Source organism: Puniceicoccus vermicola (assembly GCF_014230055.1).
Classification (GTDB): domain Bacteria; phylum Verrucomicrobiota; class Verrucomicrobiia; order Opitutales; family Puniceicoccaceae; genus Puniceicoccus; species Puniceicoccus vermicola.
The window spans coordinates 1-57,671 of the sequence record NZ_JACHVA010000132.1 but is presented as its reverse complement, the minus strand read 5'-3'; the positions used below and the strand labels follow the sequence as shown (position 1 = coordinate 57,671).

Sequence of the window (57,671 nt, the reverse complement as noted above, 5' to 3'; positions counted from 1 at the left end):
GCGCTCCGGTATCTGTCAAGAGCGGGGAGGAGGAGAAATCATTCGTCGCCGATGTTCTCGAGAATGACGCTCTGGTGGCGTTTGGTCCTTTCCGGGGCGGTCGGGGAATGGGGTTTAGCGGTTCACTGGATGGCCCTGCACGACGGGATACCACGGACGATCCGATGGAGGATTATGTCTCCATGGCGATTCTGAAATTAAATAACCGCAACGTCGCTCTACTCGCGAAAGCAGACGGTTCGGCCAGGTTGTTATCCGTGAATACGGACGGCAGACCAGGGGAAGAGATGGGGGGGGCAACCTTCCAAACCGCGAAGCCGATCAAGCGACTCGATTCCGTCGCCACCGGGCCGAAGAATTCCCTCTGGGTCGCTGCCGATGGTGAACTGCTCTTGCTCGCCTACGACGGAAAGGGCTGGCGGGAGACTCGGCGCTGGAAAGGCTGGGGAGATGATGAAAGCCGGACATTCGGACAACGCTTCTATCTGGATGTGGACGAAAACCGTATTTGGATTTCAGATACGGATCGGAATCGAGTCGGAGTATTTGATATAAGTGAGGGGCAATTGGTCCCGCTGGCGGGGGTGGGCACTACCGATGTTGCCGGCGATGCTTTTCAAGAGCTGGACGCGCCGGAGGTGATCGCCGTGAACGGGCGGCGGGCCGTTGTTTATGACTCCGGCAATCAGCGCATCGTGAAGCTGGTGTTGTCGGAGTAGGAGACCTCTCCAGCGTTAGCGGACCTTCGCGGTCCTCGGGAGGTTTCCCTGCCTCCATTGTCCGGCAATCGTGATGGCCTGAGGTCTCGGGGGGATGCCGGTCATCCCTCGCTCGACGCGACTGGTCAAAAAATCGATGGCGGCTTCGGCTAATGCTTCCATGTCTTGCACCATGCCGTGCACCATGCCGGGTTCGGCGTGGAGATCGGGCCTGCTGTCCACACTGACGATTTCAGGTGGATGGTTTTCAGGCTCCATCGCCTGAAGCAGTTTCTTGAAAGCGTGGTATTCCGGGGTGTTGGAGGTGATCAAAACGTCAGGACGCTTTGAGTCGACCCATTTTGCGAATTGGGAATCGTGTGGCTGTTTGAATAAAACAGGGTTCAGGAATTTTCCGGGTTGGTGATAGCGCGCCGCTTGAAAGGCACCGAGTGACAAGTGCCGCACGCGGTTATCCATAACGGTATTCGAAACGAATCCGATTCGGGAATAGCCGGACAGAAGGAGTTGATCGATGCACTGCTGCATCAGCGCAGCATAGTCGATGGTCGCGCGGTCCAGTCGTGGCTCGACCAACGTCAATCCGATGGCAATGGCGGCGAAGTCGCTGAAATCGAAGTCAAAATGGAATTCCGATTTTGGAAAGGGACACAAGATGATCCCCCGTATGCCACGGCTTCGGAGGATCTGTCCCATCCGTTGTGGGGTCATGCCTTTTTCCCGGATCCAGAAGTCTTCGATTTTGTATCCCAGTCGGCTGGCACGCTGCTCCATCATCCTGCGCAGAAGAACGTAGTTTTCCGCATGCTGCCATCCGTTGGCAGTCGGGTAATGGGTTAGGAAGGCTAGCGTCGAGCCGTCTCCGACGGGCTTGTTCTTCTTCCTCTCGGAAATGAGGGCGGAGACGAGGGGGTTCGGGCGGTAGCCCATGCGATCGGCCACCGCCTTGATGCGCTCACGAGTATGGGGCGGGATGCTGGGATGCTTGCGCAGTGCCAGTGAGACGGTGGTTTGGTGCACGCCACATTCGCGGGCAACGTCTTTCATGGTAACAGAGTTTGCCACTTACTCATTGATAAGAGTTGTGGCGGGATTGTGTCAATGAAGCAAGTAGAGCGGTATGGGATGCCTTGACCTCCACTTAACTTGAAAAATCCCCAAAAGATGAAAAGACATACTATTCAGATCCTATCTCAATTCACCTGTGCGGCTGGCATTGTCGTCATGTTGGGAACGAAGACCTTCGCGACGGTTTACGATAGCTTTGAGAATTATACCCTAGGCGACATCAATGGTCAGAATGCGGGTAGTGACTGGACGAGCGCTTGGTCTGCCAATGAATCGGTGGATGTCGTCTCGAGCTCGCTTAGCTACAGCAATGGCTCGGTCTCCGTCAACGGTGGGACTCAGGCCATGCAGGTGGGGGGCTCCAGCGACCTCATCTTCAGTCGTACGTTCGCGGCGAGTGACACCGGTGATGCGGTTTATTTCAGTATGCTGTTTCGGCATGAGTCGGGAGGCCCCGGTAACTGGCTGCAGATGTTCATTAGCGACGATACGGCTTACAATAGTTCCTCCGGGTCCTTCGGAGATCTCGACCAGTCGAGCAATCGATTGGGGCTCAGAGCCTATGGTCCCGGTGGAGCCTATAGCCAAAGTTCGGCTTCCGAGACCTATGCAGATGATACGACCTATTTCTTAGTGGGGAGACTTTCCTCCAATGGTTCCGCCGGAGCGGGCGATGAGCTCGATCTGCTGGAACTTTGGCTCAACCCGGATTCGCAGACTCTCGGATCTCCGATTGTTTCGATCGAACGAGCGATGGGCATTAATGGGAGCACTGCGGATACATTTGGAGCCCGCACTTATAATATGGGGGCGAGTGATGCCTTCCTGATCGACGAGCTTCGAATTGGATCGACAGTGGACGCCGTGGTGATTCCCGAACCGTCCAGTGCAACGTTACTTCTAGGAGCCTTCGCTGGAGCCGGAGCGTTTGCTTTTTGTCGTCGGCGATAGAACGACTTTTGGTTTCTCGAGTTTTCAGGAGATGGCTTGAAATTTTGTTGAATGAGTGAATTGAATTTCAAATCGAAGCCAGTGGGGCAATCACTTGTGTCCGAGCCGGCGAGGGACGTTCCGGTCGCTCGTGATGCGGATGTGGTTGTCTGCGGGGCCGGTCCGGCTGGGGTGGCTGCAGCAATCGCGTCGGCGGCAAGTGGTGCGAAGACGGTACTGATTGAAAGTGCCGGATGTCTCGGAGGAGTTTGGACTTCTGGCCTTCTCACTTATGTTCTCGATCCCAAAGGGGATAGTCCGGTGACCAATCGATTGACCTCGGAACTGGACCGTTTGGGCGGTTATGCCCGGCGCAAGGGTTTGGACGAGTCTTTTGCAGAGCCGAAGCCCGGATGGGCGGAGCACTGTTTCATCTATGAACCCGAGACCATGAAGTGGGTTCTGGAACGCGAGTGTCTGCAGCTCAAGGTGAATACCCGTCTCTACACCAGAGTGTGTTCCGTTGTGAAAGACAGGGAAGATCCGCGGAAAATCACGGCGGTGATTACTGAGTCGAAATCGGGCCGTGAGGCGTGGGGCGGCAAAATATTTATCGACGCGACCGGGGACGGCGACTTGGCCGCTCAAGCGGGATGTCGCTTCTCGTTAGGACGTCCGGACAGCGGCGAGGTGCAGCCATTGACTTTGATGTGCATGGTGCAGACTCCGCATGTCGACCGTGTGCAGCCTCTGGCGCGCAAGGCGGGGAAATGTCTCAAAGAAGCGATCGAAGCCGCCGGAGTGAATACGAGTTACGGAGCGCCGGTGTTGTTCGAGATCCGTCCGGACCTCTACGGGTTCATGATGAATCATAAATACGGCAGTGCCTTAAATGCGGATGAACTGAGCAAGGCGACATTTGAGGCCCGCAACGAGGTCATGTTGGCGATTCGGCAGATGCGCGACTCTGGTGGGCCTTGGGAAGGTTTGCGGGTCGTCGCCACGGGAGCCCACATTGGAATTCGTGAAGGGCGGCGAATCCAGGGGCGCTATACGGTGACCGCGGAGGATCTGACAGAAGGGCGAAGCCACTCCGATGCCGTTTGCCGGGTTCATTTTCCAATCGATGTGCATGCGACGAAAATAAAGGGTAAGTCCAGCGGCTTTGACGCGGAAAACAAGATGAGGTCCCAGCCCTACGATGTGCCGCTGCGGGCGATGATTGCCGCGGATGTGGACAATTTGATGATGGCTGGGCGGAACATCAGTGGAGATTTTATCGCCCACTCCAGTTACCGAGTCACCGGGAATTCCGTGGCGATGGGGGAGGCTGCTGGGGCTTTTGCGGCTGATGTGGTTCGGAGAGACGAGACTCTCACCGATGCTGATACGAAGCGAGTGAAGTTTTGCCTGGAGAACCTGGAAGAAGCACTCGGCCTTACCGTGGAAGCCTAAGAGAGAAATCTGATCTGAGTTGCCCACGGGCGAATTCATTGCGAATGGTGCCAATTTGACTAGCGACTTCGCTGATTCCTCGAGTCTGCCGAAGTGGCGCTCCTTTTCGCATGCATGGTTCCCAAACCTGCGGGACCCAGGGCATCTGGATTCGGAGATTTCGAATTGTGAGAGGGACTCCACCGAAGTCTTGCTGCTTTCCTTTTCATCTTTTCCAGCTATGCACCGCTGAGGAGGCAGAAGACTGACGCTATCCCTTTCATCCTAGCGGTGCGCAGGTGCCTAGCCTCGTTTCCAGTCCCGCGAAAATTATCGGATCTTCCTGAAATCGGTATTTGGCTCGGGCCTTTACAGTGCCGAACCAGGACCTCCTTGAAAGAGGCAGAATTTCGCTACACGAGGTTCGGGAGGTCAAATTCGTCTTCTGTATCCCTGACCCACTGACGCAATCGGTCGTGGAGTTTCTGGCGATTCTCCGCGAAACGGGGGTTTAGAGCCAGATTTGCTTGCTCGTAGGGATCTTCGTTCAGATTGAAGAGCAGCCAGGGCAGTCCTCCTTCGAGGCAGACGTATTTCCAGCCATCGTCTGAAACAATGCCTCGCCAAGATCGCTCGACACTGTCGGGGTGCCCTGTGGGTTTGACGATCTGGATGTAGGCGGAATCCGGAAGGACCGGTTCGTCTTCGCGGTTCAGACGAAGAGCGGATAAATCTCGTCCGGCCATGGAGTCTGGTACGGGCAGACCGCAGAGTCCAAGCGAGGTTGGGCCGAGATCGACGTTCGTGCAGAGGGCGTCTGTATTGCCGGAGCGAAGCGGGCCGTAGGAGGTGGGATCCACCCCTGAAAGAATGAGCGGAATCCGGATCGATTCCTCGTGGGGGCTGGTTTTGAGGAATTGACCATGAGAACCGTGCATATCTCCGTGGTCGGAAAAGAAGAGGATGTGCGTGTTCTCGTACAATCCCAGTCGCTGAAGAGTGTCGACGATGCGACCGACGTTCCAGTCGAGGTTCTCGATGGCTCCGTAATAGCCGCAGAGGTCACGGGAGGCTTTCTCGCGGATGCGGGGAATGTCGGGGACATTCGGGCGGAAGCGAATATTCCCTGCGGACTTACCTTTCATCCATGGTTCTGGCGGGAGTGTAGGGGTCGTGGGGTGGCTGAACCGAGAGAGAAGCGAAGAAGGGCTGCTGCGTCTCCCGTGAGGCCATTTCTTCGAGGTGAGCTATAAAATGATCCGAAAGAGCATCGGTCTCGAATCCGGGGAGGCGGTGCTGGGGGATCTCTTCTTTATCGCGATGACCGTGAATCCAGATGTCATACAGGGTGTTGGTGTTTTTGTTCTCATAGCCAATCCACGTATCAAATCCACCGCGCCGCTGCCGGGGTACAATTTTTTCCGGGGTCGGGGCGTCGGAAAGGTCTTTGCCATCGACATGCCACTTTCCAAACCACGCCGTGTGATAGCCATTGTCCTTGAAGGCGTGAGCGATCGTCGGCGTATCGGGATCCAAGGGTTCGGCGTGTCCCTGGACGGCGTGTTGAGGATATTTTCCTGTGAGGAGGCTTCCGCGGGCTGGGCAGCAGAGCGGACTATTGGTCAATGCTTTCTCAAAACTAAGTCCTTGGCTCGCGAGACGGTCCAAGTTGGGGGTGGAAAGGTTCGGATCGCCCCGAAATCCAAGCGCTTGGGCGCGGTGCTGGTCGCCGAAGATCCAGATTAGATTGGGGGGAGGTTTCGCCATGATCCGAAAGGGTTACACGCTTACTTTAAATGCGAGAGGAGGTCGGAAAGTTGAACTCGGGCGCCGCAGGTGACGAGATCGCCGCCGCCGTAGTAAAGTTCCACGGTGCCATCACCGGGAGCGATGGTTCCATTGTGGAAGACGACGTTGGGCATGAAGCCACCCTCGCACTCATAAGGTGTTTCCGGAACAAAGAAGGGCTCTTCCGAGCGGGCCAGAACCTTCGAGGGTTTCTTGAGATCCAGTAGAAGAAGGCCGAGGCAGTATCGCGTACTGTAGTCGGCCGCATGGTAAAAAGCGAGCCAGCCTTCCGGTGTTTTGATCGGAGCGCTTCCGGCACCCACCCGCTCGCAGTCCCAGTGACCGGAGCGTGGACCGATGACGTACTCGTGACGCCCCCAGTCTAGCATGTCGGTTGAAGAAGCGGTCCAGATCGAGGGTTTGCCGGTGTGTACCACCGCCGGACGGTGAAAGGCTTGATAGCGTCCATCGATTTTCTCGGGGAAGATCGCGACGTCTTTGTTGTCGGGACCGAAAATGATACCTTTCCGTTCGAATTTCCGGAAGTCGGTTGTTGTGATCAGCGAGGTGACTACACCGAAATCGGATGCAGCGGTGTAGTTGATATAGTAGGTTCCTTCTATTTCCGTGATGCGGGCGTCCTCAATGCCGAAGGTTTCGTAGGGGCCGACTGGGAAGATGCTGGGACCTTCATCGATGGTGAAGTCCAGTCCGTCCTCCGAGGTCGCTATGCGAAGGTGGCTCAGACTGGTCAGGTAGATCTTGCCTTTATGCTTGAAGAAGCGGGGGTCGGGTACTTCGAGGTCGGGGTCGTCCTTCTTGAATTGCTGAATGTGGACTTCGCCGGTCTCCGGATCGAAAATGGGCGTAGCGACGCAGCCTTCATCGGGGATCGCCATTTCGGCCACTCTAAGAAGAAGAAGGCGTTTGCCTTGAAAGAGAATCGCCCCCGGATTGAAGGAACACATGATCTTCAGATTCGGTTGCGATGGCTGAATGTCTTCTGGACGGAAGAGGGGGTTCGCGGGAAATCGGTCAATCTTCACTGGAGAATTCATGGTTGGAATAGTAATAATTTATGGATTAGCCGTGATTGAACTGAAGTCCGTCTCCGTTTGATACGACGAACTCACGTGAAAGACTGGGTGTTTTGATTATGATTTTCCCGTCTCCGATAGCTTCCAGGCCAAGAGAGCGGCCCTCGAGAGTGAGAACAGCGTTGGGACCATCGCTTTGCAGGAGTATTTCCTTAGACTGGAGGTTGCCGGCGCCGAAGAGAACGAGTCGAGTTTGACTTCCGGTTCGCAGAAGGGCTCCGTAACTTCCCGAGAATCGAATCTTGGATTCCTCCCAGGATAGTCCGCTGCGACAAAACCAATGGAGGTCTTTACGGTTTTCGGATGAAATTCTTGCACCGACGATTCCGTTCTCATTGCGAATGGCTTCTATGGTAAAGGGATCTGGCATTCCACTTCTCACGGGATGGAGCGCGGCCAGATACTGATTTGCGTCACGGAGACTCAGTTGGAGATGCTCCATGGAGAACCACGATTCCGGAGTGCCGGAGTAGTGCAGGATCGGCAAGTTTTCGACCTTCTCCCCATCAAATTCCTGATCGGGCAGAACCACTCGCAGATCCATTCCGAATCGGCCGGGGAATCGGTAGTCGTGAGGGCCCAGAGTTTCCGGCGTGCCACCCACGACTTGAATATGCCAATGGGAGAGATTCGGACGAGACGCGCTTAGATCATCATGGATCAAGAGATACTCGTTGTCGATCCATGAGAAGCTTCTTGCCACGGCAGGGGGATCGATTTGAAACCGGCGATAAGCTTCTTCGACCAGCTCGTGGCGGCAGGAATCGTTCAGGAAAACGGGTTCGCCGGGCTTGAGAATAACGGGGTGCGCTCCTTGAATGAATTGTACGCCCCTCGCGTCGAAATGGCGTTCGACGCGTGCAGGGGAAAGGGGCATGTGGACGTCGTGGAAGGAGAGAGTGCTGTGGCGCCAGGTTTCACCGGCCTCTCCACCATCAAAAACGAGGGGACGGCCTTCCGAGAAAAGGATAAAGCTGCCTTCCGTCCGGTGATAGCGGTAGCCGCCCGGGCCTTGCTTGACGAGCAGGTAGCTTTCAGAATCGGTATTCACGCCATTGCGGAAGACACCTCCGAATCCTTCCAGTCTCCGGCTTTGCAGTCTGAGCGATGGGTTCTCGGGGATGTCGCTCACGTCGAAATTACAAAAGAGGAGGGGCAGGTTTCCGGCCACTGCCCCAGTCATCGAGCCATCCGGTGTGGATTCGGGACTCTGATTCTCCCAAGAGGCTTTTCCCAGGAGGCGAAGTCCGTCTGCATTGGCGACAAAATAGGCGTCGATTAGTTCACGGGCAAACTCAGGATCGGTATCGCGGAACATTTTACCCATGTAGGCGTAATGCTCAGACAACCATTTTCCGATTCCCGCATGGTCGCCGACAGGTGGAACCTTGCGGACTTTGTCGTCTTCAAGAAATGCGGTTTCCGCTCCGTCTCGCATGACCGAGTAGGTGGAGGCGTGGGGCGGAGTGAGAAGGAGGATTCCCCAACGGAGGAATTCTTTGAGTCTCGGAATGCTTTGGAGATCGACGAGTCCTTTGTGGGCCAGGTGATAGACTAGATTAATCCGGCAGCGGGAAGCGTGCAGATAATAGCAAGCGGGATTTTCGTACCATCGACCGCTGCCGGGAGTGCAATAGGCGAGGAGGGCTTTGCGAGTTCGCTCCAGAACGTGGTCGACGAATTTTTTCGAGTCGGGGTGGCCCTGGAAAACGAGGCCTATCGCCCCCACGATGTCTGTTCGGTCCGCCTCAAAGTTGGCGTTGCGTCCGTTGAAGCGCCAATTCATGAAATCCTCTTCCATGTAAAGGTGCCCCATGAGGATGAAGAAATCCCGAATCTGGCGTTCTTCCTCGGGAGTGAATACTCCGCTGGCTGCGACTAGATCGTATTCCTCCGCCCATTTCGTAATGTCTCGACCGCCGACCGGCGAATACATGTCCGACCAATCTCGCCCCAGTAGGGTCATGGTAGACCGATTCTCGGCGACGTAATTGAGCAGGATTCGCTTTTCCCAGGCAATGAGAGGATCGTTGTCGATGGCGAAAAGAAGACCATCCCGCGGGCCGGGCAGTTCAGGCTCACGGCGGATCTTTTCCCACAGGCCTTGAAAAGGGCCCGAATGGGATTTTATCCGAAGACCGGGCAGTTTCTCTCTCTGGGCGACGAGATGGGGTCGAGTTTGCGTGTCCTCGACATCGAAATGCCAGTCTTTGTATTCTTGAAGACGAGGTGAGGAATAGGCGTGCTGTTTTCGACCGAAGTCTTTGCCAGGGCCATCATTCAAGCCGAAATCGGAAACGTACAGTGCCCATTGACGCTCTCCGTCGAAGAAACCAAAGCGGTAGAAGGCATCGCCACTTGCGTCCGTGTGGGCGTAGATCATAGAGATCGAAGATCCGACCATCTCCGGGTGAGGCCACTCCAATTCGCAGTTCTCTGTGCCGTCGGGATCAATCGGACCTTGAGCAATCTTTTCAAATGCGCGATCAATCCATTGGCCGCGCCGACGGGTGAAGATTCCGATGTAGTCGGCCTCTTCGAGACCTTCCGGGGTCATGGCGTAGCCAAAGCCTTGCGGAGGGATCCACCAAGGCACGGATTCGGGAAGCTGGCCAATGATTTCATCCCGCGCTTCCAAAGTGCGCCAGTGATGAGATCCGGATTCGGGGGTCCAGTGCAGGTATCCGCGCCCTCCAGACAATTCGGGGAGGGAAAACTCGAAAGCGGCTCCTTCCAAATGGTCGGATCGCTCGTGAATCAGTAGTAACGGTTCGCCGCTAAGAGCGGTCATCTCGAGAGAATACTGGCATCCGTTGCTGAAAGTGTAGTTGCTGCGAACGCGAATGAGAAGCGGCCCCTTTTCGAGTAATTGAGTGTCTCTATGGGCTACTCTGACTCCTTCCGGCAGGCGGAAGCGACCTCGGCCTCGCCATTTTTGATCAATCCCTTTGACGGCGAGAATCGGGGCAATGTCGGCAGAAGGTTCATCTCCTGCGAGCCGATAGGAGGCAGCTCCAGTCTCAATGATCCACGACCCTTCCTCTTCCTTTTCGAGGCGAAGAGGGTGCTGGGGGAATGGGCTTTTGTGGGCCGTGTTCGGAGATTCGTAAACAGCGATGACTTTCTCGGATTTCGGGCCCAGTTCGGTGAGAAGATTGGCACCATCCTGGGAAATTTGAAAGGGTTCGTCCCGTTGCGGATCGATTCGGATGCGGAACCCTTTGCTCCTCTCGGGAACGGATAAGGTGAGAAGCTGGCGGGGGAACTCGTAATAGAACGGATTGCGGAGTTTCCACTCTCCGCATTTGTTCCAAACGGTTCCCTGATCTTCGAAAGAATCGGGATGGGGGGATTGAAATGGACGCGGCGGGGCACTCTGCCATACTTCGGCCGTTATCTCGCCGAGGTCAGTTTCGTGGTCGGCTGTGACAGCGATTTCGCGACGCAGGAAACGCGTCGGCACCTCCCATTGAGTAGGATCGAGGGTGACCGCTAGAAAGTCATGTGTGCCACAGGGAATGTCGTCCATCTCGAAGTTTCCTTGGGCGTCTGTTTGGGCGACGATTTTCCGAAGGGGGCCAATCCGGGGGTGACTGTGCATCCCCGAGGAGGTAAAGGTGGAAAAGTCCGGGCTTTCAACGGCGACATGAAGACCGAGAGTCGCGGTGGAGCGGGCGGCAGGCGAACCGTCGGGGAGCAGGATGCGACCGCGTAAATTGCCTCGTTCTTTTGACTCGGGAAGAGCGGGGATGGATTCGGGGCGCGAGAAGGGAGCTGGAGTCGGTCCCGCTTCGAACTGACTCAGTTGTTCCTGTTCTTCGGGGGCCTGTGCGAGGGCACGCGCTTCCCTCAGGCTCTGTAGAGCAAGTCCATTATATTTGTCGATGTATTCGTCGATCGTGTAGCCTTGCCGGCCTTCTTTCGAAGTTCGGTAGTGGCCTTCTTCAGCAAGGGTTCGATAGTCCGAGGCTTTCCGGAGCGCTGACTGGAAACCATGGCTCTGGAGAATCTCTTGGTTCGATTCGAGAAGATCCTTGGCCGTGCCGAAATCTGCGAGAAGAACCAAGGCATCGTGGAGCAAAAAGAGTACGGAGACTCTCTCATTCGTCTCCTCTTGCAGCAACTTGTTTCCAATTCGGCGTGCCGTTTCGTAGCGGCCTTCACTCAGGGCTCTTTGAAGGTCTTGGGCTCTCATTTTGGAAGCCTAAGCATTCCGGCACTGCAGACACTCTCGATGCGAAGTTCAGAGTCAGAATCAGCCCCTTTCCAGATAGGCTCAATCTTGAGCGTGTGCGGGCCATCATCAAGGTCGTCGGCAATGAGTGTCCACATAAAGAGGTTTCCGCTCCCTTTCTTGGGGGGCGCGAAGCGGGCGGTACTGAGGGGCCAGGAAGTGCTTCCGTCCTTGGCTTTCGGGTACGGAACAGGTTCGCCGTCAATCCAGATATTTACGTTTGGAGTCAGACCATTTCGTTCTCCGAAGAATCCGACCAGCGACCCTTCAAACTCGACTTCTAGGGGTTGGGATTCGGCTTCTTTGGAGGCACATATCACATCAGTCATCCAGCGGCTGGAAAGACCATCGAACCAAAGCGAAGTACGATAGGTTTTTTCGATTGTCCATCCTTCCGGGAGGGTTTCGGAGTCTTTCAGAATTGTCCGGTGGTGTTGTGCGTAGCGGTCTCCGTAGACTGCCTCTTCTGGGATCGTCGCCACCATTTCCGGATTATCAATGGCCTCGAGGAATCGGTCACGGACCGCTTCAAAAAAGAGCTCGTAGCCGAAGTCGTCAGGATGAGCCCCATCGAACGGCCAGACTTTTTCAATAGGCACTCCACCATTGACGATAGCATTGACGTGGGGAATTACGTTCGCGACAGGAACATTGTACGTTTCGCCGAGTCTTATGTGGGCTTGGTGGCGTGGGGGGAGGGGAGTTCCCTCCGGCTTTACGTTCCATTTGAACATCATGAGAACCTGCATGAGGGCGGAATCACTCTCGATGATTTCCCGCATGAGTGTTTCATACGTGGATAGTCTCTCTTCGTCCTTTCCCTCTGGACCATCATTCACGGTGAAATCGAGGAAAACCAAGTCTGGATCGTAGGGTAGCACGTCCCGGTCGATTCGAAATAGGCCCAGGTCGGATCCACTGCCACCGATCGCCGCGTCGTGGAAGTGAATGGGCGTTTCTGGATACTGTTCTCTGAGCCATTCCATCATCCGTCCCCGGTAGCTCGTTAGTTGTGGATCACTGGCATTGGCTCCCCAAGTCAGCGAGCCGCCCAAAAACACAACATCGACGGGTTCGCCGGATGAGGCTTTCTGGTGGAATTCTCGGAGGGATGGATCAGAATCTTCGGATTGTGTCGTGGTTTGAGCGACGGAGGCCTGGAGTCCAATAGCGCAGCAGGCAAGGAGAATAATAGTTCGGTTTCGCATTTAAAGGATTGGTTCTAAGGGGAACCAGCAGAAAAACCTATCCGAACACTATTGGTACAGTTGATTATGTAGCATCTCGGAAATACCGGGGGGGAGAATGTGACTCTGGATCCAGAGAGAGGAAAATGTTTTTTCAAATCTCTGTTGGAAAATAGGAGGGCAGAGGCTATAAATTCTCGGAGTTCGATCCGAAAGCGGCCTGAGGTTCGTACATCGCTTTGAAGGTGTGGATTGGTCCTTCTCCGGGAATCTTATTGTCGCGGATGTCGTTGACAATTTTCTCTGCAATTTCTCGAGCCGAGAATCGGACTAGGTCAGCCTGGGCTTTTCGGTGATGAAAGTAAGGGACTCGGAGGGGGCCCCGGCAAAAGGCGACGCGGCAGTGCTGAAGAATCTGTTCGATGATGACGGGTTCCTCGTTGCAGATCGTGTCGGCCCCCAGTTGGTCCAGAAAGGCAACGACTGTTGAATTTTCCGGTTGTTTTAGGGCTGCTTTGTGAAGGTCTGCAGCCGAGCCCTCAATGAAGCGTACGTCGAGGTCCCGTGTTCCGACAGTGGCTGCAAAACTCTTCATCGCCCGCTGGGAGGGCATGTAGGTGGGTTCCGGGACAAGAACGGTCTTGATTCCGTTAGCCCGCCAATCCGAAGACATTTGCCGATAGGCGGATTTCCAATCCTGATAGTAGGTCGGGAGTGACAGACTGGAGAAATTGTCGCTTGGGTGAATCAGGATTTGCTTCACGCCGCTGTCTTTCAGTGAAAGAATCACATGAGAGGAAAGAGGATGGGGGGTGTGCCAAATTATGTAGTTTAGATTGTGCTGGAGGAGTCGCTCGGCAAATTCGGGTCGATTAACTTCATCTCCTCGAAAAAAGATGATATCCGCAACAAACCCACAATGGCGCAGACGTTCCTCAAGTTCCCAATGCAAAAGACGCGAGTAAGGTGAAACCACGACAGCATGAAGCCAGAGAGGGATGCCAATTAACGCCCGAACCGGCTTACTGGGTGCAATTGAGGTGCCGACCAGCATCGTTTTCGACCCACGGATCCGATTCAATAGACCTTCGAGCTCCAGATTCTCGTAGACAATTGCGACGGTGCGCAAAGGCACTCCAAAATAGTGTGCGATCTCCCGCATTGAATAGAAAGGAATGCTATCCTTCCCGCGGAGTCTCTGGGTTGCCTCGCGCAAAGTCCGCAGCAGCATGGCCTGCCGACTCGCATTGGGTGCAAATCCTCCGAAGTTGGTAAAGGTATCCTCGATCGGAGGAAGATGGCGCTCAACTTGCTTTCGGGACATTCTCAGAGGATAGGAAATGGTCGTGCGCAACCAAGTGAAAACTTTCGGGTTTCGGCCGGGCCGGAATCGAAGGAGGCGCAAACATCGCTGGCCCGTGACGGCATGCATTTTCGCGCCCCATACATTTCATATACGATTACGAGATCGGTCTAGAAACGATGAGAGGTGGGCATCGGATCTGAATTCAGATCTCGCTTGAGGAAAGCAATTTAGAGCCGATAGAATCGGTCTAGCAATTGAACGCCATCCGGGTGTTGAGATGGATCGGGGGCGTAAAGGCGATTGCTTGCCTGGGAATTTTTCCTCAATTAGATTCGTGAGGATGGTGCTTTTGCGAACCACTGCCAGTCTTGTCTTACTGATCTGGACTTCGATGATTCTCCAAGCGGAGAACACGGTTCCTTCGCTCGTTTTTATCGGCGATCCGGTCAAGATCTGGGTGGATGGTTTCGAGGGGCAGTATTCTGCGGAGATTACGACCTTTTCGGCCGACGGTGCGGTCGAAAAGGAGACTGATTCGTTGGATTTTCAGGAAGGGGTGGCATTCTGGACGCCTCGAACCGAAGGCATCTATCGGATTCGTGTCGGCGATCGGGAATTGAGGGGAATGGCGATGAACCTGCCTCCTCCGCTGAATGAGGAAGCCCTACTCGAACAGTTGCCCCGTCAGGGGCAGCGTCTGCTCGCGGGAGATAGGTTCACGATTCTCGCGATGGGTGACTCAGTAACCGCTACCGGGGATTACCCAACCATGCTGGCGATGATGTTGCGGCGGGCTACTGGGAATCAGCAGGTAAGCGTGATTGAACGAGCTTATCCCGGGCGTAGCAACGACGCGTCGGTGCGTAATTTTGCGAGGGATACGAAGGGGGTAGATCCGAATCTGGCTGTGATTATGTATGGGCTGAACGATCAAGGGGCGCGGGTTCCCTTGCCAGCATACCTTGAACAAACCGAATGGTTAGTGGATCATCTGCGGGAAGAGTTTGATGCCGACGTGATCTTGCTGGATCCCACTCCGGACACTGGGATCGTTTTGCCGGATCGCAGTGGCCAAATGATCGAACCTTCGAAGATTTTTCGGACCCAAACTTATTCCGCCGCTCGGCGCGATCTGGCCCAGGAAATCGGTGTGCCAGTGGCGGATACATTCGAAGCTCTTTGGGGCGAAGGTGGAGAAAGTCTTCTGGCGGTGGGGGAAGGGCTGTGGCCGATGTTTCCACTGCATTATTCGAAACCATTCACGAGCTTGATTGAAAACGGAGGCAAAGGAGACACGATTCATCCGAATGCCCTCGGCCATTTAGCTCTGGCGCGGGCGGTTTTTGATCGAATCAATGGATTCTCAGAGCCGGGCCGATTGGAACTTAGCGGTCAAACGAGATGGGTTGATGGCGGGGTGGAGACCGAAATTCTCGCGCGAAATCTGACGCCGGAGAATCTCTCCGGTGTCTTGAGGTTCTATCCGATCCCTCAGGAGTCGGTTGCCGGAGAGGAGCCTTATGAAATCGCTTCAGGAAATTCGGCGAGGTTTGTCTTTCGCTGGCCTGGAATCGAAGGTCCGGAAGATCTCTTGATGCCGGGGATCGAGCAGGTTTTTCGTCAGCCGGGGCCCTACGTGGTCATTCTGGATCAATGGCGGGATGGAAATCAGGCAAGAGGAGTTCATGTTCCTTGGTCTCCGACTTTGGATTTTCCTCTGCAGCGCTACGTGACCGACGCGGGAGTCATGGAGGTGAGCTTGTTGGTTGGTGATGAAGAGAGGAAGGTTTTCGTGACGATTCCAGAGGAAGAACCAGTTGGAAGAATCCCGCTTCAAGAGAAGATTCAGGTTGGGGCGGAGACCACCTGGGCAGTCGGAGAGTTGGCGTATACCCGCTTCGGAGGGGCAACCTCGATGGAAGCGACAGTGGATGGGAATTTGGACGAATGGTCGGACGCTTTCTGGGTTCCTGTGGGAGAACGAATCCAAGCGCGTTGGACCTCGGGACCGCGTGATTTTCGGGAGAGAGTGGAGGATTGTAATCTCGAGTGGAGTTTTGCTGCGGGAGAAGAAGGCCTCTATCTGGCATTTCGCGGAACCGGAAATACACGTGCCGACCAATTCGCTGTATACTTCGATCCGCGGAGCCCCGAGGAGTTGGGAACCGCAGGACCCTACACTTGGGTGGGGGGATCGTTCGCCAAGGATGGGAAACTAACCGTGCGCGCTGGCGATTCTTCGGAGGCGACAAGTGGAATCCAATTCGATTATCAGGAAGAGCGCGGAAGGCTCTCGGGGGAGATTTTTGTTCCGTACGAGTTCTTGAACACCAGTGCTTGGCCCGAATCCGGCGATCTCGGGCTGTCGATTGTTTGGACTCATAGAATCGAGGGGCGGAAGCCGACGTTTCTCATGTGGGCGGAGGATGGGCACCCTTGGAATACTCGTTGGTATGGAGTGGTTCGGTTGGATCCGGAAGGCTCGCTGCCTTATCGAGTCCGAGTGAAGTAGGGGTAAATTTATCCTGTATAGTTTCTGTGTAACCTTGGGAAGGTTGTGAGGCAATTGGCCGTGCATTTTTATCGCAAGTGCGAATGGAAACGAAAGAAATGGAAAAGGATCTGACCCGACTGAAAGGAAGGTTGGAGCGGATCTATGGCAAAGAGGGAGCTCTAGGCATCCTTCCGTCGTTGATTCGTCTTTTGGAATTTTACAAAGGTCGGGTCGTTGAGCGCCAGGGAGGATGGTCTGAAAAGGATTCCTTTCTCATCACTTATGCGGATTCGATTGTGGATGACGAAAGTCCGATTCGGAGTTTGCATCAGTTTCTGAATTTCCGGGTTGGAGATGTGATCTCATTTGTTCACCTCCTTCCCTTTTATCCGTATACCAGCGACGACGGATTCTCGGTGGTTGATTTCCGCGAAATCCGGGAAGACCTCGGAAGTTGGGAGGATGTCGAAGCGATGGCGGAAGACTTCCGGTTGGTCTTCGATGCGGTCATCAACCATGTGTCGGCCTCCAGCCCTTATATGGAGGGGTTCTGCTCGGGGGATGAACGGTATGAAGATTTCTTTGTTTCATTGGATCCCGAGACCGATACTTCCTCGGTGTTGCGCACTCGAAATTTGCCACTCTTCCACCCGTACGATACTTGCCGTGGCAAAGAGTGGCTGTGGACGACTTTTTCCGAAGATCAGATCGATTTGAATTACGCAAATCCTCGGGTGCTGCTCGAGGTGTTGGATATCCTCCTCTTTTTCACGGTGAAGGGCGCCTCGATGATCCGTCTGGATGCGATTCCCTATCTGTGGAAAGAGCTGGGGACATCCTGTGCTCATCTTCCCGAGACCCACGAAATCATTAAATTGATTCGTGACGTCTACGATTCAGTTGCACCTCACGTTCTGCTTCTCACGGAGACGAATGTTCCGCACCGTGAAAACATAAGTTACTTTGGAGATAAAGGGGACGAAGCGCAGATGATCTATAACTTTTCACTGCCACCCTTAATTGTCTGGAGCTTGCTGAAGGGCGATGCTTCGATTCTAACCAAGTGGGCAGCAGGGCTAGAATTTATCAGCCCGACCGCGACCTATCTCAACATTACTGCGACTCACGATGGGATCGGGATGCGTCCTACAGAGGGCATCCTGAGTGAAGACGAGCGAGCTGAGTTGGTTCAGATGTCCTATGATCGCGGCGGCGATATGACAGGGAAGCGCAATAGCGACGGATCGGTATCTCCCTACGAGTTAAATCTTTCTTACTTTGATGCCGTCAACGATCCGAGTTCCTCCGATCCAGAAGATTTGCAAGTGAAGAAGTTTCTTCTCTCGCAGGCGATTCCGATGGCACTCATGGGAATCCCCGGGATCTACATTCATAGTCTTTTGGGGTCGCGCAATGATCTGGAGGGAATGAAAATGTCCGGACGCGCCCGGAGCATCAACCGGAGCCAATTGCAGCTTCAAGAACTATCTTTGGAGCTGGATGAGCCGGAGAGTTTGCGGGGGCAGGTGCTGAGGGGATACTCGCGACTACTTTCGCAGCGCCAGAAACAGCGAGCCTTTCATCCGGATTCTCCTCAGAAGATTCTCGATTTGGGACCCTCGTTTTTTGCGGTGCATCGGGGAGCTGGAGGAGCGGATCATGAGGTTCTCGCACTCCACAATGTCAGCGGAAAGGAACAGGAGCTGGAGTTGTCGGGATGGACTGTAGATCTCTTGGACGATGAGTTTACCGCCGGTTCGGTGGTAGAGATGACCCCCTATCAAGTTCGCTGGCTAAGACGATCGGGCTGAAAGCCTCACCCGCGGCGATTGAGGGAGAAATTGAATCCTCGACGAAGCGAAGTAAAGTGGCAGCCTCAGAGCTGCGGTTCTATCGGGGATTACCCCTTACAGGAGATCAACCTCTTCTCCGGTTTGAAGACTGAGCTTTTTCTCGGCACCGTTGAAGATTACCGTGCACTGTGATTCGTGCGACGCGTATATTTTCGCTTTGGTTACTTTTCCGGCCTTCCAGGATAGGGACAGTTGGAATCCGCCTCGGGCCCGGATTCCAACGATTTGCCCTTCGGCCCATTCGTCGGGCAGTGCGGGCAGGAGGCGGATGAGCGGGCATCCATCCTTAATTTCGTGACTTTGGAGGAGCATCTCTCCGATCGCGGCGCAACCTCCGAAGTTGCCATCGATCTGGAATGGCGGGTGGGCACAGAAGAGGTTCGGATATGAGCCTCCGTGCTGGTAGTTCGTCCCAGCGGAACTGTCGACAAGTTGTAGGAGGTTCCGGAAGAGGAGAAGGGCATGGTTTCCGTCCAACAGGCGGGCCCAGAAATTGATCTTCCAAGCGATCGACCACCCTGTTCCGGAATCACCGCGGCGCTCGAGTGACTTTTGGGCGGCCTCGGCCAGCTCGGGTGTGCTTCCGGGGGCAATTTGGTCGCCTGGGTGAAGTGCAAAGAGGTGCGAGGCATGGCGGTGGGTCGGTTCCAGTTCCTCATAGTCTTCGGGCCACTCCTGAAGTCGTCCCTGTGGACTGATTGTAGGCTTCGGCAGGCGGTTTCTGGTCTCTTCGACTTCTTGGGAAAACTCGGAGTCCTTTCCTAGAATTTGGCTGGCTTCGCAGGTGGCTCGGAACAATTTGTCGAGGATCTGGCTATCCATACTGCATCCGACGCTGATGGTCCCCACCTCGCCATTGGGAAGACGGTAGGTGTTTTCCGGTGAAACCGCAGGGCAAACAACCAATCGTCCCTTGCTGTCTTCGATCAGGTAGTCGAGGAAGAAAAGGCTGGCTTCCTTTAGGATGGGATAGACGCGTTCGAGGATTTCTCGATCACGGGAGAAGTCGTAGTGCTCCCAGAGATTCAGTGTCAGCCAAGCCCCTCCCATCGGCCAATAAGAACACGCGAGGTTGCGGTCGGTTGGGGTCGTGTCTGCCCAGAGATCTGTGTTGTGGTGAGTGACAAATCCCCGGCAGTTGTACATCGTCTTGGCGGTGTGTCGGCCCGGCTCGATGAGACGCTCGACCAATTCGAAGAGGGGCTCGACGCATTCGGAAAGGTTTCCGGGCTCCGCAGGCCAGTAGTTCATCTCCGTATTGATGTTAATCGTGTACTTTGATCCCCATACAGGCTGGAAGTCCTGATTCCAAATACCTTGCAAGTTAAGGGGCATGCTGCCTGGACGGCTTCCGGAGATCATCAAGTAGCGCCCGAATTGATAGTAGAGGGCTGCTAGTCCCGGGTCGGGCTCTCCATTGTGGAACCGCAAAATGCGTTCATCGGTGGGGAGAGTGGAGCTTCCCTCATCGCTTTCCCCCAGGGACAATTTAACTCGGTCAAACAGTGGCTGATAGTCGGATAGATGGTCTTTCAACAGGGATTTCCAGCCCTTCTTCAAGGCACTTGCCGAGGTTTGGAGGGTGTAGGCTTCCGGATCGCTTTCGCGGAACGAGGTTGCTGCGGATACCGTCAATGTCGCTGCGTCCGCATTCTTCACGATGATCGTATCACCGACGAGATCGAGAGATCCACCTTCGACTGAGGCACGGAGACAGACGGCAAAATGAACACCGTCGCGGCCTCCGGCAGCGCCCCAAGTCAGGAGCCCGTTCTCATCTACTTGTTTCACTCCGTCGGCGTAGCGGGAAGAGTAGCTGCTAAGGGGGCCTCGGACGATTCGGAGGCGGAAGGAAAGGCTACCCGCCGTTTCGGCCTCGAGTCGACTGGCGATGACCCGGTCCGGAGCTGTGGCGATATGACTGCGGTGAAACCGATGACCCGCTAAGGTGTAATCAATCTGACTGACTGCTTTCTCCAGATCCAAATTTCGGTGATAGGAGGAAAGGACCTCTTCGTCAAAGTCGGGATCGGTGCCCTTTTCGGCGACTGAAATCGATGCGGATTTGTCGACAATGATATCTGGGTGTTGGAAATCGAAAAGAAGGTCGGCGAGCGGTTCGTAGCATCGCATGCTGTCGGGGATCCCCGCAAAGGCGTCGTTGATGAGGGAATGAGCCTCGCCCAGACGACCCCCGAGTAAGAGCTTTTGAATAACTGGAAGATGTTCCAACGCATTGGGGTTGTTGCGGTCCCGGGGGCCTCCATTCCAGAGGGAATCCTCGTTGAGTTGAATGCGTTCCGCAACCAGATTACCGAAGACCATCGCTCCGAGTTTGCCATTGCCGATGGGCAGGGCCCGGTTCCAGTCGGTGCCAGCAGGGTTGTTAAATTGGATTTGAGTATTGGTGTTCATGGAAAAACAGGGTCTGTCGGGATGGAAGGGAAGAATTTCTTCGGGCGATGTGATGTTAACTGGGTGCCTATATGGCTGCATTGATATACTAGACCATTGGAGCGGGACTCTGTCGAGGATCTAGAGAGTGAGTTGACCACAATCAGTGAGCGGATCAAAACTCGGTTTCCAGTATGTTGAAGAGTGCTACTGAGAGCCTCGAAACGGGTCGTTCGATCAATCCTGAGGTGACGATTCTTTTGGCTCAGATCATCCCAAGCGGGAGGCTTCCTAAATCTTCGTACGTTCCGAGGTTCAACGAATAACTGGAGGCGTTGTTGATGGAACGCAAGCAAAGCTACGGAAGTTGATTCTGGACGACAAGGCATCTGAGTTCGATTGTGAAACGGATAGGGTCGGGGATCGTGCGCAACCCCATTCGAAAGGGTGCTGGAAATGGCAGTGTGGGGCTGATTTGAGTCCTTGATCGAGATGCTGCTGGTTCCCGGGGAGCCTAAGTAGGAAACCGGCGGAGGTTTTCGCTTTGAAACGCATTGTCGTTGTTCCCCAACGAAGAGGGCTGTAGGCTGCGAAAATGACGAAAAAAATTGGTTTAATGGGATGCGGTCAAGTGGCTACCTACGGACATATCCCGGCGATTTTGGATGCAGAAGGTCTCGAGCTTCACGCGGTCTATGATCCGTCGGAGGAAAATTTGAAAAAGGTCGCCGAGAAGTTTGGAATTTCGCGGTCATACTCTTCTTTGGATGATTTTTTCGGTTCGGGGATTGAGGCCGTGACGATTACTTCACCGGCGCCGTTTCATCGGGACAACGTTCTCGATTGTGCGAAATATGGATTTCCGGTTCTTTGCGAGAAGCCGCTGGCGATGACGAGGAGCGAGGGGGAGGGCATGGTCGAGGCTATGAGTTCCCGAGGGTTGTCGTTTTATTGTGGATTCTGTTACCGGTTCAGCCCGGTTGCGCTGAAGATTCGGGAGTTGGTGACGGAGAATGCCATCGGCTCGGTGAAATCGCTGCGGTTGATCTACAACTGGCACTTGCACGGGAAATATGAAATCGATCCCAGCGGAACTCGGATTTTGCAGAAACGCCGCGAAGGCCGAATGGAAGAGGGCGGTCCGATGGTCGATTGCGGGACCCACCAGATTGAGCTGGCTCATTTTTGGACGGGCTCGCCAGTGGTTCGCTCCGTGGCACATGGAGCGTGGGTCGACGACTACGAAGCTCCGGATCATATGTGGCTTCACCTGGATCATGCGAGTGGGGCCCACTCGGTCGTGGAGATCAGCTATTCGTATTCGCACACGTCTCTCAATCAGCGGTCTGATTTCGTGTATGAGCTGATTGGGAGCGGGGGCATTATCCATTACGAGCGAGATGCGAAAGTCTTCTTTCTGGAGAATGAACAGGGGAGAACGGACCTCGATTGGTCGCACGAGAAGGCATTTGAAGGGATGTACGAAGAATGGGCCAAGGCTTTGCATTCGGGGCATTCCGAGCTTTTAACGACCGCTTCGGAGGGGGTGCGGGTGGCGGATTTGGCACGGGAAGCTACGGATGCTGCGATTCGGGATCGATTGCCCGTCGCTTGAGAGTGATATCTCGCTTCGAGGGCCTCGGTTTTCCGATGCTTGCGTTAAATTGTATCAAAAACGTATAGATTGTTTCGGTCGGTAGTGGGGCGCATATTCTCGGCTATGACGTTCCGCGCTTCTTCCCCTGTTTCCGCTCCGCCCACTGATCTGCTGACCTACTTCATTCGGGGTGGAGAGTATGGGGTGATTGACTCTACGGGGGTCATCGAACTGGCTGCAGGACAAAGGATCTCGTTCGATTTGGCGAGCGGTGGAGATTGGTTCGGGCACGGATTCCATCACGTGCAGTCGTTCCCGTGGCAGTTGGGGAGCCTCTCGAATCCGGACTTCGCGGTGAATAACATTCAGTCGCCGATTTGGATGTGTTCGCGAGGAGTCGTCCTCATGGTGGACACGAGACGCAAGCTGGATGTGCGGCTGAATGAAAAGGGCGAGGGGAAGCTCGAGATATCCTGCGCGGACGACGATGTGATTGTGCGCCATTGGGTGGCCCCGACACTGCCGGAGGCGCATCGCAAGTTGATGGCGTTTCTCGGGTGGCCGAATCGTCCGCCGAAGCCGAGTCGGTTTGGGGACAGTTTCTTCTGTACTTGGACGCAGTTCCCTCGCTGCATTAATCAGGAGAGGGTCATCGCGATGGGGGAGGAGATTCACCGTCGCGGTTATCCCTGCTCGACGCTGATCATTGATGACCGGTGGGAAGCATCGTTTGGTGAGTTGGAGTTTGCGGAAGACTTTCCGGATCCGGGCCGAATGGTAGCCCGATTGCACGAGCTCGGGATCGAGGTGTGGCTTTGGATTACTCCTTTTGTCAATCAGGAGTCGAAGGGTTTCGAGGACCTGGCGGAGAAAGGCATTTTGGTGCCGCACCGATCCGGAAAGGGGGCGGCCCGGTTCCGTTGGTGGGGAGGAACCGCCGGATTGGTGGACGTTACCGCTCCGCAGGGGCGGGAATGGTTACGGGGGAAATTGGAATTCCTGCGGGATCATTTTGGAATCGATGGTTTCAAGATCGATGGAGGCGATTTCAAATACCAGCCAAGCCCGTCCGAATCGAATTGGCACGAGTTTCTCGGGGAGTCGGGCTATTCCGACCAGTTGCTGGCGGTTTTCGAGGATTTGGTGCCGAATCAATGCGAGTCGAGGACCGCTTGGCTTTCGCAAAAGCGGAGTATTCTGTGGCGTCAGGGCGGCAAGGATTCGCACTGGGGAGCCGATAACGGACTGAAGGCAATGGTTCGGTTGGGCCTGCATCTGGCGCTACTGGGCTACGACCTGTCCATTCCCGACATGGTTCCGGGACGGGTGCAGACTTTAAAGAGCGACGAACCTTTGCCGACAGACGAATTGATGGTGCGCTGGACCGAGGTGTCGGCATTCATGCCCTTTCTTCAATTTTCCTACTTTCCGTGGAACTATGCGCCGGAAACCGAGAGAGTGGTTTGGGGGTATGCGCAGATCCACAAGCTACTGGAAAACTATCTCGTCGAGCAGTCGACCGATCGCACCGCGCCTTTGATCCGACCTGCTTGGTATGGCGCGCCGGAGGAGAAGGAACTCTTCCGGATCGACGACCAATTTTTGCTGGGAGATGATCTTCTCGTCGCGCCGGTGTTGGAGGAGGGCCAAGTCTCCCGGACTGTGATTTTGCCTCCCGGAGAGTGGGTGGATGCCTACACGAAAGAAACTCTTCAGGGCGGGGAATTTCCCGACTATCCGGCTCCTTGCCCAGGCATCCCGCTCTTTGTGCGGAAGGCGCGAATGGACCTCGTGGAGCAGATTCGACCGCAGCTTCTGGAGGTCTCCCGCGTGAGAATCCAATTGGTGAAGACGACAGCCTCGTATTCGGCGGGGCTAAACCGAGATTTGAGTGTGACCGGTTAAGAGAGATGGATTCTTCCCGGGCGCTGGCCCTGCTTTACCGAAGGCAGGGGCTACGAACTGACGGATTCTGCTGACAATTCCGGCAGATAGGCCCCGTAGTGCCGGAGCTTTTCGCGGAGGGTGGGAACGGAAACGGAGCGGATTGCGCCTCCATCTTTTTGTGACATGGCGGCGGCGGTACCGGCGGCTTCGCCCATGGTCAGGCATACCGGCATCACCCGAACGCTTCCTTGGACGTGGCGGTCGCAGGAGATCGATCGACCCGCGACGATCACGTTCTTCAGATCTCGGGGAATGAGGCAGTGGAACGGGATGCCGTGCGATTCTCCGGGGCCGTAGTGGAGCGCCGGAGTCGACAGTCCATCGGCTTTTTCTTTCACATGTTCCTCGGCCTCCTTGAGGGAGTGATGGATGTCGATGAAGTAGCAGTTGCGCCCGATCTCATCCTCAAAGCTTCGGCGCTGAATGTAGTCGTCGAGGGTAAGCGAATAGTCGCCGACGATTCGACGCGACTCACGGATGCCCAGGACGCTGCCGGTTGTGACGAGAAAGGATTTCCCGAAGGCTTCCGGATAATATTCGGAGAAGGCTTGATGGAATTGGGAAGCCAACTGGCGACCGATCGCCAATCCTTTCGAGACGGAGAAGGAATCGGTATTATCGACGTTCCAGATGTGTCCGGCGTTGAACCCCACGGTTCCGGGGCCGATCAGATTGCAACAGGCGTGCGCGTCCTGGATGAGAGGATACTGGTCGGATTCAATGATTTCATAGAAACGGGTTTCGGGATGATTTCCCATGAGGCGGCGGCCGTTGTCGCAGGTTTCGCGAAAGGCCTTTTCATCCACATTGCTGAGGATGAAGCAATGCGTCGCGGGCATGAGATCGCCCTGTTCATCACCCTTGTGGAACTCGGCGCCCGCCCAGGCGCAAAGATCGGCATCCCCAGTGGCATCGATGAACGTCTTGGCCCGGATGCGGGAGAGGCCGCCCTTATTGGCGACAAGAATCGCCTCAACGGTTCCGCTTTTGTCGGTTTCGACCGAGCACAACTGCGTCTGGAAGAGAACCTCCGCTCCATTCTCCGCGAGTAGCTCGTCGTAGACCCGTTTCAGCAACTCGGGGTCGATCGGCACCCAATCCAGATCTTCGGGCGAAACGTGGGCTTGGTGTTCCTTGCAGCGGTTCAGTACTGTTTCGGCCAGGCCTCGGTAGATGATTTGTTTTTTATCGGAGAAGGGGCACCAAGCGGGAACCAGGGCACCTGTGCCGCTTCCTCCCAGCATGGCGGTCGACTCAATGAGGAGAGTTTTCGCACCTTCTCTGGCCGCCGCCGCAGCAGCCGTGCATCCGGTGGGTCCTCCGCCGACCACGATGACGTCGTAGTCGGAGTATGCGGAGACTCTGGGTCTGACATTTTTCTGGTTCATTGATGATGCATAGAAGGCGTGCTGCAATGGGCTTTCTTGAAAGCCGGCGATAGTCCGAGTGGTGTCCGTCGTATCGAGGGCCATTCTCAGCGTTCCCGCTCGGTCATCCGCGGCGGTGAAGCCGTAGTCAGCCAAGTTTCCTCCATCGATGTTGTGGGCTCCTTGGCTGCCGAGGCGCCCCAAAGTTCGAAATCCCCGTTTCCCCGGAGTCCGAATGTGCCGTAGGCTTCGACATCGAAGATGTAGACAAAGCCCGTCGTAACGGGATCTCTTACGGTGAAATAGAGGGGTATGTATTTCATGATTCTGTGCGGATTCGATGGTTGGAACGCCTCCGTTACGATCTGTTTGGGTTTGAGGCTCGACGACTTTGAATACCGCAATCGTAACCCGTTCAGGTGTGGAGAGCGCAATGACATACGGTTATCGAGATTATCTAAAAAGTTATTGATAATGGTTGTGAATCATTCCATTTCTTGGACTCGGCTCTGAGAGTATTTTCCTCCCTTTTCGTCCGGCACTGATTCTATGAAATCCAAATTACTTCCCCGCAAAGAGTGGCCTCAGGCGAATCTGCATGATTGGGGGAGTCTGGGTTCCGATCTTTTATTTATTTATGATGACGCGATTCCCAAGGGCCAAGGGAACACGAAAGGGGAGCGATTTTCCGAGTTCAGCGCCTGGTATCTTCGCCGTGGATGGGCACGGATGAACGCCGATGGGCATGAGATTGAGGCGAATGCCGGACAATGGCTCTTGTGCTATGGGAAGGATATTGAGCAGACGTTCTCGGACGATGTTCATCTGCTTTCGTTGCGAGTGCAGCAGGGGTGGCCGGATGGGACGCATCTTTTCTCGGGGGGACCCTTGTATGTGCTCGACGGGGACCCGTTTCCCCAATTGGTAAAGTTGGCGATGCCATTGTTGCGTTTGGTGCAGAAGGTCAACTGGCGGGAGGGCCGGAAAGACCCTCGGGATAGTTTCCTCTGGCGGAGTAAGATCGACTACCTGACTTTCCTGGACTATCAGGTGAAGTTGTTTCGGTGGTTGACCGAGCTTGCGAAGGTCATGGTGGGGGAAGGCTTTGAAATGCACGTCCCGAAGGATCTCGACCCGAGGTTGGTGGCGGCGCTTCAAGTCTTGGACTCGATGATGCCCGGAGAGGATTTTCCCGAGGAGAAGATCGTTCATTCGACGGGATTGACTCTGGGGCGATTGAATCGATTGGCCGCTCAGGAGTTCGGCTACTCATTAAACGCTTATTGGGAGAAGCGGCGAATTCGGCAGGCTCGGCAGGCGTTGGAGATTCCGGCGAAACGGGTGAAGGAGGTCGCGTCGGAATTGGGTTTTTTGCAGCTTTCGCATTTCTCCGCCTGGTTTAAACGCAACGTAGGCGTTTCTCCTCGATCCTACCGGGATCAAATCTTCAGTAGTGGCTCGTGAGGGAGAGGCTGTGTACTTTCTGTCTTTGTGGTGATCGATTGGATCGGGGGCTAGTGTTTTTGGCGATGCTTTCCGATACTCCCTTCCTCCCGCGTTGTCTTGTGCTAGCCCAGTATGCGATTGCGACGGATGATCCGAAAGGCACGAGCGTTTGGAAGCATCGGGCAGGGAGCGATTTTGCTGTGGGCCGGTTTGCGAGGGCGGGGGATGGCTTTCAGTCGCTGATGCTTGCTTGCTTCGACGAATCGTGGCAATGGAATCCCGATTTGGCCACCCGTGCGGGAGAATCGGAATCCGGTTTGTCTCAAACTCGACAGAGGATGGGACCGCATTCGATCTGCTGGTTGTGTGGTCCGTAGCTGAGGCGACAATCCCCTCGGTTTTGGTGAAACCAACGAGGCTTCCTCTATGAACGCTCCGAAGAATTCGATTTACCCTATACTATCTGTATAACTTTACCTGGCGACCCAGTTTGGTTCAAAGTCTATCCTCATGCCCCTTCGTAATTGTTTTCCAGTAACTCGTCTTCTGTTCCTCCTCACTTGTCTTTTCGCCGTTTTCGGGTGTGTGCAGGATATGGCCGGTGAAGCGGAAACGGTCGATCAGGGATCGATCTCGACGCAAGGTTCTCTCGAGTGGATCGAGGTTTCGTCCGGCACCTCACCCTCCGTGGCTTACGCTCTGGATCTTTCGGATTCCGATGCGATTGAGGTGCGGGTCCGGGTCGAGTCAATGAAGGGCGGTTGGCCCTCCCCGGAGGTCGAATTGGGAGCTTTCGCCGGTAAAACGGTGAAACTGAATCCGAGTGAGGCGAAGCAAGTGCCGCTGGAGAATGGTAAGGAGTTCGCGTTTTCGCTTTCGAAGAAGTCGCTGGGGAGTGATCTGAAAGCTCTGCGGATGGCTTTTGCCGTTCGGTGGATCAATCCCAATGGTGAGGTAGCCCAGGCAGAAAATTTTTGGATGAAAGAGGGGATTGCTCCATTTGCCCCGGTGGGGAGCGACCCGGATCGGTGGAAGGCTTTCAGTCTGGCAGAGTATGAGCGGCTGATGGAGAATCTCGCGGAGCAGATTCGCATCTCTTGGGATCAGCCGATGGACGGTGTGGCGACAGTGGTCATCAACGACGCCGATGGGAGGCGGGTTCGCAATCTCGTCAGTGGAAAGACTTTTGATCAGGGGAGACATACCGAGGTATGGGACGGTTTGGACGAAAATGGAAATTTAGTAGAGCCGGGAGATTATCAATGGGAAGTGGTGAGCCACCCCGGGATCACCCCGGAGTTTAAGATGTCTTACTACAACCCGGGGAACCCGGGATGGAAAGACGGTCCGACCAGTCTTTGGCTGGGGGATCACAGCGCTCCCGAGGCAGCGGCCACCAACGGGGAACTGATTGCTCTTGGTTGCCCGATCGCCGAGTCGGGAAATAACATCGTCATCGTTGACCAGGAGGGGAACAAACTCAACGATGCCAACACCTCCCCCCACATGGGACACGGAAGGATCTTTTTGGCGATGGATGATTCGCGGTTTTACGCCTTGTGCGAGGGAGCACCGAGTTATTCAAAAATTCGGAAGGATGAAGACGGCAACGAATACCTGTACGCCTCTTTGAACTTGATTGCCTGGAATTTGGAAGACGGTCGCGAGCACCGTTATCAGAATGGCCGGGAGACCTATCAGGTGGTTCGCGAATATCGCTTGGATCCTTCTGCGGGGGGACGCCATGCGGTGGTGCACAATCTGCGCGGTGCGGTTTTCCTGAAAGGAAAGCTGTACGTTTCCCTTTATGACGATGACCTGATCATCGCTTTGGACCCGGAAACCGGGGAGGAGGTCGACTCCTTGGCGATCGAGAAGCCGGGGGCTCTGGCGACGGATGGGAAACAACTACTGGCCTACAGCGGTCAGGATCTGGTGAGTTTTCAGGACCCGGTGAATGATCCACAGTTTCAGCCGCTCTTCCGTCCGGCTTTGAGCGAAGAGCGCGCCGAGCAGGGGCTGCATCCCGTAGGATCCGCTCTCGCTCTCAGCCCGGATGGAATCGTCTATGTCGCCGACAACGGCGTCGATCAGAATATCAAGGTTTACGACTTGGCGGGAAATGATCTTGGCCAAATCGGTCAGACTGGAGGAGGAGTTGAAGAGGGAACGTGGGTTCCGGACGCTGTCCGTTTACCAACGGGTTTAGCGTTGGACGACACGAATCAGCTCTGGGTGGCCGAGAATCATTTCCGTCCGAAGAGAATCAGTGTTTGGAACGCGGGCGAGCAGCAGTTGGAGAAGGAACTTTTTGGACCTTCGCACTACGGCGCCTCCGGTGCGGGCTTTGACACTGCCGACATTTCCCAGTGGTTGGGCGGTGGCGCTTCCTGGGACATTGACATTGATTCCGGAGAGGTGGAGATCGAATCGGTTCTCTTCTCCGGACATAAGCCGGAAATGCCCACCTATCGTTTTTATCCCTTCAGCGCATGGTATCTGCATCAGGACGGGAGAACGTTCATCATATCCAAGGATGCCGTGATGCGTCTCTACGAGATGATGCCGAACGGAAGTCTCAAGCTTTGGGCGATGTTTGGTGCCTTGCATGGCTATGAGGCGGAGAGTCCTCGCTGGTGGGTTCCCGAGGTTTTTACCCAGCATCCCCAGTTGAAGGAAGTTCTTGCCGATTTCGACGAGCCCGTGGGGCCTTACGATAATTTCCGCAATGCTCCCAAGGCCTCGAAGGGCGGGCGTGAACTTTCCGTCATGTGGATCGACCGCAATGGTGATGACCAGGCGCAGCTCGAAGAGGTTCAGGTCGCTGGAGATGCAGACCATCGCATGCATGGATCGATTTGGGGGTATCATTTTGAGAATACTCTGGATTGGAAGTTGTGGGTGTCTTTGGCCGACGGAGAAGAAGGGATTGGGAACCTGACTTTCAACGGCTGGCTGCCCTCCGGGGCTCCGGATTGGAATTTCGAAGAAGCGGTGATGAATGCCGAGGCGGTTCCGGGGTTGAATATGAGGAATTCACAGTCCTTCCTCGTCGACAGTCAGGGGCGAATGCTTTTCAACAGCCATCCCATGTATGGGGTGAGCGCCGACAATGAGGTCGAGTGGACCTTCCCCAATGACTGGACGGGAGTGCATGGATCCCACAAGGCTCCCTTGCCCGAAACGGGCGTGCTCCAGGGTTCTTTATCTTACCTGGGGATGGCCCCGCTGGATGAGAAGGGAGACGTGACGGTCATCAACGGAAATCATGGGCGCTTTTTCGTGATGACCACGGATGGAATCTATCTCGATGAGATGTTCCAGGACGTTCGACTCTCTCGTGATGCCAGTGCATATCGAATCGGAGGTGAGTGCTTTGGTGGGTACTTCGGTCGGGATCAGGAGTCCAGACGTTACATTTTGCAGTCCGGACACTCTGATTATCGGATTTTTGAAATTCACGGCTTGGATGAAGTCGAGCGTCAGGGCGGTTCATTGCCCGTTTCGGCGGAGCAGGTCAAAGCGGCGCAGAAGATCCTAGAAAAAGAACAGGCGGAAACGAAAGTCATCCGCGAAGCGGTCATCCCCAGCGGCCAACTGAGAGTGGTGGCCGAGTGGGGCGATGCTTCGGAGAGATTTCCTTACGGGAAGGTGGAGGCCGTCCGTTCGGGGGATGATCTGGTGCTTCGTTATTCGGTCAAGGATCCCAGCCCTTGGGTGAACAACGGAAAAGACCGGAATCTTCTTTTCAAGACCGGCGATGTGGTGGTCTTTGAATTTTCGACCGACCCGGAGGCACCTCGGCGGCGTTCGGAGCCTGTTGTCGGCGACAAGCGTCTGATGATCGCCCCGTTTGAGGGAGAATCGGTGGTCATTCTCTTGGATTACCGTGTTCCCGGGACCACCGATCCGGTATCCTTCAGCAGTCCGTGGCGATCCGCTCTGGTGGATCAAGTCGAGGTGCTCGACGATGCTACTGTCGACGTGAAAACGGATCGCCAGGGATATATGCTCGAGGCACGCATACCTGTGGCCGGACTCGGCCTGCCTTCGGATGGAACCTCGGCGAACCTTCTCGGGGACTTCGGTGTCATCTACGGGGACGAAGGAGGGAACATCAACGTCCTTCGGAGCTACTGGAGTAACGATGCAACCGGACTCGTGAACGACGTCCCGGGTGAAACCATGATCAACCCCGCGCTTTGGGGCGAACTGAACTGGGAGTAAGAATCATGAATTCGAAAAATCTAATGCTTTTTGTCGTCGGCTTGCTCGTGAGCCTGAGTGTGGCTTCCGGGGATTCGATTCGCTTGGATGGCGTATTGGGAAATTCGGGGAACGATGGTTCGACTCTCGTTCACTTCGAGGGAACGGAATACAGCACGAACGGCAGTTCTTCTGGGCTGGGATATGATCGCCTCGGGGCGCTTTGGAGCTTTGGCGGAACGCAGAATGTTCTTCGCCTCTCTCCGGACGGACGGATGCTCGGCGATTTTCCCTGTGAGAAGAAGCATCATGAATCGAGGAGCCTTGTCGTTGTGGGAGATCTCGTGGTCTTGCGGTCCGGGGATCGACTCTTCACCTTACCCATTACCGCCCCGTCCGGAACCGAGCCTCAAGAGGTCGATCGGAGAGTGGAAGAGATCTCTTTGAATGCCATGGACGGTAAGATCGGGTTGGTCACTGCGGCGAAGGTCGTGGGAATTTATGATCCGACCTCCGACGAGTTTGTGGAGATCGGCCAAGCCGCGGAAGGGGACCGGATCAACACCGTCGACATTTTTGAGGACGGTGAGGTCGTGGTCGGCGGCACCTGGTCCTATCAAGCGGAAAGAGAACGGGAAATCCGTCCCACGCCGCTAGGCTCTTTGCATCAGGTGGTCAATGGTTACGTTTTTGAGTTCGGTTGGCATATGACTTTGTCCCGCCGAAACCTCGACTACACTCCCGAGCCCGGGGTCGTTTACGGGGGCAGCTCCGGATACTTCATCGGAAGCCTCCCGGAGGATGGGGAGCTCTATCTCCCCCGCGGAATGGCTCACTTGGGAGAAGACCGTTATGCGGCCGTGGGCCCGATCGGGGTGATTCACCTGCTGCGGTACGATGAGGAAAAGCAGGCCTTTCTCTTGGAGCGCCGCCTCGGCAGTATCCACTTTCCGGGAACGGTTGTTCTCGATGACGGGGGCAGAGTATGGTTTTACTCAGGATTTTGGAACTGGTCCGACGGTCCCTCCGCGATTTTAAAAGGGGAAACGTCTTTTAACTCCCGCGATTGGCGGGCCGTCCAGGGAGCCCTCTCGGAGAATGGTCAGGTCATCTTCCCCTTTCTTTACCGGGGAACTCCGAAGTTGATGCACCGGCCTTACGACGAACAGAGTAAGAAGACATCGAGCACGGTTGAAGAATTGCCCGAGAATCCGACCGGGATGGTGGTCTATGCCCAGGAGAATGGACCGAATGTGGCCATCGTAGCCAATGAAGCGGGAGACGCGGTTCGACTCCTCCTTAATCCGAATGGAGGTTTCCGGAAGACGGATGCGTCTTTTGACCTCGATTTGGGGCAGGAAGTGCCGGAGGTCACGAGCTTGGCGCGATCCGTCGATGGTCGGTTGCTCGTCGCTTCCGCAGGGGAGATCGTGGTTTTCGAAGAGAGCGAGGCGAAGATCAGTCCGGTGAGCCGATGGAACTCCTGGGAGGGGGATCAGTTCGGGGGGAAGATCTACATCACTGAGAGCGAGGGGGTTCTTTGGGTGAGTGATACGGAAAACAATCGCGTTGTCTGTTTCCGAATCGAGGGCGGTTCCGCGGATCTGTTGGCTGAATTTCAGAGCGAAGGCCTGGAAACGTCGCTGAGCGAACCGCAAATGATCGATGCCGCCGGAAACCGGGCTGTTCTTGTGGATTGGGGTAATCAGCGCCTGATCAAGCTTTCGTTGCAGTAGAAGAGGAGACGCGGGGAAGGTGCCCCGCATGGCACTGGTTTAAGGATATCTACTCATCGCGAAACCACCCCACCAGCTGGCGCTGGTCCCCCCCTCCTACTCGTAGGAGGGGAGTTGAAAATTTAAGTAGAGACTCCTCCCCTGCTTGGAGGGGAGGGGGACCGCCGTCAGGCGGTGGAGGGGTTCTTTTCGACGTGCTAATCGCCAGATTATCTTCGCAATAGTTCTTAAACCAGTGCCATTCGGGAAGGGACCCCGCATTGTACTAGTTTGCGAATAAATCCGGACGCAGAACCTCCCCATACGGGTAAGTCCTTGTACACATTTTTTCGTCTCTTCGAGTCGACGACAATGCTGATGACAAGGAGCTTAGATTGGGTTCAGGTTTTCGCTGGATTCGCGAAGGTCCATCGGTGCGCTAAAAGCGCCATTCAAGAATAGCCTCGGGCAACGCCCGAGGATCCCAAAGCAAGAAATGGGCACGCTGAAAGCGTGCTTTAGCGCTTTCAGCCTACCTACCATCCCATCCGTTTTACCTCGGGCGTCGCCCGAGGCTCGGGTAAATAAGACCTTCGGCCTTAAGAAGGAGCAATCGAACGAGGTCAAACCACAGGAAGAATCGCCTCTCAATCAAGGGCTTGGACAAGGCTGAGTGGCTCACCGGATTTGGCGGTAAAGATATGCCTCTGAGTAGGAGGGGAATTCTATGGATGACCGCCTTTTGCTCCGGAAAAGAACTGAAAATTTCGGGCATTGTTGGAATTGACCTTCCGTTGCCGCGCAAGGCGAATATAACGGAATGGAATCGATCCATCGGGCCTTACGAGGTCATCGATCCCGGGGAGGGGAGAGACGGCTCGATCGGCAAGTAAGTATGAATATGATCGAATTTTCGGAATCGGATCAGCATCGGGTCACCGAGCTCTGCGTGCAGACGGCCATCGTCCTAATGCAGTTCAGCGCGGAGAGTGTCTTGGTGGAGTCAGTGAGTCGGCGACTCGGCGTGGCCCTGGGTATGGATCAGGTAGAGGTGGCATTGACGGCGAACGGGATTACCATCACCACCGTTTTTCAAGGGCGGAGCGATACGACCGTTCGCCGCAATGTGGATCGGGGGATCAACATGCGGGCCGTGACGGAGGTACAGCGCATCATGCTCAAGGCCGAGGAGGGGCTCCTAGACGTAGATGGCGTCTCGCGCGAGCTCGAGGGGATCAGTCAGGATCGCTACAATCGTTGGGTGGTTGCCGTGATGATCGGGCTGTCGTGCGCTTGCTTCGCTCGTCTCGCGGGCGCGGACATTCCCGCCTCCGGACTCACCTTCGTCGCGAGCTTTGTCGCCATGACGACGCGGCACCAGTTGGCTCATCTGCATTTCAATCCTCTGGTCAATTTCGCCATCGCCGCATTTGTCGCGACCTCGATTGCGGCGCAGGGGCTGATTCTCGGGTTTGTGGGAACCCCCAAGATTGCGATGGCCGCGAGTGTTTTGCTGCTGGTGCCGGGATTTCCCCTCATCAATTCGGTTTCGGATATGGTGAAGGGATATGTGAATACGGGAATCGCGCGGGGCGTGATGGCTGGCCTGCTTTGTGCGGCTTCCTGTGCGGGTATTTTGTTGGCAATGACGGTGTGGGACGCCTGGGCGTGGATCAAATGAACTTACTGGGATCACTTTTACAGGATATGTTGTTGGCGGCGGTGCCGGCGGTGGGATTTGCCTTGGTTTTCAACGTCCCGCGGGAGGCTTTGAAGTTCTGCGCGCTCGGAGGGGCCTTGGGCCACGGCTTGCGGTTCTTGTTAATCCATGTCGGGAATCTCCACATCGAGTGGGCGACCTTCCTCGCGGCTACCACCGTGAGTATGGTGGGGGTGTATTGGGCGCGACATTTGCGGGCGCACCCCAAGGTTTTCACCGTGGCGGCGATGATTCCGATGATTCCCGGCGTTTACGCCTTTACGGCGTTATTGGCCTTGGCGGAGATCGAGCGGTCCGGATTGAGTGATGTTCTCCTTTCGGAGGCGCTGGAGAACGGTCTGCGCGCCATTTTCATAGTCGCGGGATTGGCGGTCGGCCTGGCCATGCCCGGGCTGCTATTCTATCGGCGAAAGCCGGTGGTTTAGCGGATCTAGAGGCGTTTGATCGAGGTTGACGGCTCAGGAACAGGTGCATTCTGGCGGTTCTTCCGCTCGCGACCAAACACCTCGGCATTCCTGAGATCGAATCAATCTGCGGTGTTTCTGGGGGACGATCCTTCACTTGCAGAATTCTCCCGAATCTGGATAATTCCTTGTGTTAAAGGATTGGTCCTTTTTCCGGCTGGATTGACTGTCAAGTCACTGCGGGGTGGCTTCCGACCGGAGCGAGGAATAAGGAGAGAAAATTGTTCGGAATGATGTCGACCCCCTCATCAGGCTCTCAGAACCAGATCCCCGACCGCATCGCGCGGGCTTTGGGGCAGTTCCCGCCGTTCAGTTTGATGCCGGAAGAAGCGGTGTGGAATCTGGCGCAACGGTCGCGGGTGCGGGCGCTGGCCAAGGGAGAATCTCTCTGGAAACAGGGAGAGGCCCATCAGGGAGATCTCTTTTTTCTTTCGCTGGGGAGAATCGAATACTACTGGGAAAATGATGGGACGAGCGAATTGGTCGACGTGCGGGACGTGGGAGATCTGCTCGGGCTGACGGCACTTCTGGAGAATGAGCCTTTCAAGGTGAATGCCGTGGTCGAGGAGGATTCCTTGCTCTATGTCGTCCCGGGCGATCTCTTCAAAGAACAACTGCAGGACAACGACTCCGCGCGCTACTATGTCCGGCGACATCTGTTCTGGTCGACGCGCATCGGGGCCAAGGTCAGCGTGCCCGAGGAATCCCGCCTGAAGGGGAAGCGAACGATCTTGCAGTCCCATCTGGAAGGGGCGCAGTTGATTCAGCCAAGAGCTTTGGCCCGGTTGCTCACTTGTCTGCCCGAGGCTCCCATCAAGGAGGCCGCGGCGTTGATGGTGTCCAAACGGGTCCCTTCGATCTTGGTGGTCGACGAGGAACGCCGTCCTCTCGGGGTCGTAACCAGTGTGAATTTGGTGAAATGGGTCATCGTCCAGGGAAATGACTCGTTGGATCCGGTTCGCAAAGTGATGGCGAGCCCGGTGATCACGGTGGCGCCGCAATCGAGTGCGACCGCAGCGACCCTGTTGATGATGCGGTCGCGGGTTCCCCAGGTCTGCGTGACGGAGGATGGCACTCCGGAGAGCAAGGCGCTCGACGTGTGCACCCACAAGGACCTCTTGGCGCAAAGCGGACAACATCCGGCGGGATTGATTCGGGAAATTCGGGATGCCCGATCCGACTCTCGGTTGAGCGAATTGTGCGACGAGATCGAGCAGATTGCCCGGAGCTATGTCGAAGCCGGCCTTTCCGGGGTGTTTCTCGGGCAGATCTGCGCCGAGCTCTACGACGAGTTGACGCAGAAGTTGATCGCAATGGTGACCGCGGAAATGGGGGAGAAAGGGAAGTCCTTGCCGGACGTATCCTGGGCCTGGATGTCCGTCGGCAGCGATGGCAGGCGGGAACAGGTGTTGCGAACGGATATGGACAACGCGTTGGTGTTTTCGTCGACCGGTGACCCCGACCTCGATGAAAAGCATCGGAAAGTCTTTTTGGAGTTTGCGGATCGTGTGATTGAGAAGCTCACGGTCTGCGGTTTCACCCGCTGCCAGGGAGGCGTGATGGCCTGTAACCCCCGCTGGTGCAAAACCGAAACCGAGTGGGGGCAGGAGATCCGGAGCTACGATTTCACCCGGGGGGATTCGACCTTGCGGGCGATTGTCTTGTTCGACCTTCGTTGCGTTGCCGGGGATGCGGAAATGTGCCTGCGTTTACGGGAGTTGATCTTCGATTCGCTGGCGGGAAATCTTCCGATGCAAAAGCGGCTTGCTCGAATGATCGTGGCCGTGCCGCCTCCGCTCAACTTCTGGGGACAGTTCGTCGTCGAACGCAAGGGGGAGCGCGCGGGAGAGTTCGACATCAAAAGCCGCGGATTGGGGCCTCTTCGAGATGCGGCCCGCATTTACGCTTTGCGCTATCGGCTCATGCGACACTACTCGACGGGGGGACGCTTCGAGCAGCTCGAGGAGTTCGACGCGACCCATGCGCAGGTGGCCCGCTTGGCCTATGAGGCTTATGATTTCCTGCTGCGCCTGAGGATTCGAACCGGGTTGAGACGGCAGGACAGTGGCCGTTTCATCGAACCCAATTCCCTGAGCAAGTTGGAGAAGTCCCAGTTGACCAATGTATTTGACGTCTTGAACCTGTTACAAACCTCGGTCCGGATGGACTTCCAACTGTAGGATTGCCGAATGTTTCGATTTTTCCAGTCGCCTCCCTCCGATCCGGTTGTGGCCGAATACTGGAAGGGCTGCCGGAAATCCTTCTCCCGTCGGGCCAAAGTGGAAGACTCGCATCTTGTGGTTTTGGATGCCGAGACCACGGGTCTGGATCGGGCGAAGGATCAATTGCTCTCCCTGGCGACCGTCGCAGTGGATCGGGGCGAAATGGTCATTGGCAGTTTTCGGGAATGGACGATCTATCAGCCGGAAACGGAGTGGAACCAGGCGATCGAAGTGCACGGTATTCTTCCGTCGAAGACGGCGGAAGGACGACCGGAATCCGAAGTAATTCGAGAGTGCCTCCCTTTATTTGGAAGTCATCTGCTGGTCGGTCATCACATTGGGTTTGATCTGTGTCTTTTGAATCGTGCGATGCGGGAGCATTGTGGAGTCAAGTTGCGCAATTGGTCTCTGGATACCGCGCATCTCGCCATGCAGGAACTGACCGCCTTTCGGCGGACTGGCTACTCGAATCAGCGGCCACCTTCGCTGGAAGAAGTCTGCATGCAACTGGGGATCGAGGTGGTGGATCGTCACACTGCGGCGGGGGATACCTTCCTGACCGCTCAGATCCTCATCGTCCTCTGTGCGGATTTGCGGAGCCGGTTGAGGCGCCCGTTGCGGTTGTCCGATCTGCCGATCCGCAGGCCCCGAAGATAGGGGCGGGAGTGGTTTGGCCGAATTCAGGAGGCGTTGATCTTCGAGCGGCAGGGCATCTGGGCGCTTGCCCTGCGTAGCTCGCAGAGCGAAAAAGGGAGCATCGTCTTCCACGGTGGGGTAGGCGTGAAGACGATACGCACGACTAAAGTCATGCGCGTACGGGGGGCGGGATCGGATGGCGTCAGAATCGTTCTCGGCGTTGGAGCGGGTTTGTTGTACCGACTTTAGTCGGCTGCGAGGGAAAGGCATGGTGGTGGGAGCATCTTGCTCCCGCGCGTTGGAGCGGGATGCGATTCGGAGAGGCAGGATGGGTCATCGGCGAAGCGTCGATGTTACGGGTTGATCCTTAGCGTAGAAGCGGTGGTGGGGGGAGCGCACGACTCAAGTCATGCGCGTACGGGGGATGGGAATCGGATGATCTAAGAATCGTTTTTTGCGTTGGAGCGGGTTTGTTGTCCCGACTTTAGTCGGTCGCGAGGGAAAGGCATAGTGGTGGGAGCATCTTGCTCCCGCACGTTGGAGCGGGCGGCGATCCGGAGAGGCAAGATGAGCCATCGGCGAAGCGTCGATGTTACGGGTTGATCCTTAGCGTAGAAGCGGTGGTGGAGGGAGCGCACGACTCAAGTCATGCGCGTACGGGGGATGGGAATCGGATGATCTAAGAATCGTTTTTTGCGTTGGAGCGGGTTTGTTGTCCCGACTTTAGTCGGTCGCGAGGGAAAGGCATGGTGGTGGGAGCATCTTGCTCCCACGCGTTGGAGCGGGAGGCGATCCGGAGAGGCAAAATGAGCCATCGGCGAAGCGCCGACGCTACGGCTTGATTCTTTGCGTAGAAGCGGTGGGGGGGAGCGCACGACTAAAGTCATGCGCGTACGGGGGATGGTATCGAATGGCCCCAGAATCGTTTTCTGGCGTTGAAGCGGGTTTGTTGTACCGACTTTAGTCGGTCGCGAGGGAAAGGCATGGTGGTGGGAGCATCCCTGCTCCCACGCGTTGGAGCGGGCGGCGATTCGGAGAGGCAGGATGAGTCATCGGCGAAGCGCCGATGCTACGGCTTGATCCTTTGCGTAGAAGCGGTGGGGGGGAGCGCACGACTCAAGTCATGCGCGTACCGGGGGATGGGGATCGCGGTCGAATGGATACAGTCTAATTCGCACAAGGCTTCTTCCCGCGGTGCTGAATACAAGTTTGCCTCTTTGGAGAGAAATGCCTCCGAGGAGGAGGGGAGGACCATGAGAATCGTCGGCCCGTATTCTTATGACTTCGCCCAACGAGTAGCATTTCGATTACTTGAGAGAGATCTCGGCGTCATGCGTCTCTCCGCACTTGCCACGGCAATAGCGATCTTGCTACGTTCCGCGGCTTAGGTTTCCCGTCGTAGATTTCTTCGGCTATGAAAAACTATTCGTTTCAATGGGATCATCGTAAGCTCACGATCACTTTTCGAGGAGTGCTCACTTTTGAGGATGTCGTGAATTTGTGCAACGAGAGGATCGCCGATGAACGGTATGACTCTTTGCGCTACATCCTCAACGATTTTACGAATTTGGAGGGAGTGATTGGGAGCGAGGTACAGGTCAAAAACGCCTTCATTTACGTCAATCAATCTCAACGTTTCGGTCGTAGGGATAAAATGTTGTTGGGGTATGTTCTGGGAAGCCCCGAAGTGCGCGCCAAGCTGGAGGAGTTTTTGCGCCACGCGAACGAGAAGGATCATTCTTGGGAAAGAAGGGTCTTCGATACGATCGAAGAGTCGGATGCGTGGGCCGAGGATCGACTGAAAGAGTGGTAGGCGATCGCAGGGAGAAACTACGTTCGCAGTTCCTCTACGGTAGCGATGTGTAGCGGAACTGCGAAGCCGTTTCGACTCCTGTACGGAAAACGCGGCTGGACCCGAAGGTCGCAGCCGCGTTAGGGGGGGATGGTTGGAAAAGGGTTATGCCTGGCTGCCTGGGAGTGCCCACTCGACGCCGTGCATGTCCCCGGTTTTGAGGAATTTCTGGTGCATAGCGAAGGCGCAATCGAGCGTCTGCGGTGTGTGCCCGTCTTTAACGCTGTCGAAGTAGCCTCGGAGGAGATCCCGGTATTCTGGATGGGCGCAGTTCTCGACGATGAGGCGAGCCCGTTCGACCGGATCTTTCCCGCGAAGGTCGGCGACGCCTTGCTCGGTGATGACGACCTGCACGGAGTGTTCGCTGTGGTCCATGTGGCTCACGAGCGGGACAATGGTGCTGATCTTGCTTCCCTTGGCCACGGAGGGGCAGGTGAAGACCGAGAGGTAGGCATTGCGGGTGAAATCACCCGAGCCTCCGATACCGTTCATGAGGTTGTTCCCCATGACGTGGGTGCTGTTCACGTTGCCGAAAATGTCAGTCTCGATTGCGGTATTGATCGAGATGATGCCGAGCCGGCGAACGATTTCCGGGTGGTTGGAAAGCTCTTGTGGGCGCAGGAGCACCTTGGAGCGGAAGAAATCGAGATTATCGTACACGCGGGCCAGAACTTCCGGGCTCAGCGTGAGGGAGGTGGCACTACCAAAGCGGATGCGCTCTTCTTCCATCAGCGAGATGACGGAGTCCTGAATGACTTCCGAATACATCTCGAAGGCGGGGATGTCTGGGTTTTGGCCCAAGGCCCCGAGAATGGCGTTGGCAATATTGCCGACCCCACTTTGGATGGGGAGGAAATCCTTCGGGATGGCTCCCTTGCGCAGTTCGCTGGCGAGGAAGTTGGATACATTTTCGCCGATCTTGCTGGTGATGGGGCAGACCTCCTTGAATCCACCGACCTCGTCGGGGCGATTGGTGCGGACGACTCCGGCAATCTTCGACGGGGCTACCTTGATTGTTTCCGTTCCGACTCGGTCCGAGCAGGAGTATACGGGTAGCTCCCGGCGGTGAGGCGGATCGAGTGGTTCGTAGATGTCGTGGAAACCACGCAATGCCTTCGGGTGAAATTCGTTGAGCTCGACCAGAATCTTGTCGGCGTATTGGCAGAATGTGGGAGAGGCTCCGACCGAGGTCGAGAGGACGATGTGTCCGTCTTCCGAGACGTCACAGGCTTCGACGATGGCGTAAGAGAACTTGCCGAGGAATCCGTAGCGAACGTTTTGCGGCAACTGCGACAAGTGCATGTCGAAGAAGTGCGTCTTCCCGGCGTTGATGGATTGACGCAGGGATTTATTCGATTGGTACGGCGTGCGGAAGGAGACGGCATCGGCCTCGGCCAGCTCTCCGTCGAGGGACTGCCCGGTCGAGGCGCCGGTGACGACGCCGATCTTGAAAGGGCGTCCAGCCTCGTGTTCTTTCTTCGCCTTTTCGGCAATTGCGGTCGGGATTTCTTTGGCGGCTCCGGCGGGGGTGAATCCGCTGAATCCGATCGTATCTCCGTGTGAAATGAGGCTCGCTGCCTCTTCTGCGGTTAGTTCTTTCAGGGCCATGGTTCGCTGGCGGTTGGATTTACTATGGGAATGATTGGAAAAAATAGAAAGTGGGCGGAGGGGTTTCCCCGCGGCGGAATCAGAAACTCAAGGATTCGCCGCAGGGACCGCCCAAAATGGGGGGAGTTTTATCCTCCCAGAAGGGTCAGGAAGAATCCGGCGGCGAGGGCTGAGCCAATCACCCCGGCGACATTGGGTCCCATGGCGTGCATGAGAAGGAAGTTGCTCGGATCAGCCTTTTGCCCTTCGACCTGCGAGACGCGGGCCGCCATCGGCACGGCGCTGACACCGGCGGATCCGATGAGGGGATTGATCTTATCCTTGCGGAGGAAGAGATTCATGAACTTAGCCATGAGAACCCCGGAAGCGGTGGCGATGATGAAGGCAATGACTCCGAGAAAAAGGATCTTCATCGTGTTCGGATCGAGAAACTTGTCGTAGCTCATCTTCGTCCCGACGGCAAGGCCGAGGAAAATGGTGACGATGTTGATGATCTCGTTCTGAGCCGCTTTGACGAGTCGCTCAGTGACGCCGCATTCACGGAAGAAGTTACCGAGCATCAGCATCCCGATCAGGGGAGCAGAGCTGGGCACCACGAGAATGCAGAAGATGGCGACGACGAGGGCGAAGAGGATCTTCTCAAGCTTGCCGACCGGACGGAGACGCACCATACGGATCTTGCGCTCTTCCTTGCTAGTGAGCAGGCGCATGATTGGCGGTTGGATCACTGGCACCAGCGCCATGTAGCTGTAGGCGGCTACGGCCACGGCTCCGAGGAGAGGTGGGGCCAACTTGCTGGTCAGGTAGATCGACGTCGGTCCATCAGCTCCCCCGATGATCCCGATCGAAGCGGCCTCCGTGTAGGAGAATCCCAGAGCGATCGCACCAAAGAAGGTGGCAAAAATGCCGAACTGGGCCGCCGCGCCGAGGAGTAGGGTCTTCGGGTTGGCAATGAGTGGACCAAAGTCCGTCAAGGCCCCGACGCCGAGGAAGATCAGCGGCGGGAACAGCTCGATGTGGATCCCCTCATAGAAGTAGTGCAAGAGACCGCCCGCCGACTCCATCGTCCCGTCGGGGCCGAAGACCGGCGCATTCAGCAGTCCGGTGTCGGGGAGGTTGACGAGCAAGGCGCCAAATCCGATAGGAACGAGGAGAAGGGGTTCAAAACCCTTGGCAATGGCGAGATAAAAAATGACGCCGATGATGCCCCACATGAGGAGCATCTGCCAATTCAGGTGGTTGAACCCGGTCTCAGAAAACAGTTGTTGAATCGTGTCCATGAACAGGGGAGGAGAGCGGTTTCAGAAATGGGAGATGGGTGACGGAATATTAGGAGAGTTTCAGGAGAGCCTGGCCCTCTTCCACGGCGTCACCAGCACCGACGAGGATCTCGCCGACCGTGCCGGAAGCCGGAGCCGTGACGAGCGTGTTCATCTTCATGGCTTCCAGCGTGATGAGCTGATCGCCTTCGTTGACTTGGTCGCCGGGCTTGACCTCGACAGATACCACGACCGCGGAAAGCGGGCTGGGCACTTCACCATCACCAGCGATGGGCTTCGGTGCCGCTGCAGCGGGAGCCGGGGCAGCCGCCGCGGCGGCTGCAGGACGTGCGGGACGGGCAGCGGCTGGTGCGGAGCTGGCTCCACCGATTTCTTCGAGGATCTCGACCTCAACCTCGTAGCTTTTGCCGTCAACAGTGACTCGGAGTTTCTTCATGATATTCTTCTTTTGGTAATTCTAGTTGGATTTGTAATTTTGTTTGTAAGCTTCCGGAGAAGCGGCCGTGAGGCCGAAAACCGATGGGCGATGTTGGCAGATCGCAGTTCCGGGATCATTCCCCCGGTTGTCGGGGGGGGATGATGCGCAACTCTATCGGTCAGTGGAGAGAATGGGTTCTATCCAGTAACGCTCTTTCTTTAACGAAGGCGGTGCGAAGAGAAGATCTGGCGTCGACCTTCCTGGGCCCAACCGGGTGCCATGCGCCGGATTGAGCGGACGCGGAAGCGTTGGTCCTGAAGGGCCACGTGAATCGCTGCGGTGATGACCGCGGTCAGGTGTTCGCCCTCGTTGGATGATGGAGCCGCGCTGGCAGTAGCCGCTGGGGCCGCCGTTTTGGGCGGCTTCACGGTTTTCTTGGCCAACGGCGGTTTCGCGGCGTCGCGGGCGGCAAAATATTTGCCTCCCAGCCATGTGATCCCGGCGAGGATCATGAGGACGACGACGACGAAGAGAAATCCAGTGACCACGAGGTTGATCGCTGTGTGCGATTCGGCGGCCGCGATGGGAATCGGTAGTTGCATGGGCATGGTTCGTTATGCGGTTTGCGGAGAAAACAATCAGAGAGGGATGTTCCCGTGCTTCTTCGGTGGACGGCTATCCCGTTTGTTGAGTGTGTTCCGCAGTGCGAGCGAAATGACGGCCCGGCTTTCGGACGGCTCGATTACGTCGGTGATCATTGCCTTCTCGGCGGCTTGGTAAGGAGAGGCGAACTTGTCGCGGTATTCGGCGCGGAGTTCTTCTTCGCGGGCCTTCGGATCTTCGGCCTTTTCCAACTCCTTGCGGTAGAGCACCTTCACTGCGCCTTCCGCACCCATGACCGCGATTTCAGCGGTGGGCCAAGCGAAGACCTGGTCGGCGCCGAGGTCCGAGCTGCACATCGCGAGGTAGGCACCGCCATAGGCTTTCCGCATGATCAAGGTGATCTTCGGCACCGTCGAAGCCGCGTAGGCAAAGAGCAACTTCGCGCCGTGGCGGATAATGCCGCCGCGCTCTTGGGCAAGACCGGGCATGAAGCCGGGAACGTCGACCAAGTTGACGAGCGGGATGTTGTAAATGTTGCAGGTGCGGATGAAGCGGGCGCCTTTATCGGAAGAATCGATGTCGAGCGTTCCGGCTTTCACCATCGGCTGATTGGCGATGATGCCGACGACGATCCCGTCGATCCGGGCAAAGCAGGTGACGAGGCTTCGGGCGAAATCGGGCATGATTTCGAAGTAGTTAGCATCGTCGACGAGGCGCTGGATGACTTCGTGAACGTCGAACGGAGTCTTGGAGTCTCCGGGGACGAGGTCATTCATGCCGGGATCCTTGCCTTGGCTGACCTGTTCGGTCGGCTCGTGGGGAGGATCCTGCAAGTTGTTGGAGGGGAGGTAGCTGAGGAGCTCGCCTGCGAGGTCCATCGCGTGTCCGTCATCGTCGGCGATCAGGTGGATGTTTCCGCTGACCGAAGCGTGCGCTGCGGCGGTGGCGAATTGATCCAGCGAGGCCTTTTCCCCAGTAGCGGATTGGATCACTCCCGGTCCGCAGATGAACATGTTGGCGTTCTCGCGGGTCATGATCAGGAAGTCCGTCAGGGCTGGCGAATAAGCGGCGCCTCCGGCACAGGGGCCGGCGATGACGGCGACTTGCGGGACCACTCCAGAGAGATAGACGTTCTTGAAGAAGACTTTTCCGTAGCCGGAGAGGGAGTCGACTCCTTCCTGAATGCGGGCTCCGCCGGAATCGTTCACCCCGACCACGGGCATCCCGTTTTCGTGGGCGAATTCCATCAGGTCGCAGATTTTCTTGGCATGGATGCTTCCGAGTGCGCCTCCGCCAACGGTGAAGTCTTGGCTGTAAGCCGCTACGGGGCGACCATCGACGTAACCGGTGCCGGTGATGACACCGTCAGTCGGCAGCTCGACTTTCGCCATGCCGAAGTTGGTGCACTGGTGCGAAGCGTGCATGCTGAACTCCTGGAAGGTGCCGGGTTCGAAGAAGCGTTCCAGCCGCTCGCGAGCGGATAGAAGGCCCTTGGCCTTGCGTTTTTCCAGTTTCGCCTCTCCGCCGGCCTTGCGGGCCTTTTCGCGGCGATTCTTTAGTTCTTCAAGTAATTTAGGATCAATAGCCATGGTTGGGTGAGGGCAGTGGTTGTCCGATCGTGATCTCGTTCAGTCTTTCTCGAGGGTGAAATGTTGTGGTGTGGGAACTATTCCTTGGGCATGCAAAGTTCGGTGAGAACTCCGTGGGTGCTCTTGGGATGGAGGAAGGCTACCATCTTATTGGCGGCTCCTTCAAATGGTTCCTGATTGATGAGGCGAATTCCTTCGTCGGATGCCTTGGTCAGTTGCCCCTTGATGTCATCGGTCGCAAACGCTATATGATGGATTCCTTCTCCATTTTTATCGAGGAACTTGGCAATCGGGCTTTCCGGATTCGTCGGTTCCAAAAGTTCAATATGAACGTCTCCAGCTTCAAAAAAAGCAGTTTTTACTCCTTGGGACTCTACTTCTTCGGTTCCGTGGCAGTGGAGGCCAAGAGCCTTCTCATAGTAAGGGATCGTTTCCGCGAGGCTGCGGACTGCAATTCCGAGATGATCGATTTTTTGAATCATGATTTTTAGTAGGTTCGAATACGGTTTTAGGATTAGAGAATCTAAAGTCAAACTGTAATTTTGATAAAAAAAATTAATTGACCAAAAGCGTGATCTTGCCCTCTATTGCGTAAGTATAGCTTATTTATACCACAAGCCATGAGCGAAGAAACTAATACTACCAACGAGATGAAGACTCTTCTCGATGAGTTCCCACGCCCGTCCTATGCGGATTGGAAATCAGCCGCAGAGGCCCTCTTGAAAGGAGCACCATTCGAGAAGAAAATGCTCACTAAGACGGTGGAGGGGATTACCCTGCAGCCGATCTACCGCAAGGAGTCGGTCGAAGGTCTTCCGCACCTCGCCGATATGCCGGGAGCGGTCGCCAGTCCGCGCTCGTCCCAGTCGGCGGGTTATTTGGACGCTCCGTGGGATTCGGTTCAGGAAATTACCGCCGGAGATCCGGCCGAGTATAACAAGCAACTGCTCGACGCCCTGCAAAAGGGCCAGACGGGTGCCATGATCTCCCTCGATATGGCCACCTCGCTCCTGCATGACCCATCCGAAGCAGGAGAGGGCGAGGTCGGTGCCTGCGGTCTATCACTCGCTCAACTCGCCGACCTCAAGAAGGCTCTGGCAGGAGTGGTTTCCGAAGCGATTTCGATTCACTTCAAGCCCGGATGCGCGGTCGTCCCCATGGCTGCTTTTCTCGCCGCTTGGTGTGAAGAAAACGAAGTGGATCCGGTAAAGCTGCGCGGAGCCTTTCACGCCGACCCGATCGGACATTGGGTGGGGGCCGGCGCGCTGCCGATTCCTTACGACTCCATGATGGATCAGTTGAAGGCCGCCTTTGACCTTTTGGATGGCGTTCTGCCCAATTTCGGCCTCGTCGGCTGCTCGGGCATTCCCTTCCACATGGCCGGTGGATCTGCCGTGGACGAGCTCGCCTTGGTTTTGGCGGAGAGCGTCGAGTACATCCGCCAGCTCGGGAAGCGAGGAATCGCCGCCGCCGATGTGGCCAAGCGGACCGTTTTCACCTTCTCGCTGGGATCAAACTTCTTTATGGAGCTGGCGAAAATTCGTGCCGCCCGGATCGCTTGGGCCCGGATCCAGGAATCCTTTGGCATCGAAGAGCCAACTCCAATGCGCGCCACCGGACGCACCGGACGCTTCAACAAGACGACCTTCGACCCGTATGTAAACATGCTGCGGACGACGACCGAGTCGTTCTGTGGAGTTCTCGGCGGTCTCGAGGCTCTGACCATTGGCACTTTTGACGAGTGCGTTCGCGAGTCGGATGCCTTCGCGCAGAGAATCGCCCGCAACACCCACACCATTCTCGCCGAAGAGTGCGAATTGACCCGCGTGGTCGATCCGGCTGGCGGATCCTGGTATGTCGAATCTCTGACGGACGAAGTGGTGAAGGCGGCTTGGAGCCGATTCCAGGAAATTGAAGCCGAGGGCGGGATCGCCGAGGCCTTCCGCAAGGGGAAAGTCGCAGAGATGTGCGGCCAATCCCGGGCCGATCAGCAGAAACGCCTCAATCAGCGCCGCTTCTCTCTGATCGGGACGAACGTTTACGCCAACCTGACCGAGAAACTTCTCGACCCTCGACTGCCGGATTACCGCGGTCTGGTCGAAGAGCGCAGTGCCGCGGTCAAAGAGCACCCGGAACTGAAGGTGGACCTCGAAGATTCGGTTTCTCTCGTCGATGCCGCCCGCATGGGAGCCACCGTTGGGGATTTCCGCCGGGCTCTGCTTCCGGAAGTCGGCGTCTTTGAAGAAGTGCCGGCGCTCACCCATCATCGTCTCGCCGAAAACTTCGAATATCTTCGCAAGGGAGCGTTTGCTTTCGAGGAGAAGAACGGCACTCCGCCGAAACTCTACCTCGTCAACCTTGGACCACTGCGGAAGCACAAGATCCGGGCCGACTTCACCCGCGGTTTCTTTAGCTCGGGAGGATTCGACATCGAGTATCCCAACGGTTTTGACGATGCGGACGCCGCCGCCGAGGCCTTTGTCGCCTCCGGTTCACGGGTCGCCGTGATCTGCGGTGTCGACGATCAATACGCCGAGATGTTTGTTCCCTTTGCCAAAGCGCTGAAGCAAAAGGCTCCGGATTGCACCGTGGTTCTCGCCGGACATCCGGGAGACAAAGAGGCGTCGTTCCGTGAGGCCGGGATGGATACATTCATCTGGATCAAGAGTGACAACTACGAAACCAACCGGGAAATGCTTGAAAAAGCCGGAGTCGCCATCGGTGCAGCTTCGTAACACGCCGGGATCTACTCAGTAACAGAATCAATACTTTTAGGATAAAATCATGAACAATCCCGATTTTACTAAGATCGACGTCGGAACCCAGGCCCCCGAGCCTATGAGCCGGGAGGACTGGGAGAAATCCGTTCTCGAAGAAACGGGCCGCCCCGTCTCCGAATGGGTCTCCGATACCCTCGAAGGTTTTCCCGTGAATCCGCTGTATACCGAGGAGGATAGCGAAGACTACGAGCACCTCGACTTCACCGCCGGCTTGCCTCCGTATCTGCGTGGGCCTTACGCCACGATGTATGTCTTCCGCCCCTGGACGGTTCGTCAATACGCCGGGTTCTCCACCGCTGAGGAGTCGAACGCGTTCTACCGGCGGAATCTTGCCGCCGGGCAGAAGGGGCTATCGGTCGCCTTTGACCTCGCCACCCACCGCGGTTACGACAGTGACCACGAGCGCGTCGTTTCCGATGTCGGAAAGGCTGGGGTCGCCATCGACTCCATCCTCGATATGGAGGTCCTCTTTGATAGCATCCCGCTCGATCAGGTCTCCGTCTCGATGACCATGAACGGGGCCGTGATTCCGATTCTGGCCTTCTACATCGTCGCCGGTCTCGAGCAGGGCTGCGAATTGAATCAACTCTCCGGAACGATTCAGAACGACATCCTGAAGGAGTTCATGGTGCGGAATACCTACATCTATCCGCCCAAGCCCTCCATGCGGATCATCGGCGACATCTTCGAGTATACCTCGCAGAACATGCCGAAGTTTAACAGCATCTCGATCTCCGGTTACCACATGCAGGAAGCCGGGGCCACCGCCGACCTCGAAATGGGGTACACCCTGGCCGACGGATTGGAATATCTCCGCACGGGAACGGACGCCGGCCTCTCGGTCGACGCCTTTGCCCCGCGCCTTTCCTTCTTCTGGGCCATCGGAAAAGACTTCTTCATGGAAGTCGCGAAGATGCGCGCCGCCCGCATGCTCTGGGCCAAGATCGTCAACCAGTTTGGGCCGAAGAACCCGAAGAGCCTAGCGCTCCGCACGCACTCGCAGACCAGTGGTTGGTCGCTGACTGAGCAGGATCCGTTCAACAACGTCGTTCGCACCTGCATCGAAGCCATGGCCTCGGCCACCGGTCACACGCAGTCGCTCCACACCAACGCCCTGGACGAAGCGATCGCGCTGCCGACCGATTTCTCGGCCCGCATCGCCCGGAACACCCAGCTCTTCCTTCAGGAAGAAACCGGGATCTGTAACGTCATCGACCCATGGGGCGGATCCTACTACGTCGAAGCCTTGACTCATCAGCTGATGCACAAGGCCTGGGCCCACATCCAGGAATGTGAATCGCTCGGCGGTATGACGAAGGCGATTGAAGAGGGGATTCCGAAGCTGCGCATCGAAGAAGCGGCAGCCCGTCGTCAGGCTCGTATCGACTCCGGCAAGGAGACCATCGTCGGCTTGAACAAGTACCGCCTCGATAAGGAAGATCCGCTCGATATTCTCGACATCGACAACACCGCCGTCCGTCTCTCCCAGATCAAGCGCCTCGAGAAACTCCGGGCCGAGCGGGACGACACCGCGGTGAAGCAAGCGTTGGGGGCGATCTCCGACGCTGCCGAATCGGGCAAGGGCAACCTTCTCGAGCTCGCCGTCGAAGCCGCGAAGAAACGCGCATCCCTCGGGGAAATCTCCGACGCGATGGAAGGACATTTTGGTCGCTATCGGGCGCAAATTCGCTCGGTATCGGGAGTCTATGGCAGGGAATTCGGAAAGAGTGAGAAAGTGGACGAAGTAAACCAACTCGTAGAAAAATTTGAAAAGGCCGAAGGGCGCCGCCCGCGCATCATGGTCGCGAAAATGGGGCAGGACGGTCACGATCGTGGGGCCAAAGTGGTCTCCTCCGGTTACGCGGACCTCGGTTTCGACGTCGACATCGGGCCGCTCTTCCAAACTCCGGAGGAAACCGCCCGTCAGGCCGTGGAGAACGACTGTCACGTCGTCGCCATGAGCTCCCTCGCTGCTGGACACAAGACCCTCTTGCCCGCCCTCCGCGGTGAGCTCGAGAAGCTCGGTCGTCCGGACATCATGATCGTCTGCGGTGGGGTCATTCCCGCTCAGGATTACGATTTCCTCTACGAAAACGGTGCCGCCGCGATCTTCGGTCCCGGAACGGTCATCCCGGATTCGGCGAAGAAGATTCTCGAGCTGCTTCTTCAATGAGTGAAGGGGACTCCAAACCCGAATGGACACCCAAGGGCGCCGATCCGGCGTTCTTCACCACTACGGTGAGAAAGGGCAATTCCGAGCAGAAGGGAGGACGCCTGGGCAACAGCTTTGCCCGGTTGCGATCTAAGCTTCCGGATCCGGAATGGCTCATCGAGGGCGTTCTCGCGGGGGATCGCATGCGGCTTGCCCGCGCGATCACCCTCGTCGAGAGCAAGGCACCGGCCCACCTTGAAGTCGCCCGTGAGGTTTTGACTGCCTGCCTTCCCCACGCGGGGAAGGCTCGGCGGATCGGGATCTCCGGCGTGCCCGGTGCGGGGAAGAGTACCTTCATTGAAGCCTTCGGCCTGCGGGTGTGTGAACGGGGCGAGAAGATTGCCGTCCTCGCCGTCGATCCCTCCAGCTCCCGGAGCGGGGGGAGCGTCTTGGGCGACAAGACTCGGATGGAGCTGCTCAGTCGTCATCCGAACTCCTTCATCCGCCCATCGCCATCCGCCGGCACCCTCGGGGGAGTCGCCTCCCGCACGAAGGAGGCGATGATTCTCGTTGAGGCGGCAGGCTACGGAACCGTCCTCGTCGAAACCGTGGGGGTGGGGCAGAGCGAGATCGCCGTCCGCTCTCTCGTTGATTTCTTCCTCCTCCTACAGATTGCCGGTGCCGGAGACGAGCTTCAGGGCATCAAGAAGGGAGTCATCGAAATCGCCGACGCGATCGCCGTGAACAAAGCCGATGGCGACAACATTACCCGTGCCCGGTCCGCCCGGGGCGAATATGGACGCATCCTTCATTTCCTCGAGCCTTACACCGAAGGCTGGGAACCCAAGGCCATGACCTGCTCGGCCATTTCTGGCAAAGGACTCGAACGCATCGAGAACCTCATCACCGATTTCCTCGAGAAAACAAAAGCGAGTGGGGTGCACGAGAACGAACGCCGTCGGCAGAACGTCGAGTGGTTCCGCACCTTGCTCAAAGAAACGGTCCTCAACCGCTTCTTCGCCGATGAGGCCACCAAGACCCGCGTCGAAGACTTCGAAAAACAAGTCGCCGACGGAACCCTGCCCGTAAGCTCCGCCGTCGAATCCGCCATCCAGTAAAACCGGAGAGGAACGGCGAGAGCCGTTTCTTGGCGATTTCGAATCCATGGGAGAGGAACGGCGAGAGCCGTTTCTACGCATCGCCGAGGAAATTCAACCGCACCGGAATCGATCGCGAAGTCCCGACCACGGACCGCGGAATGAATTCCGCCCCGATGGAGCGGTATATCTAATGCGTCCTCCCATTGGAGAGGAACGGCGAGAGCCGTTTCTACGCATCGCCGAGGAAATTCAACTGCACCGGAATAGATCGCGAAGTCCCGACCACGGACCGCGGAATAGATTCCGCCCCGATGGAGCGGTATATCTAATGCGTCCTCCCATTGGAGAGGAACGGCGAGAGCCGTTTCTACGTATCCCCGAGGAAATTCAACCGCACCGGAATAGATCGCAAAGTCCCCACCAAGGACCGCGGAATTCATTCCGCCCCGATGGAGCGGTATATCTAATGCGTCCTCCCATTGGAGAGGAACGGCGAGAGCCGTTTCTACGCATCGCCGAGGAAATTCAACCGCACCACGGACCGCGGAATTGATTCCGCCCCGATGGAGCGGTATATCTAATGCGTCCTCCCATTGGAGAGGAACGGCGAGAGCCGTTTCTACGCATCCCCGAAGAATTCAAACGCACCGGAATCGATCCCGAAGTCCCGACCATGGACCGCGGAATTGATTCCGCCCCGATGGAGCGGTATATCTAATGCGTCCTCCCATTGGAGAGGAACGGCGAGAGCCGTTTCTACGCATCGCCGAGGAAATTCAACCGCACCGGAATAGATCCCGAAGTCCCGACCATGGACCGCGGAATTGATTCCGCCCCGATGGAGCGGTATATCTAATGCGTCCTCCCATTGGAGAGGAATGGCGAGAGCCGTTTCTACGCATCGCCGAAGAATTCAAACGAATCGGAATCGATCTCGAAGTCCCGACCACGGACCGCGGAATTGATTCCGCCCTGATGGAGCAGTATATCTAATGCGTCCTCCCATTGGAGAGGAACGGCGAGAGCCGTTTCTACGTATCCCCGAGGAAATTCAACCGCACCGGAATAGATCCCGAAGTCCCGACCACGGACCGCGGAATGAATTCCGCCCCGATGGAGCGGTATAGTCTCATGCGTCCTCCCATTGGAGAGGAACGGCGAGAGCCGTTTCTACGCATCGCCGAGGAAATTCAACCGCACCGGAATAGATCACGAAGTCCCGACCACGGACCGCAGAATGAATTCAGCGCTCCGAGAGAACGGAGGCGCCGCCGAACCCAGCCGGTTCGCAGTGGGAAGCGTGCGGATGAAACGTCTTGTACGCCTTGTGCGTGGATTCGGCTGGCACCCGCTCCCTCCCGGCAAATTGAGGAGTGGGGAACTGATTTTTTCAGAAGAACTGTAGCGGATCCGCGTCCTTCTTACGTTTGCAGATCCCGACCAAAGGGGAGGGGAGTTACAACGAATCCAGCGGACTCCTCACCCCGGCTCCCGGCTTCTGCATCACGTGCAGATAAATCTGGGTAGTCTCCACACTCTTGTGTCCGAGAAGATCCTGGACCGTCCGGATATCCGTGCCCGCTTCGAGCAGGTGCGTGGCGAAAGAATGCCGCAGGGTGTGACTGGTCACCCGCTTGTTCAGGCCGGCACGTTTTCCCGCAGCACTCACGGCCGCTTGGTAAACTCGATCCAAGACATGATGTCGACGGAGAACCCCCGACCGTGGATCCTTCGAGATTTCGCGACTCGGCCAAAGCCACTGCCAGCGCCAATCCCGCCCCGCACCGGAATGACGGCGCGCCAGCGCTTCCGGCAGATGTACGCCCGACAAGTCGCTTCTTTGCACATCGACATCAAAGATTTGTCGTACTGAAACCAAATGTTCGCGCAATTCATCCACCAGTTTCCCGGAGAGTGGCGCGACCCGATCCTTACCACCTTTCCCGCATCGAACGACCACTTGATGACGTTCGAGATCCAAATCCTGAATCCGCAAACGCATCAGCTCAGAAACCCGCAATCCTCCGGCATACTGCATACGCGCCATGAGAAGCTTCTCCCCCTCTAGCTCCGTGAAAAAACGCCGGGTCTCCTCTTTACTCATGACAACCGGTATCTTCTTCCGATTCTTCGCCCTCACAAAATCTCCAATATCTCCGAGCTCGAGACCAAAGACCTCTCTCGCCACAAAAACCAATGAATTGAGCGCTTGCTTTTGCGTCGAAGACGAGACGGCCCGTTTCATCGCCAGATAGTCCAGATAATCTTTCAGACCCTTGCCAGTCATCGAGAAGCCCTTTTTCGAAGAGTTGTATCGTAGAAAGTCGCGATACCACCGCATATAAGTTCGTTCCGTCTTCAATGCCATCCCTCGTCTGCGCATTAGCGCCAGAATCTTCTCTTCCTCTCCCGTTCTCGCTTCCTCGCGCTCGGCCGAGGCATCGTTTACCGAAAGCTCCTTGCTACCGAAACGGCCATAGCAATCAAAATGCCCCGCTTCCCGATGAGCCTGCCGGGGAAATCCCGCCTGACTTCCCCCATTCTGCCTTATGGCTCCCCGAAAAAACCAGCGCAAAGCCACCTTCCAGCGCTCTACCGCCCAATCCTGCGCGGATTTTTCCTCGGCCGCCCACCCGATAAACTCGCGGGCCGAATCAACCGTTGCTCCACAACTATTTTGGCGACACCAGCTCAGATACCACCGAATGGTTACCGCAAAACTCCTCCGATCCCGATCCGGTAAATCATCTTGGTCCAGAATTTCGGCCCACCGAGGAAAGTGCACGATTTTCGACATAGTATCATTATGTGAACTTTTGTTCACTATTTGGGCAAGGCAAAAGTTTTAGTTTCGCAATTTCCATATACCCCTTGAAACCAATCACAGTACAAAAATCCCTAAGCGAATATCCATCAGATTCTTATCGATATCTTTTCAGGATTCCCATAAATCAAGCGCCCCTAAATTCCGAAACTCCGAATCAAAGTTGGTTTTCAATTGACTGACAAGTTGCTCCGGAATTACGCTTCTTCCGGTTGAAAGGTCGGCGAATACCTGCCAAACAAACCAAACCCCGGAAAGCGATCTGATTTCATAACCCTATTCATAACCAACGCGTAATGAACCAACGATTATCCGATTTCCCAGCCAATCCCGCATGCGGGCTCCTCCTGGAAAAATCCGGAATATCCGAAACTGAGTTACGCAGATAACACTGTTCTGAAAATAAATTTTTACTCATAATAAACTAAAATAAAAGAATGGAAAATCCCCCAGAAATATTTTTACCAGAAAGGCTCCTAAAAACATTTTTCGACCGAAAACCCATTCGATTTAAAACGAGAAAAACCGAAGAATGGAAAAATGGGACACTCTCTATTACCCCATTCTCCAGAGGAGCTTGTTCTTCATCAATCATTGGTCTTAGCGACGAGAATCTATCTCACGGAGTTTTTGGTAGTGCTTGTCTGTATATCGATCACTCCATGATAGATAGCGTTTCGTGGGATGAAAAAAATAAAGTTTTTTACGCAGACTTTTCCAATACTTAGCCCATATTCCAATTTGGTCAGAACCACACGATGGGGGTAATCCAGAGTTAGTTCCAGCTTTTACTGGGACTTTTTGACTGGATACCCCATCTTTACGATCTACAAAAGAAATGAAATGAAGAAAACAAAATATCTCGCCCTAAGTCTCGTGCTTATTTTCTTTGCCTCGTGCAGCAAACCAACAATCGACACATCGAGCGGAATAGCTCTAGAAGATTCTGTGGATTTGGTCTCAGAATCCTTGCCCAAAAACGAACAAGATAATTTCGCAAGAGCTATCGTGTATATTTCAATACACAATTCAGACTACTTGGAACCAGCGTTCAAGCGGAAGGAAAAGCTTAACGGTATGAGTGGAACTCAGGTAATCGAGTATTATAAAGAGCTTAGGATAAAAGAAGAAAACGCAATCAACGGTATGAATGCCCTTCGATCCATAATTTCCGGCTGCTGGCAGTATTTTTTAGAGACTGGGAAGAGTGAGGTCACATTGAAAGAACTGCTAGATGAAGAAGCTTACGTTTCAGAAAATGCTACCAATTGGATTGAGCAGAATAATTACCCACTAGACACGAAATACACAGAGGATCAGAAAGAGCTGTTCTTTAAGCTCCCCAGCGGAGTTGAGCTTAAAATGGACTTCTAAAATGAGCCTGTGTGCCCTATTAGATCCCGTCCAGATTTGGTATGCTTTTTTAGGAGCCGCCCTTGGTTCTATTTTTGCTATAATTATTTCTTGGCGCATCCAAGTTTCTCATCGCAAAAAAGAAAGCCAATTAGCCAAGGAGGCATTGGTAGAACGATTAAAATTCAATAATGACAGGGCGTTGCAGATGATGGAAATTTTCGGCAAACATGGATGGCCGAATATGTCCTTCGATACTACAGGAATTATAATTTGGCTTAGTCGAGTTGCTGGAATTCTAGAGGGCCAACTGCTCCAAGATGTCAACTGGCATCGATATCAGTTAGACCATATAAATGATAAATTAACCATATACTGGAACGTCAAAACCACCCCTATTTCGGAGGGCCAAATGGTCCAAGAAAAAATTTGTCGGGAAGATATTGTTTCACATTTGGAAACAGTATCGAAAGACATATGCTCACTGCAAAAAAGAGTGCTGCAAGCAGAGATAAAATGGCGATAGATATCATCAGAAACTCAAATATAATCATCTTAAACCTCCTAGCCAAACGGGTGTAGATCCAGTCGGTGGTATCAATTCCGTTTTATCGCCGCCCTGCGGCGAATCACTACATGATACACCTTTACGTTCACTAAAAGAAGAATCAAACCACTCTACATGATCCATGTCTCCAAAGGAGTTTTTAGGCCTTACATTTGCATGAACCCCTGCCCCCAAAAGAAACTCGTCCCCCGTTCCGACCGTAACCCACAACATCGTATCGTCATCTAATATAATCCGAAGTGAATATTTATGTGGGTCGATCCCTATTTTTTTGATCGTTTTGCCCACTGCGTATTTGTAGTGTTTTATATCCATAATTATGAAAGAATCTAAAATAAATTATAATAGAAAAGATGGCTTCGGGAATTCTATCATCCCAGTTAAGGGGAAATATTCCTTTGTATTTATATGTCCAGAGTGTGGAGAAAATGATGTCGTTTCAGACTTTAATACACCTGACGAAGCAGAAAGTGAAATGGAGCGTCGAATATCAGAGCACAAAATGTATGACAATTGCACGTTTGATTGGGTTGGCTTTAATAGGAAATCCAAGGAGTGAACAAGGCGATTGAGATCAACAGATTTCGCTGCGCTCATCTGTGACTCATCTTGTCGTTCGGCAAGAAATGATGAATAGACTACACGCTCTTTCAGGCTCCCCATATGAAGACTCAATCGGATTCTCCAGAGCGATACGGGTCGGAAATGTCATATCCGTTTCTGGAACTGCTCCGATCAACCCTGATGGCTCAACCGCTCACCCAGGAGATCTTTACCTGCAGACCAAAACCTGCCTATTTATTATTGAAAAAGCTATATCGGAAATTGGAGCTACCTTGAAGGATATTAATAGAACTCGAATTTTTCTTAAAGACGTTACTCAGTGGGAGTTAGCAGCAAACGCACATGGCGAACTTTTTTCAGATATCAAGCCTGCATCGACGTTCGTAGAAGTTTCAAGATTTATACGAGAAGATTGGTTAGTTGAAATCGAGGCCGATTGCATACTCAACACCTAGGGCCGAACAAGTCGGTTGAACCAACTCGCTAACCGCTCGCGGCTCACCTCCCACGATGGAGAAAGTAAAGCCAGCTTGACTTGTGTTGCATATGCCACACATTGGGAGACATGAAAACAGCAGCTATTCACAGTCGCATCGATCCGGAGACGAAAGAAAAGGCGGAGACGATTCTCCATCGCCTTGGAATGAGCCCCACTGAGGCCATTCGTATGTTTTACACTCAGATCACCCTGCGAAATGGTCTTCCCTTTTCTGTGGAAATCCCGAATGAAGAAACAGAACAGGCTTTGGAAGACTCCCGATCGGGTCGCAATCTGGAGCGTTTCGAAAGTGCGGATGCTCTAATTGACAGCTGGAAGTGAATGAAGCCGGTCATCCAAACCAGCCAATTCAAGAAGGATATTAAGCGCCTGAAGAAAAGGGGAAAGGACCTCGAGAAGCTTGGTGATGTCGTTCGAATACTTGCCGCAGACGCGCCTCTCGAAGAAAAGCATCGCGATCATGCCTTGATCGGCAAGTGGGTGGGCTCCCGAGACTGCCACGTTGAGACTAACTGGATTCTGATTTATAGAAATGAACCTGATACACTCTTCTTGGAACGCTCTGGAAGCCACAGTGACCTCTTCAAAAAATAGCTCCATCCAGTCGATCGTATCAACTCCGTTTCGCTGCGCTACACTGCGTGATACACCTTTCCG

At 55.4% G+C, this 57,671-nt stretch carries 46 protein-coding genes (1 of these 46 running past the window's edge); 27 read left to right on the top strand and 19 right to left on the bottom strand.

All coding sequences use genetic code 11. The features are described 5' to 3' along the window. On the top strand, positions 1–719 hold the end of the coding sequence (locus tag H5P30_RS18575; RefSeq protein WP_185694410.1) for an NHL repeat-containing protein. The gene continues 1,042 nt to the left of window position 1, outside the view; the window shows 719 of its 1,761 coding nt (coding positions 1,043–1,761); the start codon falls outside the window, past its left edge; its stop codon occupies positions 717–719. A 15-nt stretch (positions 720–734) separates the two neighbouring features. Here the strand turns inward: H5P30_RS18575 and H5P30_RS18570 are convergent, their stop codons facing one another. Then, complete coding sequence (locus tag H5P30_RS18570; protein WP_185694409.1) at positions 735–1,766, bottom strand: LacI family DNA-binding transcriptional regulator; 1,032 nt, start codon at positions 1,764–1,766, stop codon at positions 735–737. 117 nt (positions 1,767–1,883) lie between these two features. Between H5P30_RS18570 and H5P30_RS18565 the strand changes: the two genes are divergently transcribed. After that, on the top strand, positions 1,884–2,738 hold the full coding sequence (locus tag H5P30_RS18565; protein ID WP_185694408.1) for a PEP-CTERM sorting domain-containing protein: 855 nt from the start codon (positions 1,884–1,886) through the stop codon (positions 2,736–2,738). Between the two features lie 51 nt (positions 2,739–2,789). After that, positions 2,790–4,172 carry an FAD-dependent oxidoreductase gene (locus tag H5P30_RS18560; protein WP_185694407.1) on the top strand — a complete coding sequence of 461 codons (1,383 nt, stop codon included), beginning with the start codon at positions 2,790–2,792 and terminating at the stop codon, positions 4,170–4,172. A gap of 392 nt (positions 4,173–4,564) precedes the next feature. On the opposite strand, the gene H5P30_RS22325 is transcribed toward H5P30_RS18560, so the two are convergent. The 6 genes from H5P30_RS22325 to H5P30_RS18530 form a co-directional block, all read right to left on the bottom strand. Beyond that, complete coding sequence (locus H5P30_RS22325) at positions 4,565–5,296, bottom strand: sulfatase-like hydrolase/transferase (RefSeq protein ID WP_185694406.1); 732 nt, start codon at positions 5,294–5,296, stop codon at positions 4,565–4,567. Further along, on the bottom strand, positions 5,286–5,918 hold the full coding sequence (locus H5P30_RS22320; protein ID WP_185694405.1) for a sulfatase-like hydrolase/transferase: 633 nt from the start codon (positions 5,916–5,918) through the stop codon (positions 5,286–5,288). The genes H5P30_RS22325 and H5P30_RS22320 overlap by 11 nt, the downstream gene beginning before the upstream one ends. A 20-nt stretch (positions 5,919–5,938) precedes the next feature. Further along, a complete protein-coding gene (locus H5P30_RS18545) occupies positions 5,939–6,997 on the bottom strand; it encodes a glycoside hydrolase family 130 protein (RefSeq protein WP_185694404.1) in 1,059 nt (352 codons plus the stop codon). A gap of 25 nt (positions 6,998–7,022) precedes the next feature. Beyond that, on the bottom strand, positions 7,023–11,231 hold the full coding sequence (locus tag H5P30_RS18540) for a hypothetical protein (protein ID WP_185694403.1): 4,209 nt from the start codon (positions 11,229–11,231) through the stop codon (positions 7,023–7,025). Further along, positions 11,228–12,478 (bottom strand): SGNH/GDSL hydrolase family protein, encoded by a 1,251-nt coding sequence (locus tag H5P30_RS18535; protein WP_185694402.1) that lies wholly within the window; start codon positions 12,476–12,478, stop codon positions 11,228–11,230. Before H5P30_RS18535 ends, H5P30_RS18540 begins: the two co-directional genes overlap by 4 nt. Before the next feature lie 166 nt (positions 12,479–12,644). Next, entirely contained in the window at positions 12,645–13,781 is a 1,137-nt protein-coding gene (locus H5P30_RS18530) for a GntR family transcriptional regulator (RefSeq protein ID WP_185694401.1), read from the bottom strand. A 322-nt stretch (positions 13,782–14,103) separates the two neighbouring features. Between H5P30_RS18530 and H5P30_RS18525 the strand changes: the two genes are divergently transcribed. Both H5P30_RS18525 and H5P30_RS18520 read left to right on the top strand, forming a co-directional pair. Beyond that, complete coding sequence (locus tag H5P30_RS18525) at positions 14,104–16,275, top strand: SGNH/GDSL hydrolase family protein (RefSeq protein ID WP_185694400.1); 2,172 nt, start codon at positions 14,104–14,106, stop codon at positions 16,273–16,275. 83 nt (positions 16,276–16,358) lie between these two features. Then, the gene (locus H5P30_RS18520; protein WP_185694399.1) at positions 16,359–18,068 is read left to right on the top strand and encodes a sugar phosphorylase; all 1,710 of its coding nucleotides are present in this window, start codon (positions 16,359–16,361) and stop codon (positions 18,066–18,068) included. Between the two features lie 96 nt (positions 18,069–18,164). Here H5P30_RS18520 and H5P30_RS18515 read toward each other — a convergent pair whose 3' ends face one another. Then, positions 18,165–20,525 carry a glycoside hydrolase family 95 protein gene (locus H5P30_RS18515; RefSeq protein WP_185694398.1) on the bottom strand — a complete coding sequence of 787 codons (2,361 nt, stop codon included), beginning with the start codon at positions 20,523–20,525 and terminating at the stop codon, positions 18,165–18,167. A gap of 574 nt (positions 20,526–21,099) precedes the next feature. Here H5P30_RS18515 and H5P30_RS18510 point away from each other — a divergent pair. Both H5P30_RS18510 and H5P30_RS18505 read left to right on the top strand, forming a co-directional pair. Continuing rightward, positions 21,100–22,119 (top strand): Gfo/Idh/MocA family protein, encoded by a 1,020-nt coding sequence (locus tag H5P30_RS18510; protein ID WP_185694397.1) that lies wholly within the window; start codon positions 21,100–21,102, stop codon positions 22,117–22,119. A gap of 105 nt (positions 22,120–22,224) precedes the next feature. Next, positions 22,225–24,006, top strand: a complete 1,782-nt coding sequence (locus tag H5P30_RS18505; protein ID WP_185694396.1) for a glycoside hydrolase family 31 protein — start codon at positions 22,225–22,227, stop codon at positions 24,004–24,006. 50 nt (positions 24,007–24,056) lie between these two features. Here H5P30_RS18505 and H5P30_RS18500 read toward each other — a convergent pair whose 3' ends face one another. Both H5P30_RS18500 and H5P30_RS18495 read right to left on the bottom strand, forming a co-directional pair. Beyond that, positions 24,057–25,571 carry an FAD-dependent oxidoreductase gene (locus tag H5P30_RS18500; RefSeq protein ID WP_221774407.1) on the bottom strand — a complete coding sequence of 505 codons (1,515 nt, stop codon included), beginning with the start codon at positions 25,569–25,571 and terminating at the stop codon, positions 24,057–24,059. Next, the gene (locus H5P30_RS18495) at positions 25,523–25,738 is read right to left on the bottom strand and encodes a hypothetical protein (RefSeq protein WP_185694395.1); all 216 of its coding nucleotides are present in this window, start codon (positions 25,736–25,738) and stop codon (positions 25,523–25,525) included. Before H5P30_RS18495 ends, H5P30_RS18500 begins: the two co-directional genes overlap by 49 nt. Positions 25,739–25,964: 226 nt before the next feature. Between H5P30_RS18495 and H5P30_RS18490 the strand changes: the two genes are divergently transcribed. The 9 genes from H5P30_RS18490 (at position 25,965) to H5P30_RS18450 (ending at position 39,637) form a co-directional block, all read left to right on the top strand. After that, positions 25,965–26,879 (top strand): helix-turn-helix transcriptional regulator, encoded by a 915-nt coding sequence (locus H5P30_RS18490; RefSeq protein ID WP_185694394.1) that lies wholly within the window; start codon positions 25,965–25,967, stop codon positions 26,877–26,879. A gap of 492 nt (positions 26,880–27,371) precedes the next feature. Further along, a complete protein-coding gene (locus H5P30_RS18485) occupies positions 27,372–31,088 on the top strand; it encodes a FlgD immunoglobulin-like domain containing protein (protein ID WP_185694393.1) in 3,717 nt (1,238 codons plus the stop codon). 5 nt (positions 31,089–31,093) lie between these two features. Further along, positions 31,094–32,803, top strand: coding sequence for an NHL repeat-containing protein (locus H5P30_RS18480; RefSeq protein WP_185694392.1), 1,710 nt, complete (start codon positions 31,094–31,096; stop codon positions 32,801–32,803). Between the two features lie 710 nt (positions 32,804–33,513). Next, positions 33,514–33,675, top strand: a complete 162-nt coding sequence (locus H5P30_RS18475) for a hypothetical protein (RefSeq protein WP_185694391.1) — start codon at positions 33,514–33,516, stop codon at positions 33,673–33,675. Between the two features lie 2 nt (positions 33,676–33,677). Continuing rightward, positions 33,678–34,463 (top strand): threonine/serine exporter family protein, encoded by a 786-nt coding sequence (locus H5P30_RS18470; protein ID WP_221774406.1) that lies wholly within the window; start codon positions 33,678–33,680, stop codon positions 34,461–34,463. Continuing rightward, positions 34,460–34,927, top strand: a complete 468-nt coding sequence (locus H5P30_RS18465) for a threonine/serine exporter family protein (RefSeq protein WP_185694390.1) — start codon at positions 34,460–34,462, stop codon at positions 34,925–34,927. Before H5P30_RS18470 ends, H5P30_RS18465 begins: the two co-directional genes overlap by 4 nt. Before the next feature lie 272 nt (positions 34,928–35,199). Beyond that, complete coding sequence (locus H5P30_RS18460; RefSeq protein WP_185694389.1) at positions 35,200–37,146, top strand: DUF294 nucleotidyltransferase-like domain-containing protein; 1,947 nt, start codon at positions 35,200–35,202, stop codon at positions 37,144–37,146. 9 nt (positions 37,147–37,155) lie between these two features. Then, positions 37,156–37,845, top strand: coding sequence for a 3'-5' exonuclease (locus H5P30_RS18455; protein ID WP_185694388.1), 690 nt, complete (start codon positions 37,156–37,158; stop codon positions 37,843–37,845). 1,393 nt (positions 37,846–39,238) lie between these two features. After that, positions 39,239–39,637 carry a hypothetical protein gene (locus H5P30_RS18450; protein WP_185694387.1) on the top strand — a complete coding sequence of 133 codons (399 nt, stop codon included), beginning with the start codon at positions 39,239–39,241 and terminating at the stop codon, positions 39,635–39,637. A gap of 144 nt (positions 39,638–39,781) precedes the next feature. On the opposite strand, the gene H5P30_RS18445 is transcribed toward H5P30_RS18450, so the two are convergent. The 6 genes from H5P30_RS18445 to mce all read right to left on the bottom strand — a co-directional run bounded on the left by H5P30_RS18445 (position 39,782) and on the right by mce (position 45,656). Further along, positions 39,782–41,284 (bottom strand): butyryl-CoA:acetate CoA transferase, encoded by a 1,503-nt coding sequence (locus tag H5P30_RS18445; protein ID WP_185694386.1) that lies wholly within the window; start codon positions 41,282–41,284, stop codon positions 39,782–39,784. 128 nt (positions 41,285–41,412) lie between these two features. Then, positions 41,413–42,564: a sodium ion-translocating decarboxylase subunit beta gene (locus tag H5P30_RS18440; protein WP_185694385.1), complete on the bottom strand. Its 1,152-nt coding sequence runs from the start codon at positions 42,562–42,564 to the stop codon at positions 41,413–41,415. A 49-nt stretch (positions 42,565–42,613) separates the two neighbouring features. Further along, positions 42,614–43,000, bottom strand: a complete 387-nt coding sequence (locus tag H5P30_RS18435; RefSeq protein ID WP_185694384.1) for a biotin/lipoyl-containing protein — start codon at positions 42,998–43,000, stop codon at positions 42,614–42,616. Positions 43,001–43,200: 200 nt separating this feature from the next. Then, positions 43,201–43,590 carry an OadG family protein gene (locus H5P30_RS18430; protein WP_185694383.1) on the bottom strand — a complete coding sequence of 130 codons (390 nt, stop codon included), beginning with the start codon at positions 43,588–43,590 and terminating at the stop codon, positions 43,201–43,203. A 30-nt stretch (positions 43,591–43,620) separates the two neighbouring features. After that, entirely contained in the window at positions 43,621–45,174 is a 1,554-nt protein-coding gene (locus H5P30_RS18425) for an acyl-CoA carboxylase subunit beta (protein WP_185694382.1), read from the bottom strand. 77 nt (positions 45,175–45,251) lie between these two features. Continuing rightward, a complete protein-coding gene (gene mce, locus H5P30_RS18420) occupies positions 45,252–45,656 on the bottom strand; it encodes a methylmalonyl-CoA epimerase (protein WP_185694381.1) in 405 nt (134 codons plus the stop codon). A gap of 138 nt (positions 45,657–45,794) precedes the next feature. Here mce and H5P30_RS18415 point away from each other — a divergent pair, with 138 nt between their 5' ends. From H5P30_RS18415 to H5P30_RS18395, 5 genes are all read left to right on the top strand, one after another. Then, the gene (locus H5P30_RS18415) at positions 45,795–47,909 is read left to right on the top strand and encodes a methylmalonyl-CoA mutase family protein (protein ID WP_185694380.1); all 2,115 of its coding nucleotides are present in this window, start codon (positions 45,795–45,797) and stop codon (positions 47,907–47,909) included. 49 nt (positions 47,910–47,958) lie between these two features. Further along, positions 47,959–50,127, top strand: a complete 2,169-nt coding sequence (gene scpA / locus H5P30_RS18410; RefSeq protein WP_221774405.1) for a methylmalonyl-CoA mutase — start codon at positions 47,959–47,961, stop codon at positions 50,125–50,127. Further along, complete coding sequence (gene meaB, locus H5P30_RS18405) at positions 50,124–51,224, top strand: methylmalonyl Co-A mutase-associated GTPase MeaB (protein WP_185694379.1); 1,101 nt, start codon at positions 50,124–50,126, stop codon at positions 51,222–51,224. Before scpA ends, meaB begins: the two co-directional genes overlap by 4 nt. 562 nt (positions 51,225–51,786) lie before the next feature. Beyond that, positions 51,787–51,924 carry a hypothetical protein gene (locus H5P30_RS18400; RefSeq protein WP_185694378.1) on the top strand — a complete coding sequence of 46 codons (138 nt, stop codon included), beginning with the start codon at positions 51,787–51,789 and terminating at the stop codon, positions 51,922–51,924. 137 nt (positions 51,925–52,061) lie between these two features. Further along, positions 52,062–52,199, top strand: coding sequence for a hypothetical protein (locus tag H5P30_RS18395; RefSeq protein WP_185694377.1), 138 nt, complete (start codon positions 52,062–52,064; stop codon positions 52,197–52,199). A 463-nt stretch (positions 52,200–52,662) separates the two neighbouring features. On the opposite strand, the gene H5P30_RS18390 is transcribed toward H5P30_RS18395, so the two are convergent. Continuing rightward, a complete protein-coding gene (locus H5P30_RS18390; RefSeq protein ID WP_185694376.1) occupies positions 52,663–54,003 on the bottom strand; it encodes an integron integrase in 1,341 nt (446 codons plus the stop codon). 464 nt (positions 54,004–54,467) lie between these two features. Between H5P30_RS18390 and H5P30_RS18385 the strand changes: the two genes are divergently transcribed. The 3 genes from H5P30_RS18385 to H5P30_RS18375 all read left to right on the top strand — a co-directional run bounded on the left by H5P30_RS18385 (position 54,468) and on the right by H5P30_RS18375 (position 55,909). Further along, positions 54,468–54,758, top strand: a complete 291-nt coding sequence (locus tag H5P30_RS18385) for a hypothetical protein (RefSeq protein ID WP_185694375.1) — start codon at positions 54,468–54,470, stop codon at positions 54,756–54,758. 115 nt (positions 54,759–54,873) lie between these two features. Beyond that, the gene (locus tag H5P30_RS18380; protein ID WP_185694374.1) at positions 54,874–55,404 is read left to right on the top strand and encodes a DUF6694 family lipoprotein; all 531 of its coding nucleotides are present in this window, start codon (positions 54,874–54,876) and stop codon (positions 55,402–55,404) included. A gap of 1 nt (position 55,405) precedes the next feature. Further along, positions 55,406–55,909, top strand: a complete 504-nt coding sequence (locus H5P30_RS18375) for a hypothetical protein (protein WP_185694373.1) — start codon at positions 55,406–55,408, stop codon at positions 55,907–55,909. A gap of 24 nt (positions 55,910–55,933) precedes the next feature. Here H5P30_RS18375 and H5P30_RS18370 read toward each other — a convergent pair whose 3' ends face one another. Then, positions 55,934–56,266 (bottom strand): hypothetical protein, encoded by a 333-nt coding sequence (locus tag H5P30_RS18370; RefSeq protein WP_185694372.1) that lies wholly within the window; start codon positions 56,264–56,266, stop codon positions 55,934–55,936. A gap of 4 nt (positions 56,267–56,270) precedes the next feature. Between H5P30_RS18370 and H5P30_RS18365 the strand changes: the two genes are divergently transcribed. From H5P30_RS18365 to H5P30_RS18355, 3 genes are all read left to right on the top strand, one after another. Further along, positions 56,271–56,510, top strand: a complete 240-nt coding sequence (locus H5P30_RS18365) for a hypothetical protein (RefSeq protein ID WP_185694371.1) — start codon at positions 56,271–56,273, stop codon at positions 56,508–56,510. 70 nt (positions 56,511–56,580) lie between these two features. Then, entirely contained in the window at positions 56,581–56,970 is a 390-nt protein-coding gene (locus tag H5P30_RS18360) for a RidA family protein (RefSeq protein WP_221774404.1), read from the top strand. A gap of 110 nt (positions 56,971–57,080) precedes the next feature. After that, positions 57,081–57,335 (top strand): type II toxin-antitoxin system RelB/DinJ family antitoxin, encoded by a 255-nt coding sequence (locus H5P30_RS18355; protein WP_185691314.1) that lies wholly within the window; start codon positions 57,081–57,083, stop codon positions 57,333–57,335. Here H5P30_RS18355 and H5P30_RS22780 read toward each other — a convergent pair. Beyond that, positions 57,315–57,671, bottom strand: a 357-nt coding sequence (locus H5P30_RS22780) for a hypothetical protein (RefSeq protein WP_425504939.1), incomplete at its 5' end; no start/stop codon positions are given. The two genes, H5P30_RS18355 and H5P30_RS22780, sit on opposite strands and share 21 nt — an antisense overlap.

What these genes read in the sequence shown, in the direction of transcription:
- H5P30_RS18570 (WP_185694409.1), bottom strand. Translation starts at nt 1,766, where the DNA reads ATGAAAGACGTTGCCCGCGAATGTGGCGTGCACCAAACCACCGTCTCA.
- H5P30_RS18565 (WP_185694408.1), top strand. Translation starts at nt 1,884, where the DNA reads ATGAAAAGACATACTATTCAGATCCTATCTCAATTCACCTGTGCGGCT.
- H5P30_RS18560 (WP_185694407.1), top strand. Translation starts at nt 2,790, where the DNA reads ATGAGTGAATTGAATTTCAAATCGAAGCCAGTGGGGCAATCACTTGTG.
- H5P30_RS22325 (WP_185694406.1), bottom strand. Translation starts at nt 5,296, where the DNA reads ATGAAAGGTAAGTCCGCAGGGAATATTCGCTTCCGCCCGAATGTCCCC.
- H5P30_RS22320 (WP_185694405.1), bottom strand. Translation starts at nt 5,918, where the DNA reads ATGGCGAAACCTCCCCCCAATCTAATCTGGATCTTCGGCGACCAGCAC.
- H5P30_RS18545 (WP_185694404.1), bottom strand. Translation starts at nt 6,997, where the DNA reads ATGAATTCTCCAGTGAAGATTGACCGATTTCCCGCGAACCCCCTCTTC.
- H5P30_RS18540 (WP_185694403.1), bottom strand. Translation starts at nt 11,231, where the DNA reads ATGAGAGCCCAAGACCTTCAAAGAGCCCTGAGTGAAGGCCGCTACGAA.
- H5P30_RS18535 (WP_185694402.1), bottom strand. Translation starts at nt 12,478, where the DNA reads ATGCGAAACCGAACTATTATTCTCCTTGCCTGCTGCGCTATTGGACTC.
- H5P30_RS18530 (WP_185694401.1), bottom strand. Translation starts at nt 13,781, where the DNA reads ATGTCCCGAAAGCAAGTTGAGCGCCATCTTCCTCCGATCGAGGATACC.
- H5P30_RS18525 (WP_185694400.1), top strand. Translation starts at nt 14,104, where the DNA reads ATGGTGCTTTTGCGAACCACTGCCAGTCTTGTCTTACTGATCTGGACT.
- H5P30_RS18520 (WP_185694399.1), top strand. Translation starts at nt 16,359, where the DNA reads ATGGAAACGAAAGAAATGGAAAAGGATCTGACCCGACTGAAAGGAAGG.
- H5P30_RS18515 (WP_185694398.1), bottom strand. Translation starts at nt 20,525, where the DNA reads ATGAACACCAATACTCAAATCCAATTTAACAACCCTGCTGGCACCGAC.
- H5P30_RS18510 (WP_185694397.1), top strand. Translation starts at nt 21,100, where the DNA reads ATGACGAAAAAAATTGGTTTAATGGGATGCGGTCAAGTGGCTACCTAC.
- H5P30_RS18505 (WP_185694396.1), top strand. Translation starts at nt 22,225, where the DNA reads ATGACGTTCCGCGCTTCTTCCCCTGTTTCCGCTCCGCCCACTGATCTG.
- H5P30_RS18495 (WP_185694395.1), bottom strand. Translation starts at nt 25,738, where the DNA reads ATGAAATACATACCCCTCTATTTCACCGTAAGAGATCCCGTTACGACG.
- H5P30_RS18490 (WP_185694394.1), top strand. Translation starts at nt 25,965, where the DNA reads ATGAAATCCAAATTACTTCCCCGCAAAGAGTGGCCTCAGGCGAATCTG.
- H5P30_RS18485 (WP_185694393.1), top strand. Translation starts at nt 27,372, where the DNA reads ATGCCCCTTCGTAATTGTTTTCCAGTAACTCGTCTTCTGTTCCTCCTC.
- H5P30_RS18480 (WP_185694392.1), top strand. Translation starts at nt 31,094, where the DNA reads ATGAATTCGAAAAATCTAATGCTTTTTGTCGTCGGCTTGCTCGTGAGC.
- H5P30_RS18475 (WP_185694391.1), top strand. Translation starts at nt 33,514, where the DNA reads ATGACCGCCTTTTGCTCCGGAAAAGAACTGAAAATTTCGGGCATTGTT.
- H5P30_RS18470 (WP_221774406.1), top strand. Translation starts at nt 33,678, where the DNA reads ATGAATATGATCGAATTTTCGGAATCGGATCAGCATCGGGTCACCGAG.
- H5P30_RS18465 (WP_185694390.1), top strand. Translation starts at nt 34,460, where the DNA reads ATGAACTTACTGGGATCACTTTTACAGGATATGTTGTTGGCGGCGGTG.
- H5P30_RS18460 (WP_185694389.1), top strand. Translation starts at nt 35,200, where the DNA reads ATGTCGACCCCCTCATCAGGCTCTCAGAACCAGATCCCCGACCGCATC.
- H5P30_RS18455 (WP_185694388.1), top strand. Translation starts at nt 37,156, where the DNA reads ATGTTTCGATTTTTCCAGTCGCCTCCCTCCGATCCGGTTGTGGCCGAA.
- H5P30_RS18450 (WP_185694387.1), top strand. Translation starts at nt 39,239, where the DNA reads ATGAAAAACTATTCGTTTCAATGGGATCATCGTAAGCTCACGATCACT.
- H5P30_RS18445 (WP_185694386.1), bottom strand. Translation starts at nt 41,284, where the DNA reads ATGGCCCTGAAAGAACTAACCGCAGAAGAGGCAGCGAGCCTCATTTCA.
- H5P30_RS18440 (WP_185694385.1), bottom strand. Translation starts at nt 42,564, where the DNA reads ATGGACACGATTCAACAACTGTTTTCTGAGACCGGGTTCAACCACCTG.
- H5P30_RS18435 (WP_185694384.1), bottom strand. Translation starts at nt 43,000, where the DNA reads ATGAAGAAACTCCGAGTCACTGTTGACGGCAAAAGCTACGAGGTTGAG.
- H5P30_RS18430 (WP_185694383.1), bottom strand. Translation starts at nt 43,590, where the DNA reads ATGCCCATGCAACTACCGATTCCCATCGCGGCCGCCGAATCGCACACA.
- H5P30_RS18425 (WP_185694382.1), bottom strand. Translation starts at nt 45,174, where the DNA reads ATGGCTATTGATCCTAAATTACTTGAAGAACTAAAGAATCGCCGCGAA.
- mce (WP_185694381.1), bottom strand. Translation starts at nt 45,656, where the DNA reads ATGATTCAAAAAATCGATCATCTCGGAATTGCAGTCCGCAGCCTCGCG.
- H5P30_RS18415 (WP_185694380.1), top strand. Translation starts at nt 45,795, where the DNA reads ATGAGCGAAGAAACTAATACTACCAACGAGATGAAGACTCTTCTCGAT.
- scpA (WP_221774405.1), top strand. Translation starts at nt 47,959, where the DNA reads ATGAACAATCCCGATTTTACTAAGATCGACGTCGGAACCCAGGCCCCC.
- meaB (WP_185694379.1), top strand. Translation starts at nt 50,124, where the DNA reads ATGAGTGAAGGGGACTCCAAACCCGAATGGACACCCAAGGGCGCCGAT.
- H5P30_RS18400 (WP_185694378.1), top strand. Translation starts at nt 51,787, where the DNA reads ATGCGTCCTCCCATTGGAGAGGAACGGCGAGAGCCGTTTCTACGCATC.
- H5P30_RS18395 (WP_185694377.1), top strand. Translation starts at nt 52,062, where the DNA reads ATGCGTCCTCCCATTGGAGAGGAATGGCGAGAGCCGTTTCTACGCATC.
- H5P30_RS18390 (WP_185694376.1), bottom strand. Translation starts at nt 54,003, where the DNA reads ATGTCGAAAATCGTGCACTTTCCTCGGTGGGCCGAAATTCTGGACCAA.
- H5P30_RS18385 (WP_185694375.1), top strand. Translation starts at nt 54,468, where the DNA reads ATGGAAAATCCCCCAGAAATATTTTTACCAGAAAGGCTCCTAAAAACA.
- H5P30_RS18380 (WP_185694374.1), top strand. Translation starts at nt 54,874, where the DNA reads ATGAAGAAAACAAAATATCTCGCCCTAAGTCTCGTGCTTATTTTCTTT.
- H5P30_RS18375 (WP_185694373.1), top strand. Translation starts at nt 55,406, where the DNA reads ATGAGCCTGTGTGCCCTATTAGATCCCGTCCAGATTTGGTATGCTTTT.
- H5P30_RS18370 (WP_185694372.1), bottom strand. Translation starts at nt 56,266, where the DNA reads ATGGATATAAAACACTACAAATACGCAGTGGGCAAAACGATCAAAAAA.
- H5P30_RS18365 (WP_185694371.1), top strand. Translation starts at nt 56,271, where the DNA reads ATGAAAGAATCTAAAATAAATTATAATAGAAAAGATGGCTTCGGGAAT.
- H5P30_RS18360 (WP_221774404.1), top strand. Translation starts at nt 56,581, where the DNA reads ATGAATAGACTACACGCTCTTTCAGGCTCCCCATATGAAGACTCAATC.
- H5P30_RS18355 (WP_185691314.1), top strand. Translation starts at nt 57,081, where the DNA reads ATGAAAACAGCAGCTATTCACAGTCGCATCGATCCGGAGACGAAAGAA.